This window comes from Aeromonas rivipollensis, from assembly GCF_010974825.1.
Classification (GTDB): Bacteria; Pseudomonadota; Gammaproteobacteria; order Enterobacterales; family Aeromonadaceae; genus Aeromonas; species Aeromonas rivipollensis.
Window position 1 is genome coordinate 1 of the sequence record NZ_JAAILA010000010.1, and the last position, 57671, is coordinate 57671.

Here is a 57671-nt window from a genome sequence, read left to right on the forward strand (position 1 = left end):
CTAAATAGCTGTTCCGAATAGTAGATCACCGGAGGAAGGGAACTCAGTCCAGTTTGTGCGATCTGATTAGTCGCTAAACAAAACAAGCCACACCCAAAGGACTGAGTTGATGCCTATCCTACCACCTCTGCCACGACCACAACGGCGCCGCATTCACAAAATCATCCATGCCACCCGTGATAAAGGACATGCTCGTCGCTTGATGGCCATCTTGCTGTTACATGAAGGACGCACGATCACCGATGTTCATCACCTTACCGGCGCTGCGCGCTCGACCATCGGTCGTTGGCTTCGGTGGTATCGAGATGAAGGCATAGATGCGCTAGAAGCCTTACCGGCTGGCCGTGCCCCAGTCTTACCTATCGCCAAGATTGTCACCTTACTGGTGCTGCTCATGCAGTTTTCTCCGCAAGATTTTGGTTATCAGCGCAGCCGTTGGTGTACTGAACTATTGGCTATAAAAATCAATCGGTTAACAGGGCTCAATGTGGCAGCCTCCACGCTCCGCCGATGGTTACCTCGTATGGGCATTGTCTGGCGCAGGCCCGTGCCGACCTTGCGGATAAAAGACCCAGCCTATCAGGAAAAAATGGCGAATATCGACGCCGCGCTGGCCCGCTGTGATGCCGATAATCCGGTGTTTTATGAGGATGAAGTCGATATAGACCTCAATCCCAAATTAGGAGCCGACTGGATGTTCAGAGCGCAGCAAAAGCGGGTTGTCACACCGGGGCAGAATGCCAAGCATTATCTGGCAGGCGTTCTCCACGCAGGCAACGGAAGGGTACTTTACGTCAGCGGGATCAAGAAAAACTCATCGCTGTTTATTGCCATGCTGGAAAAGCTGCGCCACCACTACCGACGAGCCAAAACCATCACGTTGATCCTCGATAACTACATCATTCACAAAAGCAAACAGACCGAGCGATGGTTGAAGAAGAATCCCAAGTTCTGCCTGGTGTTCCAGCCAGTTTACAGCCCTTGGGTTAATCACATAGAACGGCTATGGCACAAGTTACATGAAACCATCACGCGCAATCATCAATGCAGAGGGATGGCAAACCTGCTGGCCCGAGTGAAACACTTCATGGATACCGTGTCTCCTTTCCCGGGGAATGGCTATGGCACAGCGAAGGTGTAGCACTATTGGGATCAGTTATTTAGGAGGCCAGATAAAAAATCACCCCAGAGATTGCGCCATGGCGCTATTTCATGGCTTGCATGACTTGCCCATGCAAATATATTGCATGATATGCCAGCCATATCGCCACCCATATTCTTGCCGAACATGGCTAGCATATTTTCAATCACCATAACAGCCCCATCACCCGTACATAAAATACATATCCATGCATGAACAATTGAATTAACTGCACGGCGTCACCGATGATTAACCTATGGTTCACAGCTTGGCTCCGCCTCTGGCGGGAGTGAGCCCCCGTCTCAGGCTGATCCTCCGAAAAATGGGGCTAATTACACCATCAGCAGGGCATTAATTCTATGAATTGAATCGCAACAGGACTATATTTCAGTGCGTTGAGCCAACGCATAAAAACGAGATCCCGGTTTGCCCTCCCCCCTTGGCCACTCATAGAATTCCCCTGTCTGAGATATTTCACCCTGTTCCAGCCTCCTTTATCCACTCCCTCTCGGGCGCGGATTGACAATGATCACCGAGGACCCGATGCCCTTCTCTATGCGGCAACGGGCCATCGATTGCCATACCGGATCTGCCTTGTCGGGTATGGAGGAGCGCGATCGAATGGGGTGACCCAAACCCTGCGATAACAACGAATAGCAAGAAGAGGAATATCCTATGAGTGGCACCATCATCAAGGCTGCAAGAAATACCCCCCATGCCCCCCAGGATCTGGGCCCCTACACCCAGAGCGTGGCCTTCTCCCATTACAACAATATTGCTGCCCAGCTGCCGGTCGATCCCAGGACAGGCAAGCTGGTGAGTGGCGATATCCAGGCGCAGGCCAGACAGTGCCTGACCAATATCCAGGCCATCGTCGAGAGCATCGGCCACGTCATGGACGACATGGTGAAAGTGACCCTCTTCCTCAAGAACATGGGGGATCTGGAGGCGGTCAACGCCGTTTATCGCGAATTCTTCCCCCGCAACCTGCCGACCCGCACCGTGCTGGCGGTGGCCGGTCTGCCGCTCGGCGCCGCCATTCAGATGGACGCCCTGCTCTCCAACGGGGAAGGCACCTTCCCGCAAGCCCCCTGCCCCCTTATCAAGCTCGCCCGAAACAGCTGCCGGGCGCCGGCCGACCCCCTCTCGACCCATACGGTGGCCTTCTCCCACTACAACAACATCGGCGCCCAGCTGCCGGTGGATGCTGCCACCGGCCAGCTGGTTGCCGGTGGCATCCAGGAGCAGGCGGCCCAGTGCCTGCGCAATATCAAAAACGTGCTGGAGAGCATAGATGTGCCCTTTGACGACATCGTCAAGGTGACCGTCTACCTGACCAGCCTCGCGGATCAGGGCGCCGTCGACGAGGTCTACCGCACCTTCTTCCCGGACTCCGCCATCGCCCGCGCCGTGGCTTATCTGCCCGCTCGCTCCGTTGTCAGCGCAACTGCCCTGCCGCTCGGTGCCCGGGTGCAGATGGATGCGGTCATCTCCCACGGTGACGGCACCCCGCCCCAGCTGGTGGAAGACAGACACAACCTGGTGATCCGTGCCCGCAACACCGACCAGGCACCACGCAGCCCGCTCCATAGCCAGAGCGTCGCCTTCTCCCACTACAACCATATCGCCGGCCAGCTGCCGATCGACATGGCCACCGGCAAGGTGCTGACCGGCTGTATCAAGGAGCAGACTGCCCAGTGCCTCGGTCATATCAAGACCATTGTGGAGAGCATCGGCCATGTAATGGACGATATCGTCAAGGTCAATATCCAGCTGAAGAACATCGAGGATCTGGACGCAGTAAACGCCATCTACACCAAATACTTCCCGAGCTATCTGCCCGCCCGCACCGTTATCGGCGTGAGCGAGTTGCCCGCCGGCGCCCTGATCCAGATGGATGCGGTGATGTCCAATGCGGAAAGCACCCCGCCGCAGGTGTAAGATTTGCCTTAAATGATAAAAAGACACCGGCATAAGCCGGTGTCTTTTTATCGGGTGTCAACATTGACAACCTTGTGCGTCAAGTTTTCCTTCGTTAACCGATAAATTGTTTAAGCTCCACCTCTTTCAATTTAAAGGCCTCATATTCCTGCGAATTTCTGCTCTTGGCGGCAGTGATCCATTGTACGCCGGTTTCATCGACATGTTTGAATTCCAGTCTGAATACGTATTTTGCACTGGTGACCATAGCCATCACCATTCCTGCCAGAAAAGCGACGGCGGGGAGAAACAACGTCATACCCTTACCCTGCGCTTCAGTAGGTATAAAGTAGAAGAGGATACTGGATGTAATTAACCCGAACAATAACATGTTTATTAGTTTGTCCTTCCATGTAAGCACTTTTACTTGTACATCAGAGATCCTGTTCAAATCATACGAATCAGAATTTATCTTCAGCTTTCCCTCTGACTTATCAATCAATACAGAACAAGCCATTGTAAATACCCCATCCTTTTTAAAATGCTGTAAATCAACTGGTTTACTTAAAAATCACTCACTACCATGATCGAACGACAAATAACTCGCCTGCCCTATATCACTGGAAACGATACTGCAACGAATACGGATTAATCACCATTCAGATGCACAGCATATTATGAACGGAATCGTATGGCACCAAATAAATGCAGCCATACCGAGAAATTGGAGGTCGCCAACATACTAAGTTGTAAAACTGAATTATTCACTCAGGGTTGACCATGTCTCCCAAAGAATAAAATTTTCTTATAAAAAACGCCCCCCATCTTGCGATGGGGGGCGTCTTATCGTTCCGGCTATTGAGCCAAAGAGGCTCAATGGTCAGCTATTACAGGGACTCTGCGGTCGCAACCACGTTTTCCACGGTAAAGCCGAATTCCTTGAACAGCAGCTCGGCAGGTGCGGACTCACCGAAGGTGGTCATACCGATGATCTTGCCGCCGAAGCCTACGTACTTGTACCAGTAGTCGGCGATACCCGCTTCGATGGCGACACGCTTGGTCACGCTCATCGGCAGGACGGACTCCTTGTACTCGGCAGACTGGGCGTCGAACACGTCGGTGGCCGGCAGGGAGACCACGCGCACGGCGCGGCCCTTGGCGGTCAACTGCTCATAGGCGGCCACGGCCAGCTCCACTTCGGAACCGGTGGCGATCAGGATCAGTTCCGGGGTACCGGCGCAATCCTTCAGCACATAACCACCCTTGGCCACATCGGCCAACTGCTGGGCGGTGCGGTCCATCTGGGGCAGGTTCTGACGGGAGAAGATCAGGGAGGTCGGGCCGTCATGACGCTCGATGGCGTGCTTCCAGGCGATGGCGGACTCTACCTGGTCACAGGGGCGCCAGGTGCTCATGTTCGGGGTCAGACGCAGGGAGGCGATCTGCTCAACCGGCTGGTGAGTCGGGCCATCTTCACCCAGACCGATGGAGTCGTGGGTGTAAACGAAGATAGCGCGCTGCTTCATCAGGGCGGCCATGCGCAGGGCGTTGCGGGCGTACTCCATGAACATCAGGAAGGTGGCGCCGTAGGGGATGAAACCACCGTGCAGGGCGATGCCGTTCATGATGGCGGACATGGCGAACTCGCGCACGCCGTAGTGGATGTAGTTGCCTGCGGCGCTCTCGGGAGTCAGAGACTTGGAGCCGGACCACATGGTCAGGTTGGACGGGGCCAGATCGGCGGAACCACCCATGAATTCCGGCAGCAGCTTGCCGAACGCTTCCAGGGCGTTCTGGGACGCTTTACGGGTCGCGATCTTGGCCGGGTTGGCTTGCAGGGTCTCGATGATCTTGGCGGATTCAGCGGCCCAGTTGGCCGGCAGCTCGCCAACGGTGCGGCGCTTGAATTCGGCAGCCAGGGTCGGGTGCGCGGCTTCATAGGCGGCAAACTTGGCAGCCCAGTCGGATTCGAGCTTGGTGCCTTTCTCTTGCGCATTCCACTCGGCGGCGATCTCGGACGGGATGACGAAGGGCGCGTGATCCCACTTCAGGAAGGCACGGGCGGCGGCGATCTCGTCGTTGCCCAGCGGTGAGCCGTGGCAATCGTGGGAGCCGGACTTGTTCGGGGAGCCGTAGCCGATGATGGTGCGGCAGCAGATCAGGGTCGGCTTGCCGGTCTCGGCCTTGGCGGCTTCGATGGCGGCATTGATGGCTTCCGGGTTGTGACCGTCAACAGCCGGGATGACGTGCCAGCCGTAGGCTTCGAAACGCTTGGGGGTGTCGTCGGTGAACCAGCCTTCCACATGACCGTCGATGGAGATGCCGTTGTCATCCCAGAAGGCGATCAGTTTGCCCAGCTGCAGGGTACCGGCCAGGGAGCACGCCTCGTGGGAGATACCTTCCATCAGGCAGCCGTCGCCCATGAAGGCGTAGGTGTAGTGGTCGACGATGTCGTGACCCGGCTGGTTGAACTGCTCGGCCATGGCCTTCTCGGCGATCGCCATGCCCACGGCATTGGTGATGCCCTGACCCAGGGGACCAGTGGTGGTTTCGATGCCAGGGGCATAACCGTACTCCGGGTGACCCGGGGTGCGAGAGTGCAGTTGGCGGAAGTTTTTCAGATCATCGATGGAGAGGTCGTAACCGGAGAGATGCAGCAGGGAGTACAGCAGCATGGAGCCGTGGCCGTTGGACAGCACGAAGCGGTCACGGTCGGCCCACTTGGGGTTGTTCGGGTTGTGCTTGAGGTGGCCACGCCACAGCACTTCGGCGATATCTGCCATTCCCATGGGGGCGCCCGGGTGACCGGAGTTGGCTTTTTGAACGGCATCCATACTCAATGCGCGAATGGCATTGGCAAGCTCTTTACGAGAAGGCATCTGTATCTCCTGCGATTGCTTCATTTGATGGCCAAGATTAAGGCGCGTTATTGTCCCAGCAGGGCGGGCGCGGTGCAAATATTATCTGGGCGAATAAAGTGGCTTTGGGAGCACAATCGCTTTTCTGGCCAGGGAAAACGATTCAATCCGCCCCCTCCCTTACCCCCATCGGGGTGGTTGCCCCCTCAGCCTTGGTCCGGGCGGGTCCAACCCCAAATAGTGCTGGCAATCACCCTGTGACCTAATTAAAATAGACGTCCAGATGTAGATACCTCTACAGACATACCGTCATTTTCCGGTTATGGCCAAGGCGATAACCCCATACGAATCGAGAACCAATCATGGCAAAGCTGTTTACTTCCGAGTCGGTCTCCGAAGGCCATCCCGATAAAATCGCCGACCAGATCTCCGATGCGGTGCTGGACGCCATCCTGGTGCAAGACACCAAGGCCCGCGTCGCCTGCGAGACCCTGGTCAAGACCGGCATGGTGATGGTGGCCGGCGAAGTAACCACCTCTGCCTGGGTCGACATCGAGCAGATCGTGCGCGACACAGTGCGCGAGATAGGTTACACCCACTCCGACATGGGCTTCGATGCCGACTCCTGCGCCGTGCTGAACGCCATCGGCAAGCAGTCCCCGGACATCAACCAGGGCGTCGATCGTACCGATCCGCTGGAGCAGGGCGCCGGTGACCAGGGCCTGATGTTTGGCTACGCCACCAACGAAACCGACGTGCTGATGCCCGCCCCCATCACCTACTCCCACCTGCTGGTGAAGCGTCAGGCCGAAGTGCGCAAGAACGGCACCCTGCCGTGGCTGCGCCCGGATGCCAAGAGCCAGCTCACCTTCGCCTACGACAACGAAGGCAAGATCCTGGGTGTGGATGCCGTGGTGCTCTCTACCCAGCATTGCGACTCCATCAGCCACAAGGATCTGGTGGAAGCGGTGCGCGAGGAGATCATCAAGCCGGTGCTGCCGGCCGAGTGGATCACCAAGGACACCAAGTACTTCATCAACCCGACCGGCCGTTTCGTCATCGGCGGCCCCATGGGTGACTGCGGTCTGACCGGTCGCAAGATCATCGTCGACACCTACGGCGGCATGGCCCGTCACGGTGGTGGCGCCTTCTCCGGCAAGGACCCGTCCAAGGTTGACCGTTCCGCCGCCTACGCCGCCCGCTATGTCGCCAAGAACATAGTCGCCGCCGGTCTGGCTGCCCGCTGTGAAGTCCAGGTTTCCTACGCCATCGGCGTGGCCGAGCCGACCTCCATCAGCGTCGAGACCTTCGGCACCGGCAAGGTGGCCGAGGAGCTGCTGGTCAAGCTGGTGCGCGAGTTCTTCGAGCTGCGTCCCTACGGCCTCATCGAGATGCTGGATCTCAAGCGTCCCATCTACCAGGCGACCGCCGCCTACGGCCACTTTGGCCGTGACGAGTTCCCCTGGGAGAAGACCGACAAGGCCGCTCTGCTGCGCGACGCCGCCGGTCTGTAAGGCTGGCCGTTGTGATAAAAGGGGAGCCTGGCTCCCCTTTTGCTTATCCGCTACCCGACGAGACCTCGATGTCTGCCACCAGAGCCCAACTCGACACTTCCCTGCTCCAGCTGCTGCACCAGCGGGTCGACGCCTGCTTTGTGCAGGCGGAGGCGCGCCTCGGCCGTTCCTTCCCGCGCCCGCAGATCCACTGCAACATGCGGGGCCGGGCGGCGGGGTCGGCACGGCTGCAAACCTGGGAGCTGCGCTTCAACCCGGCGCTCTATGAGGCCAACCAGCAGGCCTTTCTGGCCGAGGTGGTGCCCCACGAGGTGGCGCACCTGCTGGTCTATGCCCTCTGGGGAGAAGGGCGCGGCAAGTCCCGGGTGCTGCCCCACGGCCGCCAGTGGCAGTCGGTGATGCGGGAGCTGTTCGCGCTCGCTCCCAACACCACCCACAGCTTCGATCTCGCCGTGCTGGCCCAGCGCACCCATGCCTATGCGTGTGCCTGCCAGCAGCATCGGCTCTCGGTGCGTCGTCACAACAAGGTGGTGCGCGGCGAGGCCCGCTATCACTGCCGCCGCTGTCGCCAGCCCCTGGTGTTGCAGCCGGGGTCGCCAGCGGATTGAGTCAACCCGTGTCGCGCCCCTGTGTTAGGGTGCGCAGCTTCTTCAGCCAAATGTTTCATTGCCAAGGATCTTCATGTTTCGCTCTCTGCTCACCCTCAGTGTCGGCCTGCTCATCAGCCTGCCGTTCATCAGCTCGCCCCTGCAGGCCCAGACCTTTCGCGCCGCCAAGCAGGATCTGAACAAGCTCTATCAGAGCCACCCCACCACCTTCTATTGCGGCTGCAACATCAAGTTCAGCGGCAAGCAGATGGCCCCCGACTGGGAGAGCTGCGGCTATCTGCCGCGCAAGCAGGCCAATCGCGCCTCTCGCATCGAGTGGGAGCACGTGGTCCCCGCATGGGAGTTCGGCCACCAGCTCCAGTGCTGGCAAGAGGGCGGGCGCAAGAACTGCGGCAAGAGCGACGAGTTCAACAAGATGGAGGGGGACATGCACAACCTTTTCCCCGCCATCGGCGAGGTGAACGGCGATCGAGCCAACTACCGTTTCTCCGACTGGAACGGCAAGCCGAACCAGTATGGCAAGTGCCAGATGCTGGTGGACTTCAAGGATCGCCGGGTGCAACCGCCCAAGGGACCGGTGCGCGGCCAGATAGCCCGCGCCTACCTCTACATGGGCCAGCAGTATGGGCTGCGCCTGGCCGCCCAACAGCGTAAACTATTCGAGGCCTGGGACAGGCAGTACCCGGCCGACCGCTGGGAGTGCGAGCGCAACCTCCGCATCGGCAAACTGCAGGGCAATACCAACCCCTTCATTGAAAAGCAGTGCCAATAGCCCCATCTATGGGCACAAGGGATTTAAAACCCCCTCTTCTTGAACCAGAGACTGACACTGAGCCATGCGCATTCCACGTATCTATGAACCGGCCGCCCTGCAGGTGGGCCAGACTCTCGCCCTGTCGGAAGACGGTGCCAACCACATCGGCCGGGTGCTGCGCATGCAGCCGGGTCAGCAGCTCGAGCTGTTCAACGGCGACGGCAACCAATATGCCGCCACCATCACAGGCGTCGGCAAGAAATCGGTGGATGTGCGCATCGACAGTTGCGAGGCCCGCTCGGTGGAGTCCCCCTTCGCCATCCATCTGGGCCAGGTGATCAGCCGTGGCGACAAGATGGACTTCACCATCCAGAAATCCGTGGAGCTCGGCGTCACCTGCATCACCCCGCTCTTCTCCGAGCGCTGCGGCGTCAAGCTGCCGGCGGACAGGCTGGAGAAAAAACGCGAGCAGTGGCAGAAGGTGGTGATCAGCGCCTGCGAGCAGTGCGGCCGCAATGTGGTGCCAGAGGTGCGTATGCCGATGGAGCTGGACGCCTGGCTGGCGGAAGAGACCAAAGAGCTCAAGCTCAACCTGCACCCGCGCGCCCCTTACAGCATCAATACCCTGCCGGTACCCGAACACGGGGTGCGGCTGCTGATCGGCCCGGAAGGGGGCTTGTCCAGCGACGAGATCGCCCGTACCGTGCAAGAGGATTTCAAGGAGATGCTGCTGGGGCCGCGGGTGCTGCGCACCGAAACCGCCGCCCTGACCGCCATTACGGCGCTGCAGTGCCGCTTCGGCGATCTCGCCTGAAACCAGTCCAATGTCTTACTGCGAGGTCATGATCAAGGCTCATGCGCTGCTCTTTACCTTGCTGACGACCTCTAGTGACAGACCTTGAACAAGTGCTAAGAATCTCACTCGCAATCGAGCCACCAGAAGGAATCTCGGATGACCATCAAACTCGGCATAGTGATGGACCCCATCTCGGCCATCAACATCAAGAAGGACTCCAGCTTCGCCATGCTCGAAGAGGCGCAAAAGCGCGGCTACGAGCTCTTCTATCTGGAGATGAAGGATCTCTACATGCAGGCGGGGCGCGCCTTCGGCACCATGCGTCCGCTCACCGTCAAGCATGACTACGCCCACTGGTTCAGCCTGGGGGAGGTGATCGATCAGCCGCTGTCCAGTCTGGACGTGATCCTGATGCGCAAGGATCCCCCCTTCGACACCGAGTTCATCTACGCCACCTATATGCTGGAGCGGGCCGAGGACGAGGGCTGCCTCATCGTCAACAAGCCCCAGAGCCTGCGCGACGCCAACGAGAAGCTCTACACCGCCTGGTTTGCCGAGCACACCCCGACCACCCTGGTCACTCGCCGCGCCGACAAGCTGCGCGCCTTCCACGCCGAGCACAAGGACGTGATCCTGAAGCCTCTGGACGGCATGGGCGGCGCCTCCATCTTCCGCATGAAGGAAGATGACGCCAACGTGGGGGTCATCATCGAGACCCTCACCGCCCACGGCAGCCAGTACTGCATGGCCCAGACCTTCCTGCCCGCCATCAAGGATGGCGACAAGCGGGTGCTGGTGGTGGACGGCGAGCCCGTGCCCTACTGCCTGGCCCGCATCCCGGCCCAGGGAGAGACCCGTGGCAACCTGGCGGCCGGCGGCCGCGGCGAGGCGCGTCCCTTGAGCGAGGCGGACTGGGCCATCGCCCGTGCGGTCGGCCCCACCCTGAAAGAGAAGGGACTCATCTTCGTCGGGCTCGACATCATAGGCGATCGGCTGACCGAGATTAACGTCACCAGCCCGACCTGCATCCGTGAAATCGAGGCGGCCTTCCCGGTGCATATCACCGGCATGCTGATGGATGCCATCGAACGCCGACTGGGAAAATAACCCCAGGAGACGCTCCCTCGAGGCCGTCACCCAGGCAGTGACACCACAGGGGCCAGTGCGGCCCCTGCTCTTTTCTGTTGCGCGACGATGTGAGCCAGCCCCCGGACTTCCGGCTTTTCTGCGCGAAAAAGCGGTTTTGCCCGCCGCCGTCAACTGCCATAATCACCCCAAATACCTTTGCACTCTTTGATATCTATGCAAACACTGCAAAACCACTTTTTGCTCGCCATGCCGAGCCTCACGGACGCCTACTTCGAACGCTCCCTGGTCTATCTGTGCGAGCACAGCAGCGAGGGGGCCATGGGACTGGTGGTCAACATCCCGGTGGACATGTCCCTGGACGCCATGCTGACCAAACTCAAGCTGAGCCCCCCTGCCACCGCCGAGATGAAGCAGCCGGTGCTGCAGGGCGGCCCGGTCCATGCTGATCGCGGCTTCGTGCTGCACAGCTTCAGGCCCGGCTTCAACTCCACCCTGCAGGTGAGCGACGAGATGATGGTCACCACCTCCAAGGACATCCTCGAGACCCTGGGTACCGCCGAGGCGCCGGATCACTGGCTGGTCGCCCTCGGCTACGCTGGCTGGAGCGCAGGGCAGCTCGAGCAGGAGCTGGTAGACGGCTCCTGGCTGGTGATCCCCCCCAACCCCAGGCTGGTGTTCGACACCCCCATTCATCAGCGCTGGCAGCAGGCCGCCGCCAGCATAGGAGTCAATCCCCTGCATCTCTCCAGCCAGGTGGGGCACAGTTAGATCCCTTGTCACGCTCTTTAGTTGGTGCAGTTCCCATTTAGTGCCCCTCATCCCCAGCCCTTCTCCCGCGAGGGGAGAAGGGGGTAAATCGGCACGTTTCGGATATATCTGCGGCAACCAGTCAGCTAAAACGGAGTTAGCCAGATTCGAGCGAGCATAACCTCGGCAGGTTCCCTCTCCCTTCGGGAGAGGGCTAGGGTGAGGGGATACGACATCTTTTTATTCATCTATTTCGAGGACATCCATGTCATCACGCAGCATCATGGGCTTTGACTACGGCACCAAGAGCATAGGCGTCGCCATCGGCCAGGAGCTCACGGGCACGGCCCAACCCCTTCGTTCCCTCAAGGCCAACGACGGCATTCCCAACTGGGACGAGATTGAAAAGTTGCTCAAGGAGTGGCAGCCGGATCTGCTTATTGTCGGCCTGCCGCTGAACATGGATGGCACCGATCAGGAGATCACGGTGCGGGCCCGCAAGTTCGGCAACCGCCTCCATGGCCGCTTCGGCAAGCCGGTGGAGTTCAAGGACGAGCGGCTCACCACCACGGATGCCCGCGCCCGCCTGTTCGAGCGCGGCGGCTACAAGGCGCTCGACAAGGGCAGCGTGGACGGAGTCTCCGCCCAGCTTATCGTCGAAGCCTGGATGGAAGAGCAATACGGTTGAGCCCGGGGGGCCAGCCATTGGCCCCCTGCATCAGGCATCTCCCGCCGGCGCCAGCGCCTCCTCTCCCCCGCCCCATGGGAACAGGGCTAGCCCCTCCGCCGCCAGGCCATAGAGCCGCTTCGTCTCATTGCGCAGCCACATCACCTTGGCATCCTGGTTATGGCGTTTGTGCCACAGCAGGATGAAGGCTATCTCAAGTTGCTTGTAGAGTGATTCGGGGAGCGGCAGAGGCATGGCGATCAGGTTGCCGTGGTGCCTGGCGGCATAGCCAGCGCAATAGGACGGCGCCACCGCGATCAGCTCATGGCTCGACTGGGAGGCGATGTGCAGGGCCTGCTCGAAACTCGCTACCATGATGGGCACCTCCCGCCTCTGCCCCTCGTCCTCCAGCAGATCGTCCAGCGCCCAGCTGTCGCTTGCCTCCCACACCACGCTTACCTGGGGACAGGCCAGGAAGTTCTCCAGGGACCAGGTCTGCTGGAGCAGGGGGTGATCTTTACGCAGGAACACCACGGGCCTGTCGCTGAACAGCACCTCGTGATCGATGTAATAGGGCAGCCGGTTGACCCTGGCCTGGGAGCGACCGTGGGTCTCCCGGGCACAGAAGCCAAGATCCGCATCCCCGTTGACTATGTCGTTGAGGGAGTGGTGATCCCACCCCAGCATCCTGACCACAGAGTGGGGATACTTCTGGTAGATGGTCATGGGCAGCTCGCTCAGGAAGCTGGTGCAAAAGGGGGACTCCATCACCAGGCTGAAGCGGGCCCCCTCGGGGATCGCCTCGCTATTGAGGGAGGTGATGCTGTCCGTCAGCAGGAACCAGGTCTTGAGCTCCTCTTCCAGGGTCAGGGAGAGCTGGGTCGGCTGCAGCCCCTGACGCACCCGCACCAGGAGGGGATCGTCAAACCAGTCCCGCAGCTTGGCGAGCGCCTTGCTCACCGCCGAGGGGGTGACGCAGAGCTTCTTGGCCGCCCCTGTCACGCTGCGCTCCTGCATCAGGTGCTTGAAGACCACCAGCAGGTTCAAATCCAGTTCACCCAGGTTGCGCATCTTTCCTCTCCCCTTATCCCCGCGACCGCGCTTCACGCAGCGCGAGCCATGGTAGCAGCCCTTTGACGGCCAGGTAACTGAGCAGGGTCAACAGCAGGGCAGAGATCAGCATCAAGGATGGGGCCACGCCAAGCTGGCCCAGCAGCCAGATATAGAGGCCGGAGAGGCTGATCTGCATGATGCAGAGCAGGGCGCTGGCAAATGCCGCCTGGTGCTGACACTCCGCCATCGCCACCCCGAAGCCGCAGGAGAAGCCGATGCAGACCAGGGCAAAGCCCGGCAGCAGCAAGGGGATGTCGCCCCCCAGCTGCCAGCTACCGAGCAGGAGGCAGGCCGCCAGCAGGTAGGCCAGATGGGAGAGCGCCAGCACCTTCTGCTTGCCCAGCCAGCGCAGCAGCAGCGGGGTCAGGAAGGAAGCTGACATGCTCACCCCGGCCATCACCATCATCACCAGGGAGTACTGCTCAGTGGTGAAGCCAAGCCCCTGCATCAGGATCAGCGGCGAGACGCTGACATAGACCAGGATGGCGGTCACGCTGGCACTGGTCAGCAGCGAGTGCAGCATGAAGCGCGGGGAGCCCAGCAGGGCCATTGGCCGGGTAGCGCCACTCTGCTGGCGGGCCGGGCGAGTCTCCCTGAGCAGCAGCAGGTTGACCAGACCGCTGACGGCGGCCACCAGCGCCATCGCCACGAAGATCCCGCGCCAATCAAAATGCGACAGGATGAGATAACCGAGCACGGGCGCCAGCACCGGAATGACGCAGATCACCCCGTTTATCATGGAGAGCGCCATCGCCAGCCGCGCCTGGCTCAGCACATCCCGCAGCACGGTAAAGGTCATGATATAGAGCGCCCCCGCCCCGACCCCCTGCCAGAAACGGCCGAGATAGAACTGGCTGATCCCCGCCGCATTGGCCGCCACCAGGGAGGCGATGACAAAGATAAGCGCGCCCCCCAGTACCACCCAGCGCCGCCCATGGCGATCCGCAATGATCCCCCCCAGCAGCACAGTGGCCGCCATGCCGAACAGGTAGATGGAGAAGGCGGTGTGGATCTGCGCCTCGCTCGCCTGCAGGGCATCGGCAATCTGGGGCACGGCCACCAGATAGAGATCGATCCCGACCGGGTAGAGGATGATCATCAGGAAAGTGCACAGCAGGAAAATGGCCATGGATGCTCCATTGCGAAAGGCCCGCCCACGCAGACCATGCCAACCAGCGTCGGTGGCGGGAGCATGGGGGACAGGTTGAATATGGGCAGCACTATAGGAGGGGCGCCCGCTCGCACCTAGTGACGAGATGGCGAACGGTAGATTCCAGTTTGGAAATTTGGTGGCGGGGGGCAAGCCATTGGGGCCATCAGGTGACGTATGACAGTGCCGGGCAGCACCGAAGAGTACGCCGGGCTATCCCGGCGTACTCATGTCAATCAACGGGGCCGAGCTGTCACTCGGCCAGCTTGCTCAGGATGGCGTGGGCCGCCTTGACGCGGGCGTCATTGGGATAGTTGCGGTTGGCCAGCATGACGATACCAACGCCCTTCGCGGGCACGAAGGCCACATAGGCGCCGAAGCCGTTGGTCGCGCCTGTCTTGTTGTAGAGCCGCGCCTCCCCCGTCTCCCGGGACCCGGCAACGGGTGTGACCGGATTGGCATTGTAAGTCACCGCCGGGGAGTTGCCCGCCAGCAGCGCCGCTTCGCTGACTGGATAGGGGTAGCTCTCCCAGCCGAGCCCCTGGGTCATGGTTCCCACCGAGTAGAAACCGGTGTGGGTCAGGGCGATCGCCTGCTGCAGCGGCGCGTCGCCACCGCCTGCCATGTTGGCACCGACGAAGGTCAGCAGATCCGCCGAGCTGGTCTTGATGCCATAGGCCTCGTCCGCCAGGACACCCGGGTTGACCCGGATGGGCTTGTCCTCTTTCGAGTAGCCATAGGCGTAGTTCCCCATGGCAGCCGCGGGCACCTTGAGATAGGTGTGGGCCAGGCCGAGCCCGGGCAGCAGGGTTTGGCTCATCAGCTGCTCAAAGGGTTGCCCCAGGCTATGGGCGGCCAGGTGGCCGAACAGGCCGATGCTGGGGTTGGAGTACTGGCGATGGGTACCCGCCGGGTAGGCTGGCGTCCACTGGCGATAGTAGGCACGCATCTTGTCGGTGGAGTTCACCTCGTCGGGGAATTGCAGCGGCAGGCCCCCGGCGCTGTAGGTGGCGAGTTCGGCCATGGTGATGCCGTCGAAGGCGGTGCCTTTGAGCCAGGGGGCGTGCTGACTCACCTTGTCATCGGGCTGGAAGCCGCCCTTGACCACGGCGTAGGCACCAAGCGTTGCCGTAAGAGTCTTGCTGACCGAGCCAATCTCGAACAGGGTCTGCTCGCTCACGGGGGCTCCGCTCTCCCGGTTTGCCACCCCGTAGTTGAAGTAGTGGGCCTTGCCATCTTTCAGCACAGCCACCGCCATGCCCGGGATCCTGTACTCCTTGAGCACGGGCCGGATGCTGGCATCCACCAGGGGGCGCAGGGGATCGCCCTGGGTGTCCGCAGCGGCCTGAGTCAGGCCGGCCCACAGCAGGGTGCCCGCCGTCAGCAATGTCATCCGCACCTGTTGTTGCATGGTCATTCTATCCTCTCGGTTGCTTGGGATCGCCGCACCAGCGACGAGCTATGGGGCCAGCATAACGGGCCAAGGTGTGCTGGATGTGAAGTGGCGTGAAGTCTCGTCGCTGTTGCCAAGAAGGTCTTCAGCCCGCCCCCTGTGAGCCCAGTCATCCCATGCCACAGCCCCGGGCGGGCATGGGCCCATATAGCAGAGGGGAGCCCATGGCTCCCCTCTTTCATTACCCAACCGGATCAACCCAGGGCTCAGGCCTGCTTGCTCTTGGGCGGGTTGTCCCAGATCCCCGCTTCCAGCTGGCTGCGGATCTCCGGGTACTTGTTGGCGTCGAAGGTGGGGACGCGACCCAGCTTGAGCTGATCGTTGTAGTCCTTGGCCAGCTTGATGGCGACCCCCGAGAGCAGCAGTATGGCGATCAGGTTGACGATGGCCATCATCCCCATGGAGACGTCCGCCAGGGCCCACACGGTCGGCAGCTCGCCCACTGAACCGAACATCACCATGCCCAGCACGAACATCCGGAACAGCATCAGGCCGCCCTTGTGGTTGTGCTCCAGGAACACCAGGTTGGTCTCGGCGTAGGAGTAGTTCGCCACTATGGAGGTGAAGGCGAAGAAGAAGATGGCCGCCGCGATGAAGATGTTGCCACCACCACCGACCTGGGAGGAGAGCGCACGCTGGGTCAGCTCGACCCCGGTGACCCCTGAGCCCGGCTCAAACTGGCCGGACATCAGTATGATGGCGGCAGTACAGGTACAGATGACTATGGTGTCGAGGAAGACCCCCAGCATCTGCACATAGCCCTGGGACGCAGGGTGCGGCGGATAGGGGGTGGCGGTCGCGGCGGCGTTGGGGGCAGAGCCCATACCGGCTTCGTTGGAGAAGAGACCGCGCTTGATGCCGTTGATCATCGCCTGGGAGATGGCGTAACCCATGGCACCGGAACCCGCCTGCTCGATGCCGAAGGCCGACTTGATGATGAGAACAAAGACCCCGGGCAGCTCGCTGATGTTCATGGCTACCACGAACAGCGCCATCAAGATGTAGGCCAGTGCCATGAAGGGCACCACCAGCTCGGCGAAGCGGGCTATGCCGCGGATGCCGCCGAAGATGATGAGACCGGACAGCACCACCAGGGCCAGACCGCTGACCCAGTCAGGGATGCCGAAGGCGACGTTCATGGCCAGGCTGATGGAGTTTGCCTGCACCGCATTGAACACCAGACCGAATGCCAGCAGCAGGCAGAGGGAGAAGACCACCCCCATCCAGCGCATGCCGAGCCCACGCTCCATGTAGTAGGCGGGACCACCACGGTAGTTGCCGTCTTCATCCTTGACCTTGTAAAGCTGGGCCAGGGTACTCTCGACGAAGGCGGTGGCCATGCCGATGAAGGCGATCAGCCACATCCAGAAGATGGCGCCAGGGCCCCCCAGATAGATGGCGACGGCCACGCCGGCCAGGTTGCCGGTGCCCACACGGGCGGCCAGGCTGGTACACAGGGCCTGGAAGGAGGAGATGCCGGCACTGTCGGATTTGCGGCTATTGCGCAGTACCGAGAACATGTGGCCGAAGTGGCGGATCTGGATAAACCCCAGGCGGAAGGTAAAGAAGAGTCCGACCCCGATCAGCAGGTAAATGAGCACGGCTCCCCACATCAGGTCGTTAATCATTGCAATCAAGGTGTCCATAATTCTCTCGTTGTTATCACATCCATGGTCAGTCTGCGCTGACCGCTCTCTGTCAATTTCCGAATTAGCATTGCGCCGAAGGGGCGGAATCTAGCATAGGGAGGGAATTCAGAATAGTGATTAGGCTCACTGGAAAGACAAAAAACGAGCGATTTGATGCAAAAAAGCTTCATTTAGCACGCAAATAATCAACAAAACTTGATGCGCAATTCTACAGCCGACAAATAAGACCCGAAAGGGGCTCGCTTGTCGATATTCCCATGACGGTAAAAACAGATGCCTTGACCGGCGGCGGTAAGGCAAGCGTTTGCCTCTGATGTCGCCCAGCCAGGGGCTTGTCACGCCAAACGTTTTACACGTAATTAAATTTCAAGTAGCTGACAAGAGTATTTGTGTGACCCACTGCACAAAATGAAGAATCAACTAAAAAAGTTGCTTTTGTGCCGGTCGCAGGGCGTTGCCAAAAAATCAGTAAAAGTCGTTTTTTATCAGATACTTTCCTCCTGTCGCTCCCCCCTCTCCCACCACCTGGGTGATTCACGTACAAGGCTCCCTATTGCAGGAAGCGCCACATCCGTATTAATTAGGCAGGCAGTGGCGATGGGCCACCCCCATCGTGCTTTTCTGAGCCTGAGTCGCCGGGATTTTGTAATTTTATTTCAGAACGGCCGTCTCACGCCCGCAACCCCTGGGATTGCTCCCTCATATAGAGATGATATTTGCTATGGCCGATAAATTAACCCAGCTGAAAGCCCTGACCACGGTAGTTGCCGACACCGGCGACATCGAAGCCATCAAGCGCTACCAGCCCATCGATGCCACCACCAACCCCTCCCTGGTGTTGAAGGCATCCGAGATCCCCGAGTACGCGGCGCTGATCGAAGACGCCATCAACTGGGCCAAGTCCCAGAGCCAGGACAAGGCACAGCAAATCATCGACGCGGGCGACAAGCTGGCGGTCAACATAGGTCTGGAAGTACTGAAGATAGTCCCGGGCCGTATCTCCACCGAGGTGGATGCCCGTCTCTCCTTCGACACCGACGCCAGCATCGCCAAGGCCCGCAAGCTGATCCGCCTCTACAACGAAGCCGGCATCACCAACGATCGCATCCTGATCAAGCTGGCCTCCACCTGGGAAGGCATCCGTGCCGCCGAAGTCCTGGAGAAAGAGGGCATCCAGTGCAACCTGACCCTGCTGTTCTCCTTCGCCCAGGCCCGTGCCTGTGCCGAAGCCGGCGCCTTCCTGATCTCCCCGTTCGTGGGCCGCATCCTCGACTGGTACAAGGCCAAGCACAACCGTGACTACACCGCGAGCGAAGATCCGGGCGTGGTCTCAGTCACCGCCATCTACGACTACTACAAGCAGCACGACTACCAGACAGTGGTGATGGGTGCGAGCTTCCGCAACACCGGCGAGATCCTGGAGCTGGCCGGTTGCGATCGCCTGACCATAGGCCCTGCCCTGCTGGAAGAGCTGAGCAAGACCGAAGGCGCCGTGGTGCGCAAGCTGAACTACACCGGTGAGCGCAAGGCAAAGCCGACCCCCATGACAGAAGCACAGTTCCGCTGGGAGCTGAACCAGGACGCCATGGCGGTCGAGAAGCTGGCCGAAGGCATCCGCATGTTCGCCGTCGATCAGGGCAAGCTGGAAACCATGCTGGCCAGCCGTCTGTAAAAGACGGGCCGAGGCCATCTCGGCCAACCCCCTCCACAGGAGGTGTTGCGCCGATAAAACCGGGCTCCCGAAAGGGCAGCCCGTTTTTTTTTATCCACCTTCCCGATTGTCACAACTTGGTCATAAAAACGTTTTATTTTCAAATGCGTCGTGTTATACGAATGGTGAAAACCATAAAACCAAGGAGGGAGCCATGGACATGTTCAACTTCGATTTTGACGAGGTCGTTGAGCTGGGTTCACGTAGCCGCGGGACAACGGGAAAGAAACGTAAATGGCGTGAGATAGAGGCGCTTAAAGACAAGCACCGCCTGCAAAAGGAGCTGCAAGCCATCGACATCGCCTACGAAGGTTCGGACGAACTGGAGCTGTAGTGTCACCGGCGTCGCCCGTGGCGGCACAGACCCACTGACACAGTAAAACAAGACGCCCCGGCCAAGCCGGGGCGTCGTTTTTTGGCCCGCCTGCCATTTCAGGATGAGGGGGGCAACGAGAGCTGCTTGGCCAGCGCCTGGAAGTGCTGGCTCACCTCGGCCCCGAACAGGGGATCATTGATGGCCCTGTTCTGCCAGAGCTGCTCGAGTTGACGCCAGTCATCTTCGGTCAGGGAGTCACGCAGATGGGGGAAGATCACCCCCTCCTCGTAGTTCATGTGGGCCTCCTGCTGCTCGATGAACTGCTCCAGCTTGGCGGTGAACTGCTCAAGCGGAATGACGGCGTCCATCAGTATCATCTCCACCATCTCCTTGAGCTCGGTGCCAGCCACCAGCAGGCGGGCGTGCTCCTCATGCAGCCGGTTGGCGACCTCCCCCTCCACCACCCTGTATTTCAGGTAGTAGTCATAGATCATGTCCTCCTTGGGGTGATGGAACTTGTCGGAGACCTCCCGCAAGTAGTCCACCACGTCCCTGAGCAGGAAATAGCTCACCGGCTGCTCATTGCGGATGGCTGCCAGCTTGTGCTTGAGCAACGTCAGCAGCCTGGCGATGTTGAGGTGGTCCTTATGGAGACTGGATAACATGAGCACTCCTTGCGCTGAATTGAAAAAGAGACTGTCTCGAGTATACGGTCATTTATCACCCGAACTTTGCACTCAATCAAGTCAGTTGCAGACAATCCCCGCCCCGGCGATGCAGACAAGCGAGCAAGCCTGCTCGCCCTGGCCACTCGCAGAGGCGGGAAGAGGGTCAGGCCGGCACCGGCTGGTGATGGCAGACCGAGAGCCAGTCGATGGGGCTCATCCCCTGCTGCACCAGCAGGCGGTTTGCCTCCGAGAAGTGGCCACAGCCGATGAAGCCGCGGTGAGCGGACAATGGGCTGGGATGGGGAGCCGTCAGCACATGGTGACGCGCTCTGTCGATGAAGCGTCCCTTCTTCTGGGCATGGGCTCCCCACAGCAGGAAGACCACCCCCTGGCAGTGGGAGTTGATCCGCTCTATGACCCTGTCGGTGAAGGTTTCCCAGCCCAGATGGGCATGGGAGTGGGCCATGCCCGCCTGCACCGTCAGCACAGTATTGAGCAGCAGCACCCCCTGGGTGGCCCAGGACTCCAGGAAACCGTGACCGGGTGTGACAAAACCCGGCAGATCCCGCTGCATCTCCTTGTAGATGTTGACCAGGGAGGGAGGCGTGCGCACCCCGGGCAACACGGAGAAGCAGAGGCCGTGGGCCTGATCCGGCCCGTGATAGGGATCTTGCCCCAGGATCACCACCTTGACACTGTCCAGCTCGGTCAACTTGAAGGCATTGAACACCTCGGTGGCCGGGGGGTAAATCACCTTGCCCGCTTCCCACTCCTCCCTGACGGTCGCCAGGGTTGCCTTGAAATAGTCCTGCTCTTTCTCAGAACCGATCACATCCTTCCAGGTCAGCACGCCAGTCTCCTCTCTCTGTGAATCCACTACTTCTGGCACCCCAATATCCTCGATGAATGCCGCAAGGGGCTCAGGATAGGGGGCCGGGCAGCAAGACGCAACCGCGACTCGGCTCTGGGGGATGGCCACCCCTGCGCCCCTGCGCCCGTCAAAACCCCTGGAACCTGCCTATCGAGGTGATGGTCGATGACCGCAGCCATCAGCGCCTTGACGGCCGCGCACCTGGCCACCCAGCGAGGTCCTGCCCTGATCTTGTAAGACGCCCGACCCTGACCTTATAAAGAGAATAACGGCTAAAGATGTAGTTAAATTACTAGATATACCCAATAAAAAATGCATAATTCATATATCTTACAAAATCATAAAAATGATCTATTTTTGATTAATCTCAATGAATTAATCCCTTTCCTCGCGCGCAAAATGCGTCTTTATTGATTTGGATCAATTTTTGTATTATTACCATCGTGGTATATATGACCCCAACGAAGTAAAGGTGTAAGGCAAGGCCCCGTTAAATCATCCCGTCATCAAGGTGGTTTAAAAACATCAGGGTAATGTGCTTACCGTTGAATCCGCTTTCCTATGAGGAGTCATACCATGATCAAGGGCATCCAAATCACCCAGTCCGCCAACGCCGCACTGCTGAACTCTTTCTGGCTGCTGGATGAAGAGAAGCAGCAAGCTCGCTGCATCTGCGCCAAGGGCGACAGCTTCGTCGCCGATCAGGAAGTCGCACTGTCCGACCTGGGCCAGTTCGAATACCGTGAACTGCCGGTCCAGACCGAACCCGTGGTCGAGGGTGGTCAACACCTGAACGTCAACGTGCTGCGCCGTGAGACCCTGGAAGACGCCATCGCCAATCCGGAGAAATACCCGCAGCTGACCATCCGCGTGTCCGGTTACGCAGTGCGTTTCAACGCCCTGACCCCGGAACAGCAGCGTGATGTGGTCACCCGCACCTTCACCCAGAGCCTGTAATTCCCTCTGCGGTCATCTGCACCATGAAAAACGGCCCACTCGGGCCGTTTTTTATGGGCAAGCCACAGTGCCTGCCCATCTCTCCTTGCAGACCGCGCCTGTCGGCTATCCGTGCTGGTCGACCTTCTGCACGGCGACCGGGTTGGCAAGCACCTCGTTCATCTTCTGCTCGTCGAGCTGATCGCAATAACGCGCCACCACCAGAGTCGCCACGCCGTTGCCAATGAGGTTGGTCAGGGCCCGCGCCTCCGACATGAAGCGATCTATCCCCAGGATCAGCGCCAGCCCGGCGAGTGGCAGGTGCCCCACCGCCGAGATGGTGGCCGCCAGCACGATGAAGCCGCTGCCGGTGACCCCGGCCGCCCCCTTGGAGGAGATGAGCAGCACCACCAGCAGGGTGAGCTGCTGGAACAGATCCAGCGGCGTATTGGTCGCCTGGGCGATGAAGACGGCCGCCATGGTCAGGTAGATGGAGGTGCCATCCAGGTTGAAGGAGTAACCGGTCGGGATCACCAGGCCCACCACCGACTTCTTGCAGCCGAGCGCCTCCATCTTCACCAGCATGCGCGGCAATACGGATTCGGAAGAGGAGGTACCCAGCACGATCAGCAGCTCTTCCCGGATGTAGGAAATAAAGCGCACTATGCTGAAGCCATTTGCCCTGGCAATGCTGCCCAGCACCATGAAGATGAATAGCAGACAGGTCACATAGAAGCAGGCAATTAACTGACCGAGCTGAACCAGCGAGCCGATCCCATATTTCCCTATGGTAAAGGCCATGGCACCAAAGGCGCCAACCGGTGCCAATTTCATGATCATGTTGATGATGCCGAAAATAACCTGGGAGAAGCTGTCGATCATATTGAAGACTAATTTCCCCTTCTCGCCGATATGGTGCAGGGAGAAGCCAAACAGCACCGCAAACAGCAACACCTGAAGAATGTTGCCGCTGGCAAAGGCGCCGATCACGCTGCCCGGGATCACATCAAGCAGGAAGGCGATGATGCCCTGCGACTTGGCTTGCTCGGCATAGGCCGAGATGGAACTGGCATCCAGCGTGGCGGGATCCACGTTCATGCCGACCCCGGGTTGCAGCAGGTTCACCACGCACAGCCCGATGACCAGGGCTATGGTGCTCACCACTTCAAAGTAGAGCAGCGCTATGGCACCGGTTTTCCCCACCGCCTTCATGCTCTCCATGCCGGCGATGCCGGTCACTACGGTGCAGAAAATAACGGGGGCAATGATCATCTTGATTAATTTCACGAAACCATCACCCAGTGGCTTCATATCAGCCCCGAGGTCGGGATAGACATGTCCCAGAAATACCCCCAGGGTGATCGCAAGCAGCACCTGGAAATAAAGGCTGCTGAATACTTTCTTGTGCATGATTAACGTCCTGTTAATTAATTGACATCTCATATGGCAGAAATAGGCATGCAGGGAGCCGTCACGAGAAAATATCCTTCTCTCGCCGGCGTCATGCTATTTCATCATCGCAACGGCGCCACTTTCACACGTTATAAGAAGCAATTAAGAGACATCAATCACACAACATATTTAACATCATTAACACCACAGCAACCGAGATATAGTTGGTCGACGATGTATTTAAGACCCTATTGAAAACATTCTGGATAAAAAAATGCCCCGCATGGCGGGGCAGCTGGCATCACTAAAGCGGCGTGCTGGATCAGGCGGAGGTATCCAGTGGCTCGAAGCCCTTGATGAGATCGTCGATGGCCTTCATCTGCTTGAGGAAGCCTTCCAGCTTGTCCAGCGGCAGAGCACTCGGGCCGTCGCAGCGGGCCACTTTCGGGTCCGGGTGGGATTCGATAAACAGGCCCGCCAGGCCGACCGCCATGCCGGCACGGGCCAGCTCGGTCACCTGATCCCTACGACCACCGGAGGCGGCCCCCAGGGGATCGCGGCACTGCAGCGAGTGGGTCACGTCGAAGATGACCGGATAGCCGCCGGTGCTCTTCTTCATGACGCCCAGGCCCAGCATGTCCACCACCAGGTTGTCGTAACCGAAGTTGGCACCGCGCTCGCACAGGATCAGGCGATCGTTGCCGCACTCCTCGAACTTGTCGGTGATGTTTTTCATCTGGCTCGGGCTCAGGAACTGCGGCTTCTTGATGTTGATGACGTTGCCGGTGCGGGCCATGGCCTCCACCAGATCGGTCTGGCGTGCCAGGAAGGCGGGCAGCTGGATGACATCCACTACCTCGGCAACCGGCTTGGCCTGATGCACTTCATGCAGATCGGAGATGACCGGCATGCCGAAGGTCGCCTTGAGCTCCTGGAAGATCTTCATCCCCTCTTCCAGGCCCGGGCCACGGTAGGAGTGGATGGAGGAGCGGTTCGCCTTGTCCCAGCTCGCCTTGAACACGAATGGTATGCCCAGCTTGCTGGTCACTTCCACGTACTTCTCGCACACCGCCATCGCCATGTCGCGGGATTCCAGCACGTTCATGCCGCCAAACAGCACGAAGGGCTTGTCGTTGGCGACGTCGATCGCGTTGATCTTGATATTCTTCTGTTCCATCTCAGCATCCTTAAGTGAAGAGGCTTCCCCAGACCCCCTCAATGGAGGGGCTTGGGGCTAAGATCCAGACTGGCCAGCTGGGTTTTCAGCACGTCGGCCACAGGATCGTCCGGGCATTGTTCAATAAAGTATTCAAAATCGTCGGCGGCGAAACGGGGGCAGTCGAGCTGCTCGTAGATAAAGCCCCTATCCCGCGTCTCCAGCGGATCTCCGGGCTTCATGCGCAGCAGCAGCTCGCTGCAGCGCAATGCTTCTGTCATGCGCTCCTCCCTCAGCAGGGCCCCCTTGCTGACGTTGAGCAGGCGTTCGATGATCTCCCACTGCCCGCAGGGCTGCAGATGGTCATCGCTTAAGGTAGCCAGGTTGCCGAGGGCACCGCGCAGCAGCAGCTCGATACGATGCAGACTCAGCTCGTCACCGTTGAAGGGGTCCACATAGACCTCCCCTTCCAGGCCGGCGAAGCTCACCAGGAAATGGCCCGGGAAGCAGATCCCCTCCACATCCAGGCCAATCTTGCGACCCAGCTGGATGATGAGAATGCCGAGGCTCACCGGTATGCCCTTGCGCTGTACCAGCACCTGGTTCAGGTCGCAGTTGGCGGCAGAGAAATAATCCTGCCAGTCGCCCCGAAAGCCCAAGGTCTGGTAGAACCCCTGCAACAGCTGACGACGCACCTCGTCACAGTCCCCTTCGACTATGGCCTCGTCCAGCCAGGTATCGAGGCGGGCCAGCTCGGCCTCTCCCGCACCGCCATGGCCCAGGATCTCATCGCTCACCGACAGTGCCAGTTCGGCCAGGTCGTGGGCCTCGAAGTCGGTCCACTCATCCACACGTATCATCGTCGTCATCCCTAACCGAACAGGCTGGCCTGTTTCAAGACAGCAAGCTTGGCGATAAAGAAGATCCACCCCAGGGCGCCCAAGAAGGCAAACCAGCGGATGCTGTTGCTGCGTGCCAGCCGCAGCGCCATCATGCCGAGGAAGGCCACCGCCAGCACGGCGCTCAGCTTCTCGCTGAGCCAGGGGATCCCATTGTTGAGGGGATTGAGATCCAGCACCATGCACAGCAGCACGCCAGAGAGCACCACCAGGCCATTGAGCCAGCCGCTGGCCTGCAGCACCCGGCCGTTACGGGCAAGAATGGAGCCGGTTTGGGCCCAGTAAAAGCGCAGCATGAACATCAGCACGGCCCCGGCAATCAGGGTGAGGTGCAGATGTTTGAGAGCAACATACATATGGTTTCCTTGCACAGGGGCGGACAGTTCCGCCCGTCATATCACTGAGCCAGGCGCCCCAGGGTCACCCGCTCGTTATCCCCATAATCCCGCACGGTTTCCACCTGGCAGTAGCCCTGTTGCAGCAGAAGCTGACGCACCAATGCCCCCTGCTCCCAACCGTGCTCCAGCAAGAGCCAGCCCCCCGGACACAGATGGGCGAGGGCACCGGCGACTATCAGGCGAATGTCCGCCAGCCCCTGCTCGTCCGCCACCAGGGCGGAGCGGGGCTCGAAGCGCACGTCCCCCTCCTCCAGATGGGGATCAGCCCCGTCGATATAGGGCGGATTGGAGACGATCATCGCAAAACGTGGCGCATCCGACAGGGGCTCGAACCAGCTGCCGTCCCGCACTTCTATGGGCAACCCCAGCGCGGCGCTGTTGGCGCGGGCCAGGGCGGCGGCATCCGGCATCCGATCCACCGCCCATACATCGGCATCGGGCCGCTCGGACTTGAGCGCCAGCGCAATAGCGCCGGTGCCGGTTCCCAGATCCAGCAGGGCACAGGGGCCGGCAGGCAGGCGCGCCAGCGCCTGCTCCACCAGCACCTCGGTGTCGGGGCGCGGGATCAGGGTGGCCGGGCTCACCTTGAGGGGCAGCGACCAGAACTCCCGCTCGCCGATGAGGTGGGCTATGGGCTCACCGGCCAGGCGGCGGTCAAGCCAGGCTTGCAGTGTGGCCTGCTGGGCGGCATCGAGCTCGCGCTCCGGCCAGGTCATCAGGTAACTGCGCCGGCAAGCCAGCAGATGGCAGAGCAGCGCATCGGCGTCGGCACGGGGGGATTCACCCTCGGCCAACGTCGCCATGATATGGGCACGAGCCTGCTGGATCTGCATGGGCATCAGTTGCTCTCGGCCAGGGAGGCGAGCTGATCCGCCTGATACTCCTGCACCAGCGGGGTAATGACGCAATCCAGATCCCCTTCGAGGATCTCCCCCAGACGATAGAGGGTGAGGTTGATGCGGTGCTCGGAGAGGCGCCCCTGGGGGTAGTTGTAGGTGCGGATGCGCTCGGAGCGATCCCCTGAGCCCACCAGGTTGCGGCGGGTGCTCTGCTCGGCGGCGCGGTGGCGCTCGTCCTCGGCCGCCTGCAGGCGGGCGGAGAGCACCGACATCGCCTTGGCACGGTTCTTGTGCTGGGAGCGCTCATCCTGGCACTCCACCACCAGGCCGGTGGGCAGGTGGGTGATGCGGATGGCGGAGTCGGTCTTGTTGACGTGCTGACCACCGGCCCCGGAGGCGCGGAAGGTGTCGATCTTCAGCTCGGAGGGGTTGATCTCGATCTGTTCGGCTTCCGGCACTTCCGGCAGCACGGCCACGGTACAGGCGGAGGTGTGCACCCGGCCCTGGGATTCGGTCTCGGGGACCCGCTGCACCCTGTGGCCGCCGGATTCAAACTTGAGGCGGCCGTAGACGTGCTCGCCGTCCACCTTGGCAATCACCTCCTTGTAGCCGCCGTGCTCGCCGTCGTTGCAGCTGACGATGGAGACGCGCCAGCCCTGGCGCTCGGCATAACGGGAGTACATGCGGAACAGATCCCCGGCGAAGATGGCCGCCTCGTCACCACCGGCGCCGGCGCGGATCTCCAGGTAGCAGTTGTTGTCATCCTTGGGGTCGCGCGGCAGCAGCATCACCTGCAGAGCCTGCTCCTGCTCCTCTAAGGTCGCCTTGGCGAGCGGCAGCTCCTCCTGCGCCATCTCGCGCAGGTCGGCGTCGTCCTCTTCCAGCATCATCTTGGTGGTCTCGAGGTTCTCCTCGGCCTGACGGAAGCGCTGGAAGGCATGCACTATGTCTTCGAGCTGGGCATATTCCCGGGTCAGGGCACGGTATCTGTCCTGATCCGAGGCGACCCCGGGCTCGCCGAGCAGGGCCTGTACTTCTTCGTGGCGCTCGATGAGGCCTTCCAGCTTTCTGATCAATGACGGGTTCATAAATCTTGTGTTCTCGATGGAGGACGGGACAACCGGCAGGTTGCCCGAAAATTATGACTCTTGTGACAATCCCAGCACCTGACGCAGTTGGGACAGCTTGTGGGTGTCCCCCTGGGCTGCGGCCTGGCGCAGGGCCTGGGTCGGTGCGTGGATCAACTTGTTGGTGAGGCGGTGAGCCAGGGCCTTGAGGGCCTGCTCGGCATTCTCGCCCTGTTGCAGGGCCAGCAGGGCACGCTGCAACTCTTCATCCGCCACCTGTTGGGATTGGTGGCGATAATCGCGAATGAGGTCCACAGAGTGCTGGCTGCGGTACCAGCCCATGAAGTCGCCCTGCTCTTCCTGCACTATGAGCTCGGCCTCGGCGGCCGCCCGCTTGCGGGTCTCGAGGTTTTGCTCGATGATGCCCTGCAGGTCATCCACAGTGTAGAGATAGGCGTCGGAGAGCTCGTCCACCTCGGCTTCGATGTCGCGGGGCACGGCTATGTCCACCAGGAACATGGGCCTGAAACGACGGGCCTTGAGGGCGCGCTCCACCATGCCCTTGCCGATGATGGGCAGGGGACTGGCGGTGGAGCTGATGACGATGTCCGCCTCGTGCAGGTAGTCCGGGATCTCTTCGAGCGTCATCACCTGGGCACCGAACTCCTCGGCCAGCAGCTGGGCCCGCTGCAGGGTGCGGTTCGCCACCATCATCTGGGTGACGTTCTGCTCGCGCAGGTGGCGGGCCACCAGCTCTATGGTTTCGCCCGCCCCCACCAGCAGCACCTTGGTCTGGGAGAGATCGGAGAAGATGCGGCGGGCCAGGCTCACGGCGGCGAAGGCCACCGACACGGCGCTGGCGCCGATCTCGGTGTCGGTACGCACTCGTTTTGCCACCGAGAAGGATTTCTGGAACAGGCGCTCCAGGGATCCCTTCACCGCTTCCGCCTGCTGGGCGTGGGCGTAGGACTGCTTGATCTGCCCCAGGATCTGCGGCTCTCCCAGCACCAGGGAGTCGAGCCCGCAGGCGACCCGCATCAGGTGGCGCACCGCCTCCTCGTCCTGGTGGCGGTAGATGGCGGAGACCACCTCGCTCGCATCCAGCTGGTGGAACCGCTGCAGCCAGCTCAGCACCTGCTCCCCCTGCCCTTGCTCCAGGCTGCAATACAGCTCGGTTCGATTGCAGGTGGAGACGATCACCGCCTCGCTGACACCGGGCTGCTCCACCAGCTCACGCAAGGCGCGATCGATGCAGTCCGGGCCAAATGCGACCCGTTCCCGCAAGGCGACACTGGCGGTGTTGTGGTTGATTCCGAGGGCAAGCAGACTCATGGGTGGGTGATGATCGTTTCGTGCACAGGGTATGAAGGCCGACAATTGTACGAGAAAGGGTAAGTCTTTAAAAGCGATACGGCCGCCCCTTATACTGTGGCAAATCTCATATCCGGAGCACGACCTTGTTCTTGCGTATCTTCTCCCTCGCCTGCCTGCTGGTACTGGCCGGCTGTACCACCACTCAACCCCAGCGGGATCAGGTCAACTGGCAGCAGGAACGTGCCCGTCTCGAGCAGTTGACCCACTGGGAGCTGTCGGGCAAGATGGCCATCATCACCGCCCGCCAGAAGGGCAGCGCCCGCCTCAACTGGCAGCAGAACGGCGACGACTATCGCCTCAACCTCACCAGCCTCATCGGCACCCATATCCTGGAGCTCTCCCGCAGCAAGGGGGAGATCACCCTGACCGACAACGAAGGCAAGGTGCACCAGAGCCAGGATGCAGAGGCCCTGGTCTATCAGCTCACCGGCTGGAATATTCCTGTCACCGGGCTGCCGGAGTGGATCAAGGGGCTGCCGGGTGAGGCCGAATTCGAGCTCAACCCCGACGCCAGCCTGGCCTCGGTGCGCGACGGCCAGTGGCAGATCGTCTATGGGGACTACCGGGATCAGGACAACTACCGGCTGCCCCACCTGCTGACCATGACGGGCCAGGGCAGCCGCCTCAAGTTGCAGATCAACCAATGGACCCTGGCGCCATGATGCAGGATACCATCCGGCAGGCGCCGATCCGCTGGCCGGCGCCAGCCAAGCTCAACCTCTTCCTGCACGTCAACGGCCGCCGTCCCGACGGCTATCACGAGCTGCAGACCCTGTTCATCTTCCTCAATCACGGCGACTGGCTGGAGTTTGACCCCCTGCCGGGAACCAGCCTGCTCACCCTGAGTCCTGCCATCCCTGGGGTGCCGGATGAACAGAATCTCATCATCCGTGCCGCCCGCCTGTTGCAGGGGAGGCTGCCAAGCCCGATGGGGGCCCATATCCGGTTGGAGAAGGTATTGCCCATGGGGGGCGGCATCGGCGGCGGCTCGTCTGACGCGGCCACCACCCTGGTGGCGCTGAATCATCTCTGGCAGGCAGGCTTGAGTGAAGAGGAGCTGGCGGAACTCGGGGTGCAACTGGGGGCCGACGTGCCGGTGTTCGTGCGCGGCCGTGCCGCCTTTGCGGAAGGGGTCGGCGAGAAGCTGCAACCGGTCGAGGTGCCGAGCGCCTGGTATCTGGTGCTCAAACCCGATTGTCATGTGGCAACGGCGGCGGTTTTTCAGGATCCCGAGCTGCCTCGCAACACCCCCAGGATGACATTGCACAACCTGCTGAAAGGGGTGTGGAAAAACGATTGCGAATTGCTGGTGAAAAAGCGCCACCCCGAGGTTGCCAATGCGCTCGGCTGGTTGCTAGAATACGCGCCGTCAAGAATGACGGGCACTGGCGCCTGCGTCTTTGCTCAATTTGAAGACGAAGTGGCTGCTCGGAAGGTGTTGGCAAGGGTGCCGGAAGGCTGGGATGGGTTTGTCGCCAAGGGCGAGAACATATCACCACTCTTCGCCACTTTGCAACAAGTCAGTGATTGGGGTATCGCCAAGCGGTAAGGCAGCGGGTTTTGATCTCGCCATTCCTAGGTTCGAATCCTAGTACCCCAGCCAATCTGGCATAATGGTGCCGAAGGTGACGGCTCTGCTGTCCAGCCGGGTAATCTGGCGCCACCATGAACTTCCAGAGACCTTGTCCGTTATCTTGATAAATCGTTTGCCCCCAAACGATACGGGTCTGAATCAGACTCCCCACATACTGGATGCAACCCCGAGGTTTCAAACCGTGCCTGACATGAAGCTGTTTGCTGGTAACGCAACGCCGGAACTAGCCCAGAAGATCGCAGATCGCCTGTTTATCAAACTCGGCAATGCTGCCGTAGGTCGCTTTAGCGACGGCGAGATCAGCGTACAGATCAATGAGAATGTACGCGGTGGCGATATCTTCATCATTCAATCCACCTGTGCCCCGACCAACGACAATTTGATGGAATTGATCGTCATGGTGGATGCACTGCGTCGTGCTTCAGCTGGCCGTATCACTGCCGTTATTCCCTACTTTGGTTATGCCCGTCAGGACCGCCGCGTCCGCTCCGCCCGTGTGCCCATCACCGCCAAGGTAGTCGCCGACTTCCTCTCCAGCGTGGGTGTGGATCGCGTGCTGACCGTTGACCTGCATGCCGAGCAAATCCAGGGCTTCTTCGATGTCCCCGTAGACAACGTGTTCGGCAGCCCTGTGTTGCTGGAAGACATGCTGTCCAAGAACCTCGAGTCTCCTGTTGTCGTATCGCCGGACATCGGCGGCGTGGTCCGTGCCCGTGCCATCGCCAAGCTGCTGGACGACACCGACATCGCCATCATCGACAAGCGTCGTCCCCGCCCGAACGTCTCCCAGGTCATGCACCTGATCGGCGACGTGGCCGGCCGTGACTGCGTCATCGTCGACGACATGATCGATACCGGCGGCACCCTGTGCAAGGCGGCCGAAGCGTTGAAAGAGCGTGGCGCCAAGCGCGTGTTCGCCTATGCGACCCACCCGGTCTTCTCCGGCACCGCCGTGGAAAACATCAAGAACTCGGTCATCGACGAGCTGATCATCACCGACTCCATCCCGCTCACCGCGGAGATGAAGGCGATCGGCAAGGTCAAGCAGCTGACGCTCTCCTCCGTGCTGGCCGAAGCCATCCGTCGTATCAGCAACGAAGAGTCCATCTCTGCCATGTTTGAGCATTGATAGACCCCGTTGTGACAAAAACCGCCAACTGGCGGTTTTTGTTTTTTCAAGCCTGGTCAAAGTAATGCCCTGCCCCCGCAGGTTAAGGATGTCCCCATGAAGTGCTTGCGTCTCCTCACTCTCCTCCCGCTGTGCGCCCTGCTCTCTGCCTGCCTGACCGGCCAGCAGGATCCGCCCTTCACCCTGACCCTGGCACACATGAACGACACCCACTCCCAGTTCGACCCGGTCAACGCCGAGCTGAAGGGGCCCCTCTTCGGCAAGCAGGGGGAAACCGACACCCTCTACACCCGCCTCGGCGGCTATCCCCGCCTGCTCACCATGACCAAAGCCTACCAGGCCGAGGCACTCGCCAAGAACCAGCCGCTGTTGCTGCTGCACGGGGGCGACGCCTGGCAGGGCAGCGGCTACTTCAAGCTCAACGAGGGGATGGCCAATGCCGAGCTGCTGAGCCAGTTCGGCTTCGATGCCATGGCCCTTGGCAACCATGAGTTCGATCTCGACAACCAGAAGCTGGCCCGCTTCATCCAGGGGGTGAACTTCCCGGTGCTGGCCGCCAACCTGGACAGCCGCGACGATCCGGACCTGAGTCAGGCCAGCAACCTCAAGCCCTTCGTGGTCTATGCCTTCGATGGCAACCAGAAGAGCCCGGTCACCGATCTCGCCCACCTGCCCGCAGACAAGCAGCTGGTCGCCGTCATCGGGCTGGTGCTGGAGGACATGGCCAACATCTCCCCCAACGTCGGCAAGCTGCGCTTTGCCAAGGAGGTGGCCTCGGCCCAGGCCACGGTCGACCTGCTGCAGGCCAGGGGGATCAACCGGATAGTGGCCCTCACCCACATCGGCAACGCCCGGGATCTGGCGCTGGCGGCCAAGGTGAACGGCCTCGATGCCATCGTCGGCGGCCACTCCCACAGCCTGCTCGGTGACTTTAGCAACGTCGGCTGGGGCAAGACGGGGGAATACGCAGCGCTGGTCACCAATCCGGACGGTGTGGGCCTGACCTGCGTGGTGCAGGCGGGATCCTACGCCCAGGCAATCGGTCTTGCCCGGGTCAGCTTCGACGCCCAGGGCCGGGTCATCGCCTGCAAGGGTCAGAACCAGCTGCTGGCCAGCCGCGACTTCTTCGCCGATCCGGCCCGCCAGCAGAGGCTGGACAAGACTCGCAGCCAGCAGGCAGGCAAGTTCATCGACGCCCAGCCCAACCTGGTGACAGTGGATGAAGATCCGCGCCTGCGCGGCATCATCGACAGCCACTACAAACCGGCGCTGGAGCAGGCCTACGGCCCCGTCATCGGCACCCTTCCCGCGCCATTGCAAAATGCCCGCCGCCCAGGCGACAACGGCAGCGACAGCCACGGCTCCGACGTCGCGCCCCTGGTGGCGGAAGGCCAATATTTTTGGGCCAACACCCCGCAGGTGCAGGCACTGACCGGCGGCCCGGTCGACTTCGCCCTGCTGGCGGTGGGGGGCGTGCGCGCCGACTTGCCCGCCGGTGAACTGCGACAGGGGGAGGCATCCCTCAGCCTGCTGCCGTTCAAGAACCCGCTCAGCGTACTGACCCTCTCCGGCACCGAGGTGCGGGCCCTGCTGACCGAGACCATCACGGCCACCCTGCCCGCCAGCGCTCATGCGGGCAAGTTCCCCTATGGCGGCCATCTGCGTTACACCTTCAAGGAGACCGAAGCTGGCAAGGCGGGCCACCTGACCCGGCTGCAATGGCAGACGGCCGAGGGTCAGTGGCAGGATCTGGTGAATGGACGGCGCTACCGGGTGGTGACCAACGCCTACAGCGCCAACGGCAACGACGGCTGGCAGGCCCTGGCACGGGCGCAGCGTCAGAGTGCCGAGAGCCAGAGTGCCGAGCGCGTGGATCTCGCCTGGGTGGCGGGCCAGCTGACCGCCTTCCCGGTGCTGGCAGTGGCAAAGCGCGGCGAGCAGCTCGGCGCCGTCTATGGGTCGGGCAAGGCCCTCGACTGCAAGGCAGCCAAGGTGGATTGCGGCACAGACGCGGCCTCGTTCGTGGACTATGTGCGTTATGCCCGCCCCCTGGTGACCGCCCTGACCGAGGAGACGGTGACCCTGCTGCGTGCCGGTCAAGCCGACGCCCCCTGAGCCGCTGCGCCAAAACGGGCCGGGGCGAGGCCCGTTTTTTGCGGCCGTTGGCGACCCGTTACAGGGTTATTCCCCCCGGCTTGCCGAGCTTTGGTTGAGTGATCGCCAGTCGGCGGCTAGAATATTGCGTCCCATTGCCCTGGACCCTCTGTTTATGGCAACCAGTAGTGCAAGCAGCGAGTGAAGACATCAAGCGTGACGCATCAAATCAAACTGATTGTCGGGCTGGGTAATCCCGGCCCCGAATATGCCAAGACCCGCCACAACGCGGGGGCCTGGTATGTGGAGCAGCTAGCCCGCTGGCACAATGTCAGCCTGCGCGAAGAGCCCAAGTTCTTCGGCTACACCGCCCGCATCCTGGTGGAGGGGCAGGATGTGCGGCTGCTCATCCCGAACACCTATATGAACCTCTCCGGCAAGGCGGTGGCGGCCCTGGCCCGCTTCTACCAGATAGTCCCCGAAGAGATACTGGTGGCCCACGACGAACTGGATCTGCCCCCCGGCATCGCCAAGTTCAAGCAGGGCGGTGGCCACGGCGGCCACAACGGCCTCAAGGACATCATCGCCAGGATGGGCAACAACAATAACTTCTTCCGGCTGCGCCTCGGGATCGGTCATCCCGGTGCCAAGGAGCTGGTCGCCGGCTTCGTGCTGACCAAGGCGCCCAGCAGTGAACAGAACCTGATCGAGGCCGCACTGGATGAGTCCTTGCGCGCCACCGACATCCTGTTCAAGCAGGACATGACCAAGGCCATGAACCGGCTGCACAGCTTCAAGGCTGAAAAAGTCTGAACAGGCTTTGATCGATGACGTACTGGATGAGTGCCCACGTACGCCACCGACACCGGTTCAAGCAGGACATGACCAAGGCCATGAACCGGCTGCACAGCTTCAAGGCTGAAAAAGTCTGAACAGGCTTTGAACGATGACGTACTGGATGAGTGCTCACGTACGCCACCGACATCCTGTTCAAGCAGGACATGACCAAGGCCATGAACCGGCTGCACAGCTTCAAGGCCGAGAAAGTCTGAATACAGATGCCTGACCTGGGTCAGGCTCGCACAATATGACAGGGCTGCCTAAGAATCTGGTCACTCTCTGTAACGAGAGGTTGTCAGCAAGGGGAAGCGCAGCACAGGAACCGGAGCGTATAGGTATACGTGAGGATTCCGAGCAGCACATGAGCCTTGATCACAGCCTCGCAGTAAGAGCGTGAGCAAGTTCGGCGGCCCTCACACAGCATCCATCACGTAAGGTAACAATTCATGGGTTTTAAATGCGGTATCGTGGGCCTGCCCAATGTAGGCAAATCCACCCTGTTCAATGCGCTGACCAAGGCCGGCATCGAAGCCGCCAACTTCCCGTTCTGCACCATTGAGCCGAACACGGGTGTGGTCCCCATGCCGGATCCCCGCCTCGACCAGCTGGCGGCCATCATCAACCCCCAGCGCGTGGTGCCGACCACCATGGAGTTCGTGGACATCGCCGGCCTGGTGGCGGGCGCCTCCAAGGGCGAGGGTCTGGGCAACCAGTTCCTGGCTAACATCCGCGAGACCGAAGCCATAGGTCACGTGGTGCGCTGCTTCGAGGACGAGAACATCATCCACGTGGCGGGCAAGGTCTCCCCGGCCGATGACATCGAGGTGATCAATACCGAATTGGCCCTGTCGGATCTGGACGCCTGCGAGCGCGCCATCCACCGTCAGTCCAAGCGCGCCAAGGGCGGCGACAAGGATGCCAAGCTGGAAGTGGAAACCCTGGAAAAGATTCGGGTTGCCCTGGAAAACGGCCAGATGATCCGCGGCATGAAGCTGGACAAGGAAGAGCTGGCGGCCGTCAGCCACCTCAACTTCCTGACCCTGAAGCCCACCATGTACATCGCCAACGTGGCGGAAGATGGCTTCGACAACAACCCCTTCCTCGATAAGGTGCGTGAAATCGCCGCCGCCGAGAACGCCGTTGTGGTCGTGGTCTGCTGCGCCATCGAGGCAGACATCGCCGAGCTGGACGACGCCGACCGCGCCGAGTTCATGGCCGATCTGGGGATCGAAGAGCCGGGTCTGAACCGGGTGATCCGCTCAGGTTACGAGCTGCTGAACCTGCAGACCTACTTCACCGCCGGGGTGAAGGAAGTCCGCGCCTGGACCATTCCGGTCGGCGCCACCGCCCCGCAGGCGGCGGGCAAGATCCACACCGACTTTGAAAAAGGCTTTATTCGCGCCCAGACCATCGCCTTCGACGACTTTATCACCTACAAGGGTGAGCAAGGCGCCAAGGAAGCGGGCAAGATGCGCGCCGAAGGGAAAGACTACATCGTCAAGGATGGCGATATCATGAACTTCCTGTTCAACGTCTAACCCCATGAGAGGCCAGCATTTGCTGGCCTCTTTGTTATGGGCACAGGTTGCGGATCTGCTGCCAAATGTCGCAAAAAAAACCAGATTGTTGGGCTTTTGCGCGACAGCGTCCAATAACTCGCCAAACGCACCCAAATTCGGTTTTTCTGGCAAAAAAAGGGTTGACGCCCCAGAGCCAGATACGCATAATTCCGGCCGCACAGTGACGAGGCAACGACTCACTGGAAGCACGGTTGGCTATGTAGCTCAGTTGGTTAGAGCATCGCACTCATAATGCGAGGGTCACAGGTTCGAATCCCGTCATAGCCACCATTAATCATTCAGTTGGGGTATCGCCAAGCGGTAAGGCAGCGGGTTTTGATCTCGCCATCCCTAGGTTCGAATCCTAGTACCCCAGCCATTTTTAAAGATGTTTGACAGTTTCTGTCAGTCATCGCTGTTGGGGTATCGCCAAGCGGTAAGGCAGCGGGTTTTGATCTCGCCATCCCTAGGTTCGAATCCTAGTACCCCAGCCATTTTTACTTGTACACGACAATGTCGGATACAAGACGGCTATGTAGCTCAGTTGGTTAGAGCATCGCACTCATAATGCGAGGGTCACAGGTTCGAATCCCGTCATAGCCACCATTTACAAGTTGTTCAGTTGGGGTATCGCCAAGCGGTAAGGCAGCGGGTTTTGATCTCGCCATCCCTAGGTTCGAATCCTAGTACCCCAGCCATTTTTAAAGTTCTTTGCCCGCCATTATTGACGGTTGAGGAGCGCTGTTGGGGTATCGCCAAGCGGTAAGGCAGCGGGTTTTGATCTCGCCATCCCTAGGTTCGAATCCTAGTACCCCAGCCATAATTGCCTTTCATCGACCTTGTCGGTGATCGCTGTGGTAAACGTGATGGATCTTGATCTCGTCAACGTGCCTAGGTCCAAACCCTAGTACCCAGCCATTTTACTTGTACACGACAACGTCGGATACAAGACGGCTATGTAGCTCAGTTGGTTAGAGCATCGCACTCATAATGCGGGGGTCACAGGTTCGAATCCCGTCATAGCCACCATTAATATTGCGGAAGTGGCGAAATTGGTAGACGCACCAGATTTAGGTTCTGGCGCCCTAGGCGTGAGAGTTCGAGTCTCTCCTTCCGCACCATCAAGGCAGTACCAAACAGACCAGCTCATGCTGGTTTTTTTGTGCCTGAGTTTCAGCCTTTGTCCCCTCTCCTTCCCTGCCGCTCTCTCTGCTCACTGGCTTGTCAGCCCAATATTTCATCTCACAGCGTCGGGATATATGGCCAATAAAAAGCGGCCCGCAGGCCGCTTGCACTCCTTGTCCCCCTCGAGCGCGCTCAGAACGGGAAGAACCAGGGAATGGCGATGACGCTCACCACCATCACCAGCAAGGTAAAGGGCACACCGATGCGGATGAAGTCCATGAACTTGTAGTTGCCGGGCCCCAGCACCAGGGTATTGACCGGTGAGGAGACGGGCGTCATGAAGGCAGCCGAGGCGGCGATGGCGATGGTCATGGCGAAGGGATAGGGAGAGACCCCCATCTGCTGGGCCGTACCGAGCGCAATGGGCGCCATCAGCACGGCGGTGGCGGTGTTGGAGATGAAGAGTCCGATGGCCGCGCAGAGCACGAACAGGCTGGCCAGCATGACACGGGGCCCCATCTCCCCCACCGCCGAGATCAGCCCGCCGACGATGAGATCCACCCCGCCGGTCTTCTGCAACGCCAGGGCAAAGGGCAGCATGCCGACGATCAGGATCAGGGTCGGCCAGTGGATGGACTTGTAGGCGCTCTCCATGTCGATGCAGCGGAACTTGCCCATCAGCAGGCAGGCGATGAGCGCCGCTATGACGTTGGGCACGGGCTCCGTCACCATCAGCCCTATCATGACCGCGAGGGCGATCAGGGCGTGGATGGCCTGGCTGCGAGCCGGCGCCATCTCGTCCACCTCGGCAGGCAGGCCGAGCAGCAGGAAGTCCCTGTGGTGGGTCTGCAACTGGCGAATGAGGCTCCAGTTGCCCACTACCAGCAGGCTGTCTCCCATCAGCAGCGGCTCATCCACCAGCTTGCCGGTGAGCGCCTCACCGTTGCGGCGGATCCCGACCACGCTCAGGCCGTAGCGGGAGCGAAAGGCCACCTCGCGGATGCTCTTGCCGAGCAGGCGGGATCCCGGAATGAGGGACACCTCGGCCATGCCCACCTCCCGCGCCTGATCCGAGAAATACTCCCCGCGCAATATCATGGGTTCGAGCCGCGCCTCGCTGCAGAACTCCCGCACATCCACCTCGGGGTCGGACATGTCGATGAGCAGCACATCCTTGGCCTGGAACTCGGTGACGCCGGAGACGGTGACCATCACCCGCCGAAACTTGCGCCAGCGCTCCAGCCCGATGACGTTGGCCCCAAAGCGGGCACGCAGTTGCAGCTCGTCCAGGGTCTGGCCTATCAGGGGAGAATCGGGACGGATCGCCAGGCGGCGCGCCCGGCCGGCCAGGCGATAATCGCGGATGAGGTCGCGCATTGTGCTGCGCCCCGCCTGCTTGCCCTTGCCCTCTTCCCCCTCGCGCACCAGACGGTGACGCATCAGCAGCATGTAGATCACTCCCAGCCCGAGGATAAGCACCCCCATGGGGGTGAAACCGAAGAAGCCGAAGCCCTGGATGCCGTGGCGCATCAGCTCGCTGTTCACCACCATGTTGGGCGGCGTGGCCACCAGCGTCATCATGCCGCTGATGAGACCGGCAAAGCCCAGCGGCATCATCAGCCGTCCCGCCGGTATCCCCATCCGGTTCGCCACGCTCAGCACCACGGGGATGAAGATGGCCACCACCCCTGTGCTGCTCATCACGGCCCCCAGGGTCGCCACCGCCACCATCAGCAGCACCAGCAGCCGGGTCTCACTGCTGCCCGCCACCTTCACCAGGGCATCCCCCACCTGATAGGCGATGCCGGTGCGCACCAGCCCCTCCCCCACCACGAACAGGGCGGCGATCAGGATGACGTTGGGATCGCTAAACCCCGCCAGCGCCTCCGGCAGAGTCAGGGTGCCGCTCAACACGAACAGGATGATGATCAACAAGGCCACCACATCCATGCGCACCCTGTTGGTAATAAACAGGAAGATGGCGCCCACCAGCATGCTGAGCACCCAGATCAACTCGGAATTCACACTCGCTCCTTTCGTTCATGTCCGCCGGGCGGGGAACCGCGCCAGACGCCATCAGACCACAGCCAGCCCCCCTCCATTTTGTTACATATCAAGAAAGGGGAGCCCACATCATCGCACATTCGGGTTCACTTGCAGCCACTTTGCAGGGCAGAGCAAGCGCGCCAACCCACTCCACCCGCACGTCCGGGCGAAAAGTGCTGCGCGCCCTCCCCGGCACTCCTAAAATGGGCCCGCTGCGGCGTGATCCGCCCCCTGCCACCCCTTGTCCTTCGGAGAGAAAATGTCAGTTCACACCCCAACCTACCCGGAATTCACCTTCTTCGGCCGCTTCGTCGCCGACATCCAGTCCGGCCGCAAGACCATCACCATACGCGACGAGAGCGAAGCCAACTGGCAGCCCGGCCAGCGGCTCGCGCTCTTCACCAATCCGGAGCACCACCCCTTTGGCACCATGGAGGTGCTCTCGGTCACGCCCCTGGCCTTCGATGACCTGACCGATGAGCACGCCCGCCAGGAGAACATGACCCTCGCCGAGCTCCAGACCGTCATCCGGGACATCTACCCCGCACTGCCGCAGCTCTATGTGATTGAATTCAAACTGATTGAAGCCTGATTTTGTGAGCTGCCTCAACTAACGCCGGTTGCGATCTCAGACCAAAAGCGCACAATGCCTGTTTTTATATACAGTTAACGGTGCAGCATGAACACAGGACTCGAACCCGCAATCGCCGCCATGGTGGCGGAATTTGTTGCCGCTGGCAGACCCAGGGCGAGCGAGATGAGCTGGCAGGCGCGGCGGGAGGGCTACCTTGCCTCTGCCGTACTGGGCGGTGAGCGGGAAGAGGTGGGCGCCATCGAAGAGTGGCAGGCCGATCACTACGCCATCCGCCGCTACCAACCCCTAGACATGCCAGATCCCGCTTATCCGGTGCTGATCTATTTCCACGGCGGCTGTTTCGTCAGCGGGGATTTCGAGACCCACGATCGCCAGATGCGGATGCTGTGCAACAGTGCCAAGGCCCTGGTGTTTGCCGTGCACACGCGCCTCGCCCCCGAGCATAGCTATCCTGCCGCCCATGACGATGCGCTGGCCGCGACCCTCGCCATCATGGCCGCGCTGCCGCAGTGGCGCGGCGATCCCGAACGGGTTGCACTCGCAGGCGACAGTGCCGGTGGCCACCTTGCCCTGGTCACCACCTTGCGGCTCAAGGAAGCTGGAGCGGCACTGCCCGCCGCCCAGATCCTCATCTATCCCATGCTCGATGCCCTGGGAGAGAGCCAGAGCTATGGCGACCTTGGCGACGACTACCTCATCACCCGCGACATGCTGCTCAGCGGGTTTCAGGCCTATCTGGGCAGGCTGCCCGCCAGCCATCCCGAGGCGAGCCCGCTGCACCATCCTGAACTTGCTGGACTGCCGCCCACCCATATCCTCACGGCCGAGTACGATCCCCTGCGTGACGAGGGAGAGGCCCTCTATGGCAAACTGCTGCAAGCCGGTGTTGCCGCCAGCTGTCAGCGGCAGCTCGGGGTGATCCACGGCTTCTTCCAGCTTGCGGGCATCAGCCCTGCGGCCCGTCATGCCATCGCGCAGGTCGCCATGCTGATCAAGGGGCTCTGAGTTGGATCCAACCCCCATGCCGTGTTAAAAGTGTCTCTTTTGAATCAGGGAGGTGACCCTAGTGTTTGAGATAGCGAGCCTGAAAGAGGGCATGATGCACGGGGTCGAGCTGTTCCAGCTGCTGCTGGAGATCATCTCCATCGCCTGCGTGGTGATAGGGCTTGGCAAGACGCTCTGGCTGGCGGCGCGGGTGCGGGATCACGAGCCCGGTTTTCCGCGCATTCGCCTCTGCTTCGGCAGCTGGCTCATCCTGGCGCTGGAGTTCCAGCTCGCCGCCGATATCCTGGCCACCACGGTCGCGCCGAGCAAGGAGGAGCTGATCCGCCTCGCCATCATCGCGGTGATCCGCACCTTCCTGAACTACTTCCTCGGCAAGGAGCTGGACGCCCAGGCCGAACGCCAGCAGGCACCCGGCGCCGAACAGCCCGAGACGACCCGATAAGGGCCCATGCTGGCGACCATATGAGTACGCCGCCATCCCGACCGCCCCTGGTTCGGGATGGCGCCTTTGTGACCCTGCCCGCAGTTTTGGCTATCAGCCAACAATGGAACCCTTTTCAAGGCCCACCTCACCCTGTCGGCCCCGGCGCCCTCTGCGTAACATGGCAGGACCACTTTGCCACCGGCCACGCTGATGCATCCTCACCCCACCCTCACTCTCGATCAGTGCGTTATCTACCAGATCTACCCCATGAGCTTTCAGGACAGCGACGGCGATGGCATGGGGGACATCAATGGCATCCGCCAGCGCCTGGACCACCTGGCGACCCTCGGAGTCGACCTGCTCTGGCTCACCCCCGTCTACCCTTCCCCCAGACGGGACAACGGCTACGACGTGGCGGACTACCGCGCCATAGATCCCTCCTTTGGCACCCTGGCCGAGATGGACCTGCTGATAGCAGAGGCGGCCGCCCACGGCATGGGCATCATGATGGACATAGTCGCCAACCACACCTCCACCGAACATCAGTGGTTCAGGCAGGCGCTGGCCGGGGATCCCCGCTACCAGGCCTATTACGTCTTTCGGGACCAGGCCTTCGTCGATGCCCACCCGCTGGACTCCATCTTCGGCGGCAGCGCCTGGGAATACGTGCCGACGCTTGGCAGCTACTACCTGCACAACTTCGATGCGAGCCAGGCCGATCTCGACTGGGACAACCCGGCGGTGCGCGCCGAGATGGCGGAGGTGATCAACTTCTGGCTGGCCAGAGGCATCAAGGGGTTTCGCTTCGATGTGATCGACATGGTGAGCAAGGAGTGGTCGCCCCTTGCCATGAGCAACGGCCCCCGTCTGCACGACTATATCCGCGAACTCAATGGCGCCAGCTTCGGCGGCAAGGGGATCATCACTGTCGGTGAGACCTGGGGGGCAGATCTGGCCCAGATGCGGCACTATTCGAACCCGGATGACAGCGAGTTCAGCATGGTGTTCAACTTCGAGCACCTGGGGCTGGGGCGCGATAAATGGACCTCCCGCTTTGACCCCCTCAGCTTCAAAGGCGCCATGGCCCGCCACCAGAGCGGACTGCACGGCCAAGGCTGGAACAGCCTGTTTCTGGGTAACCACGACCTGCCCCGCGCCGTCTCCCGCTTCGGCGACGACAGCCCCGAGTGGCGCGAGCTGAGTGCCAAGCAGTGGGCCCTGGTGCTGCACATGATGCAGGGCACTCCCTTCATCTATCAGGGGGAGGAGCTTGGCATGACCAACCGCCGCTGGCAGCCAGAGGAGCTGCGCGATGTGGAGGCCATCAACTACAGCGCCAGCCAGCCGGGACTGGACCCCGCCGAGCTCGCCCGCCGCCTCGATGCCATCGGCCGCGACAACGCCCGCACGCCCATGCAGTGGGACTCGGGCCCCGGGGCCGGTTTCAGCACGGCAGAGCCCTGGATCGCGCTCAATGACAACTATATGGAGATCAACGCCGCCGAGCAGCTGGCCCGCCCCGACTCCCTGTTTCACTGCTATCGCCAGCTGATTGCATTGCGCAAGACCCATCCCGTCATTCGCCATGGCGACTTCGAACTGCTGGATGAGAACGATCCCCTGCGCATCAGCTACCGCCGCCGCTGGCGGGATCCGGCCACCGGCCAGACGCAGACTCTGCTGCTGCTCGCCAATCTCACCGCAACCCCCCTGCCCATGCCCCATTTCGACAAGCTAACCAGCGACGCCAGCTTGCTGATGGGCAACTACCCCAGCCAGCCAGAGCCCTGCTTTGCCCCCTACCAGACGGCGGTCTGGCTTCTTGTGGAGCCCGCCATGGCGCTCGCGCCAGACGAGCATAGAACCGACCGGAGCAGGCCAGTTCAGGGGCGAGCGGGTTGACTGTCCCCCGGAATCTGCGTATTTTGCGTCCAGATTTCATGTTGGACTGCTCTGCAATGTTGTACATCCTGTTCAAATGCTCTGTCAGGAGGCTGTGCTCCGTGCACTAACACGATGAAGTGTTGCCCGGAGCCACATCTCTTCTGAATCTTCATCAGATAGCGCTTGCGCCCTCCATAGAGGGAGGCGACCCCGCATCTGATGAGAACAGGAAAAAAGGCCGGCGAGATGCTTCATCGCCGGCCTTTTGTTTCTGATCTTCAGGACAAAGTTTCAATATTGCTTGAAACGGGGGCCGGTACGCCAAGTACCGCCCCCGTTTTTTAAGGATATAAAACCATGAGTCTGCTCAGCATTCACCATCTGACCTGTCACCTCGGTGACAAGACACTGTATCAGGACGCCAGCTTCACCCTGCTTCCCCGCGAACATATCTGCATCACGGGCAGGAACGGCGTCGGCAAAAGTACCCTGCTCAAGCTGCTCCAGGGGGAGCGCCAGCCTGACGCCGGGGATATCCTCTGGCAGCCCGGTCTTGACCGGGGTTACCTCGACCAGCATGCCGAGCTGGACGGGCAACTGACGATACGGGCATATCTGCAAACGGCCTTTGCCTCCCTCTATCGGGCCGAGGCGGAGATGATGGCCATCTATGCCAGCCCGGCGCGCTGTGCCCAGCCCCATCAGCTGGCACTGGCCGCCAGCCTCCAGACCACCTTGGAGAGCCAGTCGTTCTACCAGATAGAGAGCCGGAGCGACGAGGTGGCCGCCGGCCTTGGCCTCACCCAGCTTGGCATGCAGACCCGGCTGGCCAATCTGAGCGGCGGCCAGCGCCACAAGGTGATGCTGGCTGGCTTGCTGCTGCGCTCGCCGGATCTGCTGCTGCTCGATGAGCCGACCAACTACCTGGACAGCGCCCACGTGGCCTGGCTGGCAGCCTACCTGGACGGCTTCGCGGGCGCCTTCCTGGTGGTCTCCCACGACAGGGGTTTCGTGAACCGCATCGCCACCGGCATCTGTGATATCGATCGCCTGCAGCTTCGCAAATACCAGGGCAACCTCGACAAGGCCATGGCCCAGAAGGCCGCGAATGATGCCGCTCACGCCCGGCAATACCAGGCGCAGCAGAGGCAGATCGACAAGCTGGAGCTGTTCATTGCCAAGAACGGCGCCGGGGTCAACGCCAGCATAGCCAACGGCCGCAAAAAGCAACTGGCGCGCATCGAGCGCCTGGCCAACCCGGAGCGGGACAAGGGGGTCTCCCTCGCGTTTCGCAGCGCCGGGGGCGGCGGCCAGCAGGTGCTCGCCGCCTCTGAACTGGTCATCGGCCATGATAGCGCGCTGCTGGCGCCCCTGACCCTGACCCTGAGCCGGGGGGAGAAGGTGGTGATCGCCGGTTTCAACGGCGTCGGCAAGTCCACCCTGCTCAAGACACTGGCGGGAGAGCTGGCCCCCCTGCGCGGTCGGCTCAGCCTATCCCCCGGGGTCAAGGCGGGCTACTTCGAACAGGCGCTGCACTGGCCCCATCCGGATGCCAGCCCACTGGCCCTGGTGAAAGCCGCCTGCCCCGCCCTCGATGACAAGGGCGCCAGGCTGCATCTGGCCCGGGTCGGCATCAGGGGCAAGCTGGCACTGCAACCGATCGCCGCCCTGAGTGGCGGGGAGCAGACCAGGGTGAAGCTGTGCCGACTGGCCCTGCAACCCAGCAACCTGCTGATCCTGGACGAACCGACCACCCACCTGGATGCCGCCGTCAAGGCGGCCCTGCAACAGGCCTTGCAGGACTATGCCGGGACTGTGGTGGTGGTCTGCCACGAGCAGGCCTTCGTGGCCGACTGGCCGGATCGGGTGCTGGACATTCACTCCCTCGCGGCCACAGGCTCGGTATCACATGCGTAAGGTGAACATCATGCTATTGAAAGTATTGCTCTTTTTTATTGCGTTTCTGGTGGGTGCCGATGAGCTGATGCTGGGCCCCCTGCTGACCCCCATAGGCCGGGAGCTAGGGGTCCAGCCCGAGCGGGTCACGCTGTTTATCACCGCCTACAGCCTGGCGCTGGCGCTGATCGCCCCCCTGCTCGGCAGCCTCTCGGATCGCCTCGGCAGGGTGAGGATCATGCTGCCCGCCGCCCTGCTGTTCGGTGCCGCCTCCATAGCCACCGGCCTGGTCAATAGCTTCGAGTGGGGGTTGGCAAGCCGGGTGCTCACCGGTCTCGCCAGTGCCGGCATGCTGCCCATCGCCTTTGCCCTGGCGGCAGACGGCACGGGCAAAGATGCCATGAAGCGCATTGCCTGGGTGCAGTCCGGCCTGACGCTGGGCATGATAGCGAGCCCGGCGCTGGGGGCGCTGCTCGCTCAGTGGCACTCCTGGCGCGCAGCCTTTATCCTGCTCGGCCTCTGTGCCTGGGGGGTGGCGGCGGCCCTGGCCCTGCTGCCCGCCGGCAGGCCTTCGGCAGACATATCTGCGGCGCAGCAGGAGGAGAAGGGTGTCCGCCTGCTGGCCATCCCGGGTGCGGTCGGCGCCCTGCTGGCCATGTGCCTGGGCCTGGGGGGCGGCATTGGCCTCTTCAACCTGGTCGGCCAGCACCTGCGCGACACCCAGGGCCTGTCGATGGGGTCTGTGGGGCTCCTCTATGGGGCCCTCGGCATCATCAGCGTCATCGGCAACCTGCTGATGCCCCGCTTGTCTGGCCGGGTCGAGAGCGGGCGCGTCCTGATGCGCCTGGCCCTGGTGGTCTGCGTGCCGGCCAGCGTCGGCTTCTATCTCTCTCCCGCCTCACTGCCTGCCCTGCTGCTGCCGCTCGGGCTGTGGGCGCTGGCGGGCGGCATAGGATCCCCCGCCCTGCAGGGCCACATTGCCGGGCTCTCGTCGGCCCACAGGGGCATGTTGATGTCGCTGGCGATGACCATGATGCACCTCGGGGTGGCGCTCTGGTCCGCCGTCGCCGGGTTTGCCTACAGTGCGGGGCCTGTGGCCCTGGCGCTGCTAGCCATGGCGCTCTTTGGCGGGGCTATCGCCGCCCTGCGCCCCGTCAGCCTCCGGATCTGATGGGCAGCTCCCCACGCTCACACGCAACAAGGGCTCCCTCGGGAGCCCTTTTTTGTGTCAAGGAAGCGCATCAGGCCGGGATGCTGGCCAGCTCGTGGCGCTTCAATGCCAGCAGCGTGATGAGGAAGGCGGCGCTGGCGATCATTGCCATGCCCACATAGGTGGCGCTGAAACCCGGGGCCAGCTCGGCAGGACTCAGGCTCGCCAGGTTGTGGCTGGTCCCGGCCGGCAGGGCCCCGTGGAACAGCACGGCGCAGATGGCCACCCCGACCGCGCCCCCCAGCTCGCGACCGAAGTTGAATAACGACATGCCGATGCCGCGATCTTCTCGCGGCAGGGCGTTTTGCACCACCACAGAGAGAGCCGGCAGCACCAGCCCGAGCCCCAGACCGGCGAAGCCCAACCCCAGATTGGCAAAGAGATCGAAGTGAATTTGCCACAGAGCCAGCGCCGCCAGGGCGAAGCCCGCCACCACGAAGCGCTTGTAGTGACCGGTGCGACCTATGAGCTTGCCGCCGACGAAGGCCCCCGCCGTGATGCAGACCATGAAGATCACCATGTAGAGGCCGCTCTCGCTGGCCCCCATCCCCTTCTGCCACTGCATCTGCAGCGGCAGGTAGACCAGCACGGCGAACATCAGCAGTTGCGAGGCCAGCGCCAGCAGCACACTCACCAGATAACCGGGCAAGCGGGCCAGATGGGCGGGCAGTATGGGATCCTGGGCCCGCCGCTCCACCAGGATCAGCAGCAGCAGGGCAATCACCAGTCCTGCCGCCAGCCAGATGGCAGGCAGGGCTGTCTCGGGCGAGAGCAGCAGCAAGCTGAGCGTGGTGACGGTAATCAGCAGCCCCGCCCCCTTCCAGTCGAAGCGACTGTGGCGGCGCACATTGAGGTGGCCCAGGTTGCGGTTCACCAGCCAGAGCGCGAGCGCCCCGAGGGGCAGGTTGATCCAGAAGATCCAGCGCCAGCTGAGCTGCTCGGTGAAGTAGCCCCCTAGCAGGGGCCCGGCGATGCTGGAGACCGCATAGACCGCCGAGATATACCCCTGATACTTGCCCACCTCCCGCGGGGGAATGCAGTCGGCGATGACGGTGAAGGCCAGCGCGATCAGCCCCCCGCCCCCCAGCCCTTGCAGCACGCGGGCCGCCAGCAGGGTGGGCAGATCCTGGGCCAGGGCGCAGGCCACGGATCCCGCCAGAAACAGGCCTATGCCGATGTTGAGCATCCGCACCCGGCCGAACAGATCGCTCAGCTTGCCGTAGATGGGCAGGGCCGCGGTGGCCGCCAGCAGGTAGGCGGTGACCACCCAGGTGAGGGCGGCGCCGGCGTTCAGCTCGGCGCCTATGATGGGCAAGGGGGTGGTGACTATGCTCTTTTCCAACGAGCCCAGGGCGATCACCAGGGCCACGCTTGAGAAGACGGTTTTTGGGGACATAAAGAGGCTCGCTACTGTGAGATGCCGGCACCCGAGGCGCAGAGCACATTATTGTCTCATAAATCAGCAGCCCATGGTCAAACCCGCTGCCTTCCCCTACCATGACGGCGGTCGCGGCATAGGGGGAGCGGATCTGGTAGTGTGCTCTTTTAGCCGAGGAGGAAGCACCCCATGTCCGAGCAGTTCCGGTTTGAGCAATACGATGCCCTGATCTTCGATATGGACGGCACCCTGGTGGACTCCATGCCCCTGCACCTGGATGCCTGGGAGGCAACCAGCGCCGAATTCGGCCTGCCGTTCGATCGGGTTCAGCTCAATGAATACGGCGGCATTCCCACCCGCAAGATAGTCGCCATGCTGGCCGAGCAGCACGGGCTGGAGATCGATGTGGAGGCCTTCGCCCGCCGCAAGATAGCCCTCTATCTGGAGCATATCGACAAGGTCAGCGTCTTCCCCGCCATGTGGGAGCTGGTCAAGCGCTGCCACGGCAAGGTGCCCATGGGCATAGGCACAGGCTCAACCCGGGATCATGCGACGCACATACTGAGAAATACCGGCCTGGATGCCTTCATCCCAGTGCTGGTGAGTGCCGACGACGTGACCAACCACAAGCCCCATCCCGACACCTTCCTGAAAGTGGCCGAGCTGCTCGGCGCCAACCCGGCCAACTGCCTGGTGTTCGAAGACACCCCCATCGGCATAGAGGCAGGCAAAGCCGGCGGCATGGCGACTGTGCTCGCCACCGAGGGCGAACTGCAGCGGGTGTGACGCCAAACCAAGGCACCGGGCCCACGACGCGCTTCACCCTGCTCCCTTAAAAAACAAAACGCCCCATCTGGGGCGTTTTTAGTGGGCGGGGCAATCACATGGCGTTGGTGGATTCGAAGATCTTGTCCGCCGACGCCTCGACGAAGCCCGGGTAGAGCACACCGTCCGGCTGCGGGTAGCGCCGGGCAAACTCGTAGAAGCAGCTCGGTATGGCGCGCACGCCGTCGCTGAAGGCAACCTCGGCCTTGTCCGCCATGGTGGAGGATTGCTCCAGCATCACCTGCGGGTCCCCTTTCACCTCGCCGCCCACGGTATTGAGCACAAAGCCCGCCGCCTTCAGGGCCGAGTTGACCTCTTCTATGGTCTCAAAATCCCTCAGGCGGTTGATATTGACCGTGAAGTGGTTGGCACGATAACCCCAGGCAGCCATCCAGGCTGCGTACTCGCTCTCCGCCAGCAGGGTCTGGTAATCGCTCCAGGAGACCTGCCAGGGCGCCCCTGTGTAGAGGAAGGCCGGGGTATCGGTCAGGTGATCGGGCACCTGATCCACCAGCTTGTGGATAATGGCCTGGGCGCCTTCCGAGAGCTCTTCCACCTTCAGCTCGCTGATGAACACCTTGGGGGCGTCCGGGTCTGAGTGCTCGAAGTGTTTGGCATAGAGCTTCTTGGCCTTGAACACATACTCGCCCTTCTCCTCATACCCCAAGGCACGGAAGTGGGCCGCCAGTTTCTCGAGACCGAGCTTGGGCAGGTTGTAGGTCCGAAACGCCACGTGATCGTTGATGATGGGAGCACCGCCCCCCAGCAGTTGGTGAACCTTGTGGGCACTGGGGGTGACTTGAATGTAGTTGTCCCACAGATGGCCAAACAGGGTCTCGATATCCTTTTGCATCTCTCTTTCCTTTGATTGCGGGTACAGACAAGGGCACCTGTTCAGTGCCCCTTTGTTATTAGAAGGTCAGACCGGGGGACAGCTGATCCGGCATGGCGGCCTTGCTGTCTTCCACCGAGGCGACCGGGTACGCACAGTAGTCGGCGGCGTAGTAGGCGCTCGCCCTGTGGTTGCCGGAGGCACCTATGCCGCCGAAGGGCGCGGCGCTGGAGGCACCGGTGATGGGCTTGTTCCAGTTGACTATGCCGGCGCGGATCCGCTTGAAGAAGTGCTGCCAGTCCGCTTCGCTGTCGCCGAGCAGGCCGGCCGAGAGGCCGAAGCTGGTGGCGTTGCCCTGATCGATGGCGGCATCGAAGTCGTCGTAACGAATGAGCTGCAGCAGCGGGCCGAAGTACTCTTCGTCAGGCAGTGCCGCCACGGCAGTCACGTCTATGATGCCGGGGGAGACGAAGCCGGTGCCGGCTTCCAGGTGCTTGAGGCTGAGCAGGCTCTCACCGCCGAGCGCTTGCAGGTTGGCCTGCGCCTCGACCATGCCCAGCGCCGCCTTCTCGCTTATCATGGCGCCCATAAAGGGTTGTTCGGCGGCGTCATAGAGACCGACCCTGATCTGGCCGACCACCTCCACCAGGCGTTTCACCAGGGCATCCCCCTTAGTGCCGCGCTCCACGAACAGGCGGCGGGAGCAGGTGCAGCGCTGACCGGAGGTGATAAAGGCAGATTGCACGATGGCATGGACGGCACCGTCGATGTCGCTCACGTCTTTCACGATCAGCGGGTTGTTGCCACCCATCTCGAGGGCCAGGATCTTGCCCGGCTGACCAGCAAACTGCTGGTGCAGGAAGTGGCCGGTGCGCGACGATCCGGTGAAGAAGAGGCCATCGATATCCGGGTTGCCCGCCAGGGCCTTGCCGGTCTCCACTTCGCCCTGCACCAGGTTGAGCACCCCCTTGGGCAGCCCAGCCGCCTGCCAGATCTTCAGCATGGCCTCGGCCACCATGGGGGTCAGCTCTGAGGGCTTGAACACCACGGCGTTACCCGCGATGAGCGCCGGCACTATGTGACCGTTGGGCAGGTGGCCCGGGAAGTTGTAGGGGCCGAACACGGCGACCACGCCGTGGGGCTTGTGGCGCACGAACGCCTTGGCGCCCGGCATGGGGTTCTCGACTGTGCCGGTGCGCTCGTCATGGGCGCGGATGGAGATGGCGATCTTGCCCTGCATGGCCGCCACTTCGGTGCGGGTCTCCCACAGCGGCTTGCCGGTCTCCCGGGCTATGGTCAGGGCCAGCGCCTCCTTGTGCTCGCCGAGCAGATCGGCATAGCGGCGCACTATGGCCAGACGATCCTCGAGGGCCAGATCGGACCAATGGTAGAAGGCCGCGCGGGCCGCCTTGACGGCGGCATCCACCTGGGCTGCGCTCGCCGCCTCCCCCTGCCAGATCACTTCGTTCCTGGCCGGATCTTTTGATTCGAACGGCTTGCCTTCACCGGCCAGCCACTGGCCATCGATAAACTGGACTAAAGACATCATCAATTCACTCCCTGTGGTGCACAGGCCGCCTCGGCAGCCTGTTTCAATGCGGTGATATGGACCCGTTATTCCAGATCGACGACCCGAACCATGTCGCCACTCTCCACCTTGAGGGCGGCCGCCATCTTGGGCGGAATGATGGCTTCGTGCTTGTCCAGATCGACCCGGATGTTGCCGTAGCAGGCGCGGTATTGCTCGAACCTGGCGTTGCAGACGAGGTAGGTGTGACCGCCGATGGGCTCACCCACCAGCACCGCCAGCTTCTGGCTGCGGCGCACGCTGCGGATGTGCTTCACGTCGCACTCGACTGTGGGGCCGGCATCGAAGATGTCGACATAGCCACGGTTCACGAAGCCCTCGTCCTGCAGCATCTTGATGGCAGGGCGGGTCTTCTCGTGGGTCTGGCCGATGACGGCCCGCGCCTCGTTGCTCAGCAGATTGACGTAAATCGGGTACTTGGGCATCAGCTCGGCGATGAAGCGCTTCTTGCCAATGCCGGTGAGGTAATCGACGGTGGGAAAGTCCATCGAGAAGAAATGCTTTTGCAACCACTCGTAGAAGGGGCTGTGACCGTTCTCATCGGAGACGCCGCGCATCTCGGCGAAGACGGTCTTGTCAAACAGCTCGGGGTGCTCGGCCATGAACAGGAAGCGGTGCTTGGAGAGCAGACGGCCATTGAGCCCCTCGCGGGCACATTCGCGCAGAAACAGGGTGCAGAGCTCGGAGTTGCCAGTGTAGTCGTTGGAGAGCGTGAGCGTCTCGACCACGTTGTAGATGCCGAGCTTGGGGGAAGAGTGCACCACCTTGCCGATGTGGTAGTTGTAAAACGGCTGGGACAGGCCGACCGCCGCGTCTATGGCGCAGGTACCGACCATCTCGCCGGTCTCCAGGTCTTCGGCCACGAAGAAGTAGAGGCAATCGCCTTTGCCGGCGGGCTTGTCCAGGAAGGTCTGGGTCGAGGCATCGATCTTGCGTTGCAGCAGTTCATCGTTGACCGGCAACGAGGTCATGCCGGTGCCGGATTCGATGGCACAGGTCTTGAGGCCGGCGAAGTCGCGCTGCTCGATAGGACGGATAACCAACATAAATGACAACTCCCTTTCATTGACGACAGGTGGGGTCCCGGCTCCTGCCGGGAGGGCTCCCCACCTCAACTTGGATCAGGCGTTAACCACCTGAGCGACCGCTTTTTCGAACCGTGCCAACCCTTCCTTGATGTCCGCTTCCGGAATAACCAGTGAGGGTGCGAAGCGCACCACGTTGGTGCCTGCCACCAGTGCCATCAGCCCCTGATCGATGGAGGCCAGCAGGAAGTCGCGGGAGCGCCCCTTGAAGTCATCGTTCAGCACGGCGCCCAGCAGCAGGCCCTGGCCACGCACTTCGCTGAAGCAGTGGTACTTGGCGTTGATGGCGGCGAGACCGTCGCGGAACAGCTGCTCGCGCTGCTTGATACCGCTCAGCACTTGTGGGGTGTTGACCACGTCCAGCACGGCTTCGGCCACGGCGCACGCCAGCGGGTTGCCGCCGTAGGTGGAGCCGTGAGTGCCCACTTTCAGGTGAGAAGCTATCTCGGTGGTGGTCAGCATGGCGCCGATGGGGAAGCCGCCGCCGAGCGCCTTGGCGCTGGTGAGGATGTCCGGCGTGACGCCAAGGCCCATGTAGGCGAACAGCTCGCCGGTACGACCGACCCCGGATTGCACCTCGTCATAGACCAGCAGGGCATTGTGCTTGTCGCACAGCTCACGCACGCCCTTGGCAAACTCGTCGGTGGGGCTGATGATGCCACCCTCACCTTGCAGCGGCTCCATCACCACGGCGCAGGTATTATCGGAGATGACGGAGGCCAGCTCGGCCAGATCGTTGTAGGTCACATGGGTGATGTCGGCCGGCTTGGGACCGAAACCATCGGAGTAGGCCGCCTGGCCGCCGACGCTCACGGTGAAGAAGGTACGGCCATGGAAGCCCTGGTGGAAGGCGATGATCTGGGTCTTGTGGGCACCGAACTTGTCGATGGCGTAACGACGGGCCAGCTTGAGGGCGGCTTCGTTCGCTTCGGCGCCGGAGTTGCAGAAATAGACCTTATCGGCAAAGGTGGCGGCGACCAGCTTCTTGGCCAGGCGCAGGGCAGGCTCGTTGGTCATCACGTTGGAGAGGTGCCACAGCTTCTCGCCCTGGGTTTTCAGGGCTTCGACCAGCTTGGGATGGCAATGGCCCAGACCATTGACCGCGATCCCGCCCGCGAAGTCGACATACTCGCGGCCTTCCTGATCCCAGACACGTGATCCCTCACCGCGCACCGGAATGATCTTGGCCGGCGCATAGTTGGGAACCATCACTTCATCAAACACTTCACGTGTCACTGCCAACAACTCTGACATATTGCTCTCCTGCTATATCGCGGCAGAATAATCCACCGCCCAAAAGTTAAATCCGTGTAAACGTGGCGAAATTATCACAGAAAAAAAGTAAAAAGTCTGTAACTTAACCGCCAATGAGGAACAATGTTCGATTGCCTGTGAGATTTTAGGCAACCGCATTGCATAACGGCTCAGGGGGTGTTGGCAAGAGATAATTTGGGCAGGAAGCAGGGTGAATAAAGTGTCAGGGAAAATTTTTTTGGCCTCATTTCGATTATGAGACGAGGATCACGATTTTTTCAGGAAACGGCCAAAAAGTTGGCCAGCAACTGGTGCCCCTGCTCGCTCAAGATGCTTTCCGGGTGGAACTGAACCCCCTCCAGTGCCAGTGTTTTATGCCGCAGCCCCATGATCTCGTCCATGGAGCCATCGGCGTGCTCGCTCCAGGCGGTGATCTCGAAGCAATCGGGCAGGGTCTCGCGCTCCACGATGAGCGAATGGTAGCGGGTGACCCGCAGCGGATCCTTGAGCCCCTTGAACACCCCCTCCCCCCGATGGCGGATGAGGGAGGTCTTGCCGTGCATCACCTGACGGGCACGGACCACACGGGCACCAAACGCCTGGGCCAGGGACTGATGGCCGAGGCAGACGCCGAGGATGGGGATCTCGCCGGCAAAACGGGAGATGGCAGCCAGGGAGATGCCCGCTTCATTGGGCGTGCAGGGGCCGGGGGAGATCACCAGATGACAGGGGGCGAGCCTGACTATCTCGTCCAGGCTCAGCTCGTCGTTGCGCCTGACCTGCACCTCCTGACCCAGGGCGCCAAAATATTGCACCAGGTTCCAGGTAAAGGAGTCGTAGTTGTCGATGAGTAGCAGCATGAGAGAGCCCAGGGAATAGAACAGAGACGGTGATCGGACTGCCCATGCCGGCCGTCCACGGACAAACGCCGCGCATTCTGGCATGTCTGCCCCCGTTAATAAACCGCTGAGGGGCTATGCGCGGGTATGGATGGCAGCCTCATTTCTGCAAGACCAACTCTCTGCCATCTCGATGGCATTGTCCCATGCAACTCATCCCCTTTAGCGAGGAAGCGGACGAGCGCAGACAGAAGACGCCGGATAGTCCATGACTGGGCAGGGGAACAGGGGAAAAAGACGGAACAAGGCGCAAGGGCCGAAAGCGGAGTGTGAAATGGCGGCCCATCGGCAGATGGGCAGAGCCCGGGAGCGCCTAGCGATCCAGATAACGCCCCTGCTCCAGCTCGCGCTCGCGCTGGCATTCGGCCAGATAGATGGCGGCGGCAATGGCGGGGGTCTTGTGGTGCTTGTCGATGGCATTGGAGACCATCAGCTGCAGGGTGTTGAGGTTCTTGGCCTTGCGGAACTTGCGCAGCCAGTGGCCCTTGTCACTCAGTTCTTCAATCACTGTATTTGATTCGACAGACATGCTTTCTCTTGGGGCAAGCGCCCGCGTTTGACATTGGAAGAGGAGATGACGAACCAGGGGTCGGGTAAAACAAAGAAAGCCAGGCAAATACCCAGCTCTCTACAACTACACCTTCCCAGTATGTCAGGCTCGAGGAACGAAGCCGACGGCATTATATACGCTGATCAGGGTTTTTTCAGCCCTTTCCCGCGCCTTTTGTGCGCCAGCCGCCAAAATTGCCTGCAGATGAGTCTCATCCTGACGCAACTCGCGGAAGCGGGCCTGGATGGGCTCCAGCAGGGCGACCACGGCATCGGCCGTCTCGCTCTTGAGGTGGCCGTACATCTTGCCCTCGAAGTGCTGCTCGAGCTCGGGGATGGAGCGACCTGTCACACCGGACATCAGGGTCAGCAGGTTGGAGACCCCCGGCTTGTTCTCAGGATCGAAGCGCACCACGGCCGGCTCATCCGAGTCGGTCATCGCCCGCTTGATCTTCTTGACGATCTGCTTGGGATCTTCCAGCAGGCCGATGAAGTTCGCCTCGTTGTCGTCGGACTTGGACATCTTCTTGGTGGGATCCTGCAGGCTCATCACCCGGGCACCGTCGGTCGGGATGAAGGGCTCAGGCAGGGTGAAGACCTCACCGTAGAGGTTGTTGAACCGGGTGCAGATGTCGCGGGTCAGCTCCAGATGCTGCTTCTGGTCGTTGCCGACCGGCACCTGGTTGGCCTGATAGAGCAGGATGTCCGCCGCCATCAGCACCGGATAGCCGAACAGGCCGACGTTGACGTTGTTCTCGAAACGGGCGGACTTGTCCTTGAACTGGGTCATGCGCGACAGTTCGCCCATCTGGGTATAGCAGTTCAGGATCCAGCCGAGCTCGGCGTGCTGGGGCACGTGGGACTGGATGAAGACGGTGCTCTTGGCCGGATCTATGCCGACCGCCAGATAGAGGGCGGCGGCATCCAGGCAGGCCTTGCGCAGGGCGGCAGGCTCCTGGCGGGTGGTGATGGCGTGCAGATCGACGATGCAGTAGAGGCAGTCGAAGTCATCCTGCATGTTGACCCACTGACGCAAGGCGCCCATGTAGTTGCCTATGGTCAGCTGGCCCGAGGGTTGGGCCCCGCTCAATACGATTGGTTTAGCCATGAATGTGTTGATCCTTGTTATTCAGCCAAGAGGGCATCGAGCTCTGCAAACTGCTCGCATACCCAGTCAGGGCGGGAATCTGCGATGGGGCGGCCATAGTTGTAGCCGTAGGTGAGCCCCACCACCTTCATGCCGGCAGCCTGGGCGGCCAGCACATCATTTTCGGAGTCTCCCACCATAAGGGTACGGGACGGGCTGACCCCCAGCTCCTGGCAGGCGTGCAGCAACGGATCCGGGCTCGGCTTCTTGACGGGCACGCAGTTGCCCCCCAGCCAGAGCGCGAAGCAGTCGCCGATGCCGAGGGCATCCAGAATGGGCTGCACGAAGTGACTCGGCTTGTTGGTCACCACGGCTTGGCGGTAACCGAGCGCCTGCAGGCGGCGCAGGCTCTGCTCCACCCCGTCATACATGGCCAACCCTTGCAGCAGGCAGGCCTGATAGTGCTGGTCAAACAGGGGGCGGGCCTTGGCAAACAGTTCGGGCGCCTCGCGATAGTCCAGCGCGCGCTGGATCAGCTTGTCGGCGCCATTGCCGACCCAGGTGCGCACCACGGCCTCATCGGCCTCGGGCAGCCCCAGATCGGTCAGGGTGCGGTTGACCGCCAGCGCCAGTTGGGAGGCGCTGTCAATCAGGGTGCCATCCAGATCGAACAGCACCAGATCGAAGGGACGTTCAACGGACATGAGCCAGCTCCGCCCGCATCTGATCGATCACCGCCTTGTAATCCGGCTTGCCGAAGATGGCGGAGCCCGCCACGAACATGTCAGCCCCGGCGGCGGCGATCTCGCGGATGTTCTCCACCTTGACGCCACCGTCGATCTCGAGGCGAATGTCACGGCCGCTCTCGTCGATCAGACGACGCACCTGACGCAGCTTGTCGAGGGTGCCAGGGATGAAGCTCTGACCACCAAAGCCCGGGTTGACCGACATCAGCAGGATCACGTCCAGCTTGTCCATCACGTACTCGAGGCAGGTGAGCGGCGTGGCCGGGTTCAGCACCAGACCGGCCTGGCAGCCCTGCTCCTTGATGAGACCCAGGGTACGGTCCACGTGATCGGAGGCTTCCGGGTGGAAGGTGATCAGGTTGGCACCCGCCTTGGCGAAATCGGGGACGATGCGATCCACCGGCTTGACCATTAGGTGCACATCGATGAGCGCCTCGATGCCGTAGTCGCGCAGAGCCTGACAGACCATGGGGCCTATGGTCAGGTTGGGGACATAGTGGTTGTCCATCACGTCGAAGTGCACCACGTCGGCCCCGGCGGCCAGCACCTTGGCCACATCCTCGCCCAGGCGGGCAAAGTCGGCGGAGAGGATAGAGGGGGCAATCAGAAAGTCTTTCATCAGCGTCATCCATTGGCAGCGTGGCAGAAAAAGCGGCGCAATTTTATCGCAAATGGGCGATGAAAACGACCCGCACGTACAGGGAATGCGGACCGCAGGTGCAGAAGACGCGGGCCGCGAGTCTCGCCGCAAAGGCGGGATGAAAACGAACCGCACCTGCAGAAGACGCGGGCCTTGCACTTGCCCCACCAGACAGGTGACTGCCCGGGCAGAAACGACAACGGTCCCCGCAGGGACCGTTCATGACTCAACCGACAGAGACCAGCTCGGCCTCGCCGGGGTAATGGCCCTGCTCGGGGGCTATGCCAGGCGGGTAGAGCGC

At 61.3% G+C, this 57671-nt stretch carries 52 protein-coding genes, 9 tRNA genes and 1 pseudogene (1 of these 62 running past the window's edge); 35 read left to right on the forward strand and 27 right to left on the reverse strand.

Features of this window, described 5'->3' with window-relative positions; all coding sequences use genetic code 11:
* The first annotated feature begins 109 nt into the window (after positions 1–109).
* Complete coding sequence (locus tag G4923_RS06600) at positions 110–1141, forward strand: IS630-like element ISAhy2 family transposase (RefSeq protein WP_001809438.1); 1032 nt, start codon at positions 110–112, stop codon at positions 1139–1141.
* A 675-nt stretch (positions 1142–1816) separates the two neighbouring features.
* A complete protein-coding gene (locus G4923_RS06605; RefSeq protein ID WP_163136238.1) occupies positions 1817–3082 on the forward strand; it encodes a RidA family protein in 1266 nt (421 codons plus the stop codon).
* Between the two features lie 94 nt (positions 3083–3176).
* Here the strand turns inward: G4923_RS06605 and G4923_RS06610 are convergent, their stop codons facing one another.
* Both G4923_RS06610 and tkt read right to left on the reverse strand, forming a co-directional pair.
* Positions 3177–3380 carry a hypothetical protein gene (locus G4923_RS06610; RefSeq protein WP_234677077.1) on the reverse strand — a complete coding sequence of 68 codons (204 nt, stop codon included), beginning with the start codon at positions 3378–3380 and terminating at the stop codon, positions 3177–3179.
* A gap of 568 nt (positions 3381–3948) precedes the next feature.
* Positions 3949–5940, reverse strand: coding sequence for a transketolase (gene tkt / locus G4923_RS06615; protein WP_163136240.1), 1992 nt, complete (start codon positions 5938–5940; stop codon positions 3949–3951).
* 341 nt (positions 5941–6281) lie between these two features.
* On the opposite strand from tkt, the gene metK reads away from it, so the two are divergent.
* From metK to ruvX, 7 genes are all read left to right on the forward strand, one after another.
* Positions 6282–7433 (forward strand): methionine adenosyltransferase, encoded by a 1152-nt coding sequence (gene metK / locus G4923_RS06620; RefSeq protein ID WP_025326202.1) that lies wholly within the window; start codon positions 6282–6284, stop codon positions 7431–7433.
* 68 nt (positions 7434–7501) lie between these two features.
* Positions 7502–8041 (forward strand): SprT family zinc-dependent metalloprotease, encoded by a 540-nt coding sequence (locus tag G4923_RS06625; RefSeq protein ID WP_163136242.1) that lies wholly within the window; start codon positions 7502–7504, stop codon positions 8039–8041.
* 73 nt (positions 8042–8114) lie between these two features.
* Positions 8115–8813 carry an endonuclease gene (locus tag G4923_RS06630; RefSeq protein ID WP_111910305.1) on the forward strand — a complete coding sequence of 233 codons (699 nt, stop codon included), beginning with the start codon at positions 8115–8117 and terminating at the stop codon, positions 8811–8813.
* Between the two features lie 64 nt (positions 8814–8877).
* Positions 8878–9609 carry a 16S rRNA (uracil(1498)-N(3))-methyltransferase gene (gene rsmE / locus G4923_RS06635; protein ID WP_111910306.1) on the forward strand — a complete coding sequence of 244 codons (732 nt, stop codon included), beginning with the start codon at positions 8878–8880 and terminating at the stop codon, positions 9607–9609.
* Positions 9610–9747: 138 nt separating this feature from the next.
* Positions 9748–10698 carry a glutathione synthase gene (gshB, locus tag G4923_RS06640; protein WP_163136244.1) on the forward strand — a complete coding sequence of 317 codons (951 nt, stop codon included), beginning with the start codon at positions 9748–9750 and terminating at the stop codon, positions 10696–10698.
* Between the two features lie 195 nt (positions 10699–10893).
* On the forward strand, positions 10894–11448 hold the full coding sequence (locus G4923_RS06645) for a YqgE/AlgH family protein (RefSeq protein ID WP_163136246.1): 555 nt from the start codon (positions 10894–10896) through the stop codon (positions 11446–11448).
* Positions 11449–11692: 244 nt separating this feature from the next.
* On the forward strand, positions 11693–12115 hold the full coding sequence (ruvX, locus tag G4923_RS06650) for a Holliday junction resolvase RuvX (protein WP_025326196.1): 423 nt from the start codon (positions 11693–11695) through the stop codon (positions 12113–12115).
* A 30-nt stretch (positions 12116–12145) separates the two neighbouring features.
* On the opposite strand, the gene yidZ is transcribed toward ruvX, so the two are convergent.
* From yidZ to G4923_RS06670, 4 genes are all read right to left on the reverse strand, one after another.
* The gene (gene yidZ, locus G4923_RS06655; RefSeq protein ID WP_163136248.1) at positions 12146–13165 is read right to left on the reverse strand and encodes an HTH-type transcriptional regulator YidZ; all 1020 of its coding nucleotides are present in this window, start codon (positions 13163–13165) and stop codon (positions 12146–12148) included.
* Positions 13166–13178: 13 nt separating this feature from the next.
* Entirely contained in the window at positions 13179–14336 is a 1158-nt protein-coding gene (locus G4923_RS06660; protein WP_163136250.1) for an MdtL family multidrug efflux MFS transporter, read from the reverse strand.
* A gap of 274 nt (positions 14337–14610) precedes the next feature.
* Positions 14611–15768 carry an FOX/MOX family class C beta-lactamase gene (ampC, locus tag G4923_RS06665; RefSeq protein WP_163136426.1) on the reverse strand — a complete coding sequence of 386 codons (1158 nt, stop codon included), beginning with the start codon at positions 15766–15768 and terminating at the stop codon, positions 14611–14613.
* Positions 15769–16016: 248 nt separating this feature from the next.
* Entirely contained in the window at positions 16017–17456 is a 1440-nt protein-coding gene (locus tag G4923_RS06670) for an alanine/glycine:cation symporter family protein (RefSeq protein WP_106887516.1), read from the reverse strand.
* A gap of 724 nt (positions 17457–18180) precedes the next feature.
* Here G4923_RS06670 and tal point away from each other — a divergent pair.
* Positions 18181–19131 carry a transaldolase gene (gene tal, locus G4923_RS06675; protein ID WP_139745836.1) on the forward strand — a complete coding sequence of 317 codons (951 nt, stop codon included), beginning with the start codon at positions 18181–18183 and terminating at the stop codon, positions 19129–19131.
* Between the two features lie 193 nt (positions 19132–19324).
* Complete coding sequence (locus G4923_RS06680) at positions 19325–19504, forward strand: DUF3545 family protein (protein WP_043762059.1); 180 nt, start codon at positions 19325–19327, stop codon at positions 19502–19504.
* Positions 19505–19602: 98 nt separating this feature from the next.
* On the opposite strand, the gene G4923_RS06685 is transcribed toward G4923_RS06680, so the two are convergent.
* Positions 19603–20151: a hemerythrin domain-containing protein gene (locus tag G4923_RS06685; protein WP_106887518.1), complete on the reverse strand. Its 549-nt coding sequence runs from the start codon at positions 20149–20151 to the stop codon at positions 19603–19605.
* A 166-nt stretch (positions 20152–20317) separates the two neighbouring features.
* Positions 20318–21004 (reverse strand): uracil-DNA glycosylase, encoded by a 687-nt coding sequence (gene ung, locus G4923_RS06690; RefSeq protein WP_163136252.1) that lies wholly within the window; start codon positions 21002–21004, stop codon positions 20318–20320.
* 597 nt (positions 21005–21601) lie between these two features.
* Between ung and grcA the strand changes: the two genes are divergently transcribed.
* Positions 21602–21982 carry an autonomous glycyl radical cofactor GrcA gene (gene grcA, locus G4923_RS06695; protein WP_025326187.1) on the forward strand — a complete coding sequence of 127 codons (381 nt, stop codon included), beginning with the start codon at positions 21602–21604 and terminating at the stop codon, positions 21980–21982.
* A 105-nt stretch (positions 21983–22087) separates the two neighbouring features.
* Here grcA and G4923_RS06700 read toward each other — a convergent pair whose 3' ends face one another.
* From G4923_RS06700 to hemA, 7 genes are all read right to left on the reverse strand, one after another.
* Positions 22088–23371: a dicarboxylate/amino acid:cation symporter gene (locus G4923_RS06700; RefSeq protein WP_111910312.1), complete on the reverse strand. Its 1284-nt coding sequence runs from the start codon at positions 23369–23371 to the stop codon at positions 22088–22090.
* A 304-nt stretch (positions 23372–23675) separates the two neighbouring features.
* A complete protein-coding gene (gene kdsA / locus G4923_RS06705) occupies positions 23676–24530 on the reverse strand; it encodes a 3-deoxy-8-phosphooctulonate synthase (RefSeq protein WP_106887521.1) in 855 nt (284 codons plus the stop codon).
* Between the two features lie 38 nt (positions 24531–24568).
* Complete coding sequence (locus G4923_RS06710; protein ID WP_106887522.1) at positions 24569–25369, reverse strand: SirB1 family protein; 801 nt, start codon at positions 25367–25369, stop codon at positions 24569–24571.
* 11 nt (positions 25370–25380) lie between these two features.
* Entirely contained in the window at positions 25381–25764 is a 384-nt protein-coding gene (locus G4923_RS06715; protein WP_163136254.1) for a SirB2 family protein, read from the reverse strand.
* Between the two features lie 41 nt (positions 25765–25805).
* Positions 25806–26639 carry a peptide chain release factor N(5)-glutamine methyltransferase gene (gene prmC / locus G4923_RS06720; RefSeq protein ID WP_163136428.1) on the reverse strand — a complete coding sequence of 278 codons (834 nt, stop codon included), beginning with the start codon at positions 26637–26639 and terminating at the stop codon, positions 25806–25808.
* A 5-nt stretch (positions 26640–26644) separates the two neighbouring features.
* On the reverse strand, positions 26645–27733 hold the full coding sequence (gene prfA / locus G4923_RS06725; protein WP_163136256.1) for a peptide chain release factor 1: 1089 nt from the start codon (positions 27731–27733) through the stop codon (positions 26645–26647).
* A 51-nt stretch (positions 27734–27784) separates the two neighbouring features.
* Positions 27785–29044 (reverse strand): glutamyl-tRNA reductase, encoded by a 1260-nt coding sequence (gene hemA / locus G4923_RS06730; protein ID WP_163136258.1) that lies wholly within the window; start codon positions 29042–29044, stop codon positions 27785–27787.
* A 125-nt stretch (positions 29045–29169) separates the two neighbouring features.
* Here hemA and lolB point away from each other — a divergent pair, with 125 nt between their 5' ends.
* From lolB to G4923_RS06810, 16 genes and pseudogenes are all read left to right on the forward strand, one after another.
* The gene (gene lolB, locus G4923_RS06735) at positions 29170–29748 is read left to right on the forward strand and encodes a lipoprotein insertase outer membrane protein LolB (RefSeq protein ID WP_162520188.1); all 579 of its coding nucleotides are present in this window, start codon (positions 29170–29172) and stop codon (positions 29746–29748) included.
* Positions 29745–30635 (forward strand): 4-(cytidine 5'-diphospho)-2-C-methyl-D-erythritol kinase, encoded by an 891-nt coding sequence (gene ispE / locus G4923_RS06740; protein WP_240455267.1) that lies wholly within the window; start codon positions 29745–29747, stop codon positions 30633–30635. Before lolB ends, ispE begins: the two co-directional genes overlap by 4 nt.
* Positions 30615–30689, forward strand: a tRNA-Gln gene (locus G4923_RS06745). The genes ispE and G4923_RS06745 overlap by 21 nt, the downstream gene beginning before the upstream one ends.
* Before the next feature lie 172 nt (positions 30690–30861).
* Positions 30862–31809, forward strand: a complete 948-nt coding sequence (locus tag G4923_RS06750) for a ribose-phosphate pyrophosphokinase (RefSeq protein ID WP_025326177.1) — start codon at positions 30862–30864, stop codon at positions 31807–31809.
* A gap of 96 nt (positions 31810–31905) precedes the next feature.
* Positions 31906–33924: a bifunctional metallophosphatase/5'-nucleotidase gene (locus G4923_RS06755; RefSeq protein ID WP_163136260.1), complete on the forward strand. Its 2019-nt coding sequence runs from the start codon at positions 31906–31908 to the stop codon at positions 33922–33924.
* A 195-nt stretch (positions 33925–34119) separates the two neighbouring features.
* On the forward strand, positions 34120–34716 hold the full coding sequence (gene pth, locus G4923_RS06760) for an aminoacyl-tRNA hydrolase (protein ID WP_163136262.1): 597 nt from the start codon (positions 34120–34122) through the stop codon (positions 34714–34716).
* 111 nt (positions 34717–34827) lie between these two features.
* A pseudogene (locus G4923_RS06765) lies at positions 34828–34955 on the forward strand (aminoacyl-tRNA hydrolase); the annotation flags it as partial.
* Between the two features lie 234 nt (positions 34956–35189).
* The gene (gene ychF / locus G4923_RS06770; protein ID WP_025326174.1) at positions 35190–36281 is read left to right on the forward strand and encodes a redox-regulated ATPase YchF; all 1092 of its coding nucleotides are present in this window, start codon (positions 35190–35192) and stop codon (positions 36279–36281) included.
* Positions 36282–36516: 235 nt separating this feature from the next.
* Positions 36517–36593 (forward strand) — tRNA-Met (locus G4923_RS06775).
* A 13-nt stretch (positions 36594–36606) separates the two neighbouring features.
* Positions 36607–36681: transfer RNA gene (locus G4923_RS06780), tRNA-Gln, on the forward strand.
* 40 nt (positions 36682–36721) lie between these two features.
* Positions 36722–36796, forward strand: a tRNA-Gln gene (locus G4923_RS06785).
* 35 nt (positions 36797–36831) lie between these two features.
* A tRNA-Met gene (locus G4923_RS06790) sits at positions 36832–36908 on the forward strand.
* Between the two features lie 17 nt (positions 36909–36925).
* Positions 36926–37000: transfer RNA gene (locus tag G4923_RS06795), tRNA-Gln, on the forward strand.
* Between the two features lie 47 nt (positions 37001–37047).
* A tRNA-Gln gene (locus tag G4923_RS06800) sits at positions 37048–37122 on the forward strand.
* A 132-nt stretch (positions 37123–37254) separates the two neighbouring features.
* Positions 37255–37331 (forward strand) — tRNA-Met (locus tag G4923_RS06805).
* An 8-nt stretch (positions 37332–37339) separates the two neighbouring features.
* Positions 37340–37423, forward strand: a tRNA-Leu gene (locus G4923_RS06810).
* Between the two features lie 196 nt (positions 37424–37619).
* Here G4923_RS06810 and G4923_RS06815 read toward each other — a convergent pair.
* The gene (locus tag G4923_RS06815; RefSeq protein ID WP_163136264.1) at positions 37620–39452 is read right to left on the reverse strand and encodes an SLC13 family permease; all 1833 of its coding nucleotides are present in this window, start codon (positions 39450–39452) and stop codon (positions 37620–37622) included.
* Between the two features lie 280 nt (positions 39453–39732).
* Between G4923_RS06815 and yqfB the strand changes: the two genes are divergently transcribed.
* From yqfB to G4923_RS06850, 6 genes are all read left to right on the forward strand, one after another.
* Positions 39733–40065: a N(4)-acetylcytidine aminohydrolase gene (yqfB, locus tag G4923_RS06820; RefSeq protein WP_163136266.1), complete on the forward strand. Its 333-nt coding sequence runs from the start codon at positions 39733–39735 to the stop codon at positions 40063–40065.
* Positions 40066–40152: 87 nt separating this feature from the next.
* Entirely contained in the window at positions 40153–41073 is a 921-nt protein-coding gene (locus G4923_RS06825) for an alpha/beta hydrolase (protein WP_163136268.1), read from the forward strand.
* A gap of 61 nt (positions 41074–41134) precedes the next feature.
* Positions 41135–41515, forward strand: coding sequence for a DUF1622 domain-containing protein (locus G4923_RS06830; protein ID WP_163136270.1), 381 nt, complete (start codon positions 41135–41137; stop codon positions 41513–41515).
* Between the two features lie 192 nt (positions 41516–41707).
* A complete protein-coding gene (locus tag G4923_RS06835; protein ID WP_163136272.1) occupies positions 41708–43399 on the forward strand; it encodes an alpha-glucosidase in 1692 nt (563 codons plus the stop codon).
* Positions 43400–43738: 339 nt separating this feature from the next.
* Entirely contained in the window at positions 43739–45298 is a 1560-nt protein-coding gene (locus G4923_RS06845; protein ID WP_163136274.1) for an ABC-F family ATP-binding cassette domain-containing protein, read from the forward strand.
* 10 nt (positions 45299–45308) lie between these two features.
* Positions 45309–46448 carry an MFS transporter gene (locus G4923_RS06850; RefSeq protein ID WP_163136276.1) on the forward strand — a complete coding sequence of 380 codons (1140 nt, stop codon included), beginning with the start codon at positions 45309–45311 and terminating at the stop codon, positions 46446–46448.
* 70 nt (positions 46449–46518) lie between these two features.
* Here the strand turns inward: G4923_RS06850 and G4923_RS06855 are convergent, their stop codons facing one another.
* Positions 46519–47883 carry an MDR family MFS transporter gene (locus tag G4923_RS06855; RefSeq protein WP_163136278.1) on the reverse strand — a complete coding sequence of 455 codons (1365 nt, stop codon included), beginning with the start codon at positions 47881–47883 and terminating at the stop codon, positions 46519–46521.
* A 171-nt stretch (positions 47884–48054) separates the two neighbouring features.
* Between G4923_RS06855 and G4923_RS06860 the strand changes: the two genes are divergently transcribed.
* A complete protein-coding gene (locus G4923_RS06860) occupies positions 48055–48651 on the forward strand; it encodes an HAD family hydrolase (RefSeq protein WP_163136280.1) in 597 nt (198 codons plus the stop codon).
* Between the two features lie 94 nt (positions 48652–48745).
* On the opposite strand, the gene G4923_RS06865 is transcribed toward G4923_RS06860, so the two are convergent.
* The 10 genes from G4923_RS06865 to G4923_RS06910 form a co-directional block, all read right to left on the reverse strand.
* Positions 48746–49543, reverse strand: a complete 798-nt coding sequence (locus G4923_RS06865; protein WP_163136283.1) for a DUF1338 domain-containing protein — start codon at positions 49541–49543, stop codon at positions 48746–48748.
* 58 nt (positions 49544–49601) lie between these two features.
* Positions 49602–51071 (reverse strand): succinylglutamate-semialdehyde dehydrogenase, encoded by a 1470-nt coding sequence (gene astD / locus G4923_RS06870; protein WP_163136285.1) that lies wholly within the window; start codon positions 51069–51071, stop codon positions 49602–49604.
* A gap of 65 nt (positions 51072–51136) precedes the next feature.
* Positions 51137–52156 (reverse strand): arginine N-succinyltransferase, encoded by a 1020-nt coding sequence (astA, locus tag G4923_RS06875; RefSeq protein ID WP_025326162.1) that lies wholly within the window; start codon positions 52154–52156, stop codon positions 51137–51139.
* Positions 52157–52231: 75 nt separating this feature from the next.
* Positions 52232–53449 carry an aspartate aminotransferase family protein gene (locus G4923_RS06880; RefSeq protein ID WP_163136287.1) on the reverse strand — a complete coding sequence of 406 codons (1218 nt, stop codon included), beginning with the start codon at positions 53447–53449 and terminating at the stop codon, positions 52232–52234.
* A gap of 278 nt (positions 53450–53727) precedes the next feature.
* Positions 53728–54309: an aminodeoxychorismate synthase component II gene (locus G4923_RS06885; RefSeq protein WP_163136289.1), complete on the reverse strand. Its 582-nt coding sequence runs from the start codon at positions 54307–54309 to the stop codon at positions 53728–53730.
* Positions 54310–54661: 352 nt separating this feature from the next.
* A complete protein-coding gene (locus tag G4923_RS06890; RefSeq protein ID WP_106887541.1) occupies positions 54662–54877 on the reverse strand; it encodes a hypothetical protein in 216 nt (71 codons plus the stop codon).
* A 123-nt stretch (positions 54878–55000) separates the two neighbouring features.
* Positions 55001–56005, reverse strand: coding sequence for a tryptophan--tRNA ligase (trpS, locus tag G4923_RS06895; RefSeq protein WP_163136291.1), 1005 nt, complete (start codon positions 56003–56005; stop codon positions 55001–55003).
* Positions 56006–56022: 17 nt separating this feature from the next.
* Complete coding sequence (locus tag G4923_RS06900; RefSeq protein WP_163136293.1) at positions 56023–56688, reverse strand: phosphoglycolate phosphatase; 666 nt, start codon at positions 56686–56688, stop codon at positions 56023–56025.
* Complete coding sequence (gene rpe, locus G4923_RS06905; RefSeq protein ID WP_106887543.1) at positions 56678–57349, reverse strand: ribulose-phosphate 3-epimerase; 672 nt, start codon at positions 57347–57349, stop codon at positions 56678–56680. Before rpe ends, G4923_RS06900 begins: the two co-directional genes overlap by 11 nt.
* 247 nt (positions 57350–57596) lie before the next feature.
* Positions 57597–57671: the 3' end of a Dam family site-specific DNA-(adenine-N6)-methyltransferase gene (locus G4923_RS06910; protein ID WP_139745818.1), read on the reverse strand. It continues 798 nt past the right edge of the window; only the last 75 of its 873 coding nucleotides appear in the window; the start codon falls outside the window, past its right edge — the gene reads right to left on this strand; the stop codon is at positions 57597–57599.

Coding starts and splice junctions, on each gene's coding strand:
- G4923_RS06600 (WP_001809438.1), top strand. CDS start 110: ATGCCTATCCTACCACCTCTGCCACGACCACAACGGCGCCGCATTCAC.
- G4923_RS06605 (WP_163136238.1), top strand. CDS start 1,817: ATGAGTGGCACCATCATCAAGGCTGCAAGAAATACCCCCCATGCCCCC.
- G4923_RS06610 (WP_234677077.1), bottom strand. CDS start 3,380: ATGACGTTGTTTCTCCCCGCCGTCGCTTTTCTGGCAGGAATGGTGATG.
- tkt (WP_163136240.1), bottom strand. CDS start 5,940: ATGCCTTCTCGTAAAGAGCTTGCCAATGCCATTCGCGCATTGAGTATG.
- metK (WP_025326202.1), top strand. CDS start 6,282: ATGGCAAAGCTGTTTACTTCCGAGTCGGTCTCCGAAGGCCATCCCGAT.
- G4923_RS06625 (WP_163136242.1), top strand. CDS start 7,502: ATGTCTGCCACCAGAGCCCAACTCGACACTTCCCTGCTCCAGCTGCTG.
- G4923_RS06630 (WP_111910305.1), top strand. CDS start 8,115: ATGTTTCGCTCTCTGCTCACCCTCAGTGTCGGCCTGCTCATCAGCCTG.
- rsmE (WP_111910306.1), top strand. CDS start 8,878: ATGCGCATTCCACGTATCTATGAACCGGCCGCCCTGCAGGTGGGCCAG.
- gshB (WP_163136244.1), top strand. CDS start 9,748: ATGACCATCAAACTCGGCATAGTGATGGACCCCATCTCGGCCATCAAC.
- G4923_RS06645 (WP_163136246.1), top strand. CDS start 10,894: ATGCAAACACTGCAAAACCACTTTTTGCTCGCCATGCCGAGCCTCACG.
- ruvX (WP_025326196.1), top strand. CDS start 11,693: ATGTCATCACGCAGCATCATGGGCTTTGACTACGGCACCAAGAGCATA.
- yidZ (WP_163136248.1), bottom strand. CDS start 13,165: ATGCGCAACCTGGGTGAACTGGATTTGAACCTGCTGGTGGTCTTCAAG.
- G4923_RS06660 (WP_163136250.1), bottom strand. CDS start 14,336: ATGGCCATTTTCCTGCTGTGCACTTTCCTGATGATCATCCTCTACCCG.
- ampC (WP_163136426.1), bottom strand. CDS start 15,768: ATGCAACAACAGGTGCGGATGACATTGCTGACGGCGGGCACCCTGCTG.
- G4923_RS06670 (WP_106887516.1), bottom strand. CDS start 17,456: ATGGACACCTTGATTGCAATGATTAACGACCTGATGTGGGGAGCCGTG.
- tal (WP_139745836.1), top strand. CDS start 18,181: ATGGCCGATAAATTAACCCAGCTGAAAGCCCTGACCACGGTAGTTGCC.
- G4923_RS06680 (WP_043762059.1), top strand. CDS start 19,325: ATGGACATGTTCAACTTCGATTTTGACGAGGTCGTTGAGCTGGGTTCA.
- G4923_RS06685 (WP_106887518.1), bottom strand. CDS start 20,151: ATGTTATCCAGTCTCCATAAGGACCACCTCAACATCGCCAGGCTGCTG.
- grcA (WP_025326187.1), top strand. CDS start 21,602: ATGATCAAGGGCATCCAAATCACCCAGTCCGCCAACGCCGCACTGCTG.
- G4923_RS06700 (WP_111910312.1), bottom strand. CDS start 23,371: ATGCACAAGAAAGTATTCAGCAGCCTTTATTTCCAGGTGCTGCTTGCG.
- kdsA (WP_106887521.1), bottom strand. CDS start 24,530: ATGGAACAGAAGAATATCAAGATCAACGCGATCGACGTCGCCAACGAC.
- G4923_RS06710 (WP_106887522.1), bottom strand. CDS start 25,369: ATGATACGTGTGGATGAGTGGACCGACTTCGAGGCCCACGACCTGGCC.
- G4923_RS06715 (WP_163136254.1), bottom strand. CDS start 25,764: ATGTATGTTGCTCTCAAACATCTGCACCTCACCCTGATTGCCGGGGCC.
- prmC (WP_163136428.1), bottom strand. CDS start 26,639: ATGCAGATCCAGCAGGCTCGTGCCCATATCATGGCGACGTTGGCCGAG.
- prfA (WP_163136256.1), bottom strand. CDS start 27,733: ATGAACCCGTCATTGATCAGAAAGCTGGAAGGCCTCATCGAGCGCCAC.
- hemA (WP_163136258.1), bottom strand. CDS start 29,044: ATGAGTCTGCTTGCCCTCGGAATCAACCACAACACCGCCAGTGTCGCC.
- ispE (WP_240455267.1), top strand. CDS start 29,745: ATGATGCAGGATACCATCCGGCAGGCGCCGATCCGCTGGCCGGCGCCA.
- G4923_RS06755 (WP_163136260.1), top strand. CDS start 31,906: ATGAAGTGCTTGCGTCTCCTCACTCTCCTCCCGCTGTGCGCCCTGCTC.
- ychF (WP_025326174.1), top strand. CDS start 35,190: ATGGGTTTTAAATGCGGTATCGTGGGCCTGCCCAATGTAGGCAAATCC.
- yqfB (WP_163136266.1), top strand. CDS start 39,733: ATGTCAGTTCACACCCCAACCTACCCGGAATTCACCTTCTTCGGCCGC.
- G4923_RS06825 (WP_163136268.1), top strand. CDS start 40,153: ATGAACACAGGACTCGAACCCGCAATCGCCGCCATGGTGGCGGAATTT.
- G4923_RS06835 (WP_163136272.1), top strand. CDS start 41,708: ATGCATCCTCACCCCACCCTCACTCTCGATCAGTGCGTTATCTACCAG.
- G4923_RS06845 (WP_163136274.1), top strand. CDS start 43,739: ATGAGTCTGCTCAGCATTCACCATCTGACCTGTCACCTCGGTGACAAG.
- G4923_RS06850 (WP_163136276.1), top strand. CDS start 45,309: ATGCTATTGAAAGTATTGCTCTTTTTTATTGCGTTTCTGGTGGGTGCC.
- G4923_RS06855 (WP_163136278.1), bottom strand. CDS start 47,883: ATGTCCCCAAAAACCGTCTTCTCAAGCGTGGCCCTGGTGATCGCCCTG.
- G4923_RS06860 (WP_163136280.1), top strand. CDS start 48,055: ATGTCCGAGCAGTTCCGGTTTGAGCAATACGATGCCCTGATCTTCGAT.
- G4923_RS06865 (WP_163136283.1), bottom strand. CDS start 49,543: ATGCAAAAGGATATCGAGACCCTGTTTGGCCATCTGTGGGACAACTAC.
- astD (WP_163136285.1), bottom strand. CDS start 51,071: ATGATGTCTTTAGTCCAGTTTATCGATGGCCAGTGGCTGGCCGGTGAA.
- astA (WP_025326162.1), bottom strand. CDS start 52,156: ATGTTGGTTATCCGTCCTATCGAGCAGCGCGACTTCGCCGGCCTCAAG.
- G4923_RS06880 (WP_163136287.1), bottom strand. CDS start 53,449: ATGTCAGAGTTGTTGGCAGTGACACGTGAAGTGTTTGATGAAGTGATG.
- G4923_RS06885 (WP_163136289.1), bottom strand. CDS start 54,309: ATGCTGCTACTCATCGACAACTACGACTCCTTTACCTGGAACCTGGTG.
- G4923_RS06890 (WP_106887541.1), bottom strand. CDS start 54,877: ATGTCTGTCGAATCAAATACAGTGATTGAAGAACTGAGTGACAAGGGC.
- trpS (WP_163136291.1), bottom strand. CDS start 56,005: ATGGCTAAACCAATCGTATTGAGCGGGGCCCAACCCTCGGGCCAGCTG.
- G4923_RS06900 (WP_163136293.1), bottom strand. CDS start 56,688: ATGTCCGTTGAACGTCCCTTCGATCTGGTGCTGTTCGATCTGGATGGC.
- rpe (WP_106887543.1), bottom strand. CDS start 57,349: ATGAAAGACTTTCTGATTGCCCCCTCTATCCTCTCCGCCGACTTTGCC.